Origin of the sequence: Paenibacillus senegalensis JC66 (assembly GCF_000285515.1) — a bacterium.
In the GTDB taxonomy this organism is placed as follows: domain Bacteria; phylum Bacillota; class Bacilli; order Paenibacillales; family NBRC-103111; genus Paenibacillus_L; species Paenibacillus_L senegalensis.
In genome coordinates this window covers 226,726-281,704 of the sequence record NZ_HE610957.1, presented here as the reverse complement: position 1 = coordinate 281,704, position 54,979 = coordinate 226,726, and the positions used below count along the sequence as shown (strand labels likewise).

The 54,979-nt window shown below is 49.4% G+C and carries 34 protein-coding genes and 2 pseudogenes; 26 read left to right on the top strand and 10 right to left on the bottom strand.

Annotated elements, in window-relative coordinates; all coding sequences use genetic code 11:
* Window positions 1-319: SMI1/KNR4 family protein (locus PSHG_RS26335; RefSeq protein ID WP_010268456.1), on the top strand; the 319-nt coding region annotated here is incomplete at its 5' end.
* 665 nt (window positions 320-984) lie between these two features.
* Here the strand turns inward: PSHG_RS26335 and PSHG_RS32085 are convergent.
* Both PSHG_RS32085 and PSHG_RS01585 read right to left on the bottom strand, forming a co-directional pair.
* Window positions 985-1,131, bottom strand: a pseudogene (locus PSHG_RS32085) (nucleosidase); the annotation flags it as partial.
* Between the two features lie 20 nt (window positions 1,132-1,151).
* Window positions 1,152-1,574 (bottom strand): VOC family protein, encoded by a 423-nt coding sequence (locus PSHG_RS01585; RefSeq protein ID WP_010268449.1) that lies wholly within the window; start codon window positions 1,572-1,574, stop codon window positions 1,152-1,154.
* A 310-nt stretch (window positions 1,575-1,884) separates the two neighbouring features.
* On the opposite strand from PSHG_RS01585, the gene PSHG_RS01580 reads away from it, so the two are divergent.
* From PSHG_RS01580 to PSHG_RS01565, 4 genes are all read left to right on the top strand, one after another.
* The gene (locus PSHG_RS01580; RefSeq protein ID WP_010268447.1) at window positions 1,885-2,910 is read left to right on the top strand and encodes an ABC transporter ATP-binding protein; all 1,026 of its coding nucleotides are present in this window, start codon (window positions 1,885-1,887) and stop codon (window positions 2,908-2,910) included.
* A gap of 2 nt (window positions 2,911-2,912) precedes the next feature.
* Window positions 2,913-3,710 carry an ABC transporter permease gene (locus tag PSHG_RS01575; RefSeq protein ID WP_010268446.1) on the top strand — a complete coding sequence of 266 codons (798 nt, stop codon included), beginning with the start codon at window positions 2,913-2,915 and terminating at the stop codon, window positions 3,708-3,710.
* Window positions 3,710-4,531, top strand: coding sequence for an ABC transporter permease (locus PSHG_RS01570; RefSeq protein WP_010268443.1), 822 nt, complete (start codon window positions 3,710-3,712; stop codon window positions 4,529-4,531). Before PSHG_RS01575 ends, PSHG_RS01570 begins: the two co-directional genes overlap by 1 nt.
* Before the next feature lie 217 nt (window positions 4,532-4,748).
* Window positions 4,749-6,812, top strand: coding sequence for a catalase (locus PSHG_RS01565; protein WP_010268440.1), 2,064 nt, complete (start codon window positions 4,749-4,751; stop codon window positions 6,810-6,812).
* Between the two features lie 581 nt (window positions 6,813-7,393).
* On the opposite strand, the gene PSHG_RS01560 is transcribed toward PSHG_RS01565, so the two are convergent.
* Together PSHG_RS01560 and PSHG_RS01555 are read right to left on the bottom strand one after the other, a co-directional pair.
* Complete coding sequence (locus PSHG_RS01560; RefSeq protein WP_010268438.1) at window positions 7,394-8,473, bottom strand: hemolysin family protein; 1,080 nt, start codon at window positions 8,471-8,473, stop codon at window positions 7,394-7,396.
* A 64-nt stretch (window positions 8,474-8,537) separates the two neighbouring features.
* Window positions 8,538-9,854, bottom strand: a complete 1,317-nt coding sequence (locus PSHG_RS01555) for a hemolysin family protein (RefSeq protein ID WP_010268437.1) — start codon at window positions 9,852-9,854, stop codon at window positions 8,538-8,540.
* A gap of 632 nt (window positions 9,855-10,486) precedes the next feature.
* On the opposite strand from PSHG_RS01555, the pseudogene PSHG_RS26330 reads away from it, so the two are divergent.
* The 7 genes and pseudogenes from PSHG_RS26330 to PSHG_RS01515 all read left to right on the top strand — a co-directional run bounded on the left by PSHG_RS26330 (window position 10,487) and on the right by PSHG_RS01515 (window position 22,059).
* A pseudogene (locus tag PSHG_RS26330) lies at window positions 10,487-12,006 on the top strand (malate:quinone oxidoreductase).
* 401 nt (window positions 12,007-12,407) lie between these two features.
* Window positions 12,408-13,439: an ABC transporter substrate-binding protein gene (locus PSHG_RS01540; RefSeq protein ID WP_010268434.1), complete on the top strand. Its 1,032-nt coding sequence runs from the start codon at window positions 12,408-12,410 to the stop codon at window positions 13,437-13,439.
* On the top strand, window positions 13,429-14,430 hold the full coding sequence (locus PSHG_RS01535) for a FecCD family ABC transporter permease (RefSeq protein ID WP_010268432.1): 1,002 nt from the start codon (window positions 13,429-13,431) through the stop codon (window positions 14,428-14,430). The genes PSHG_RS01540 and PSHG_RS01535 overlap by 11 nt, the downstream gene beginning before the upstream one ends.
* Window positions 14,427-15,257 (top strand): ABC transporter ATP-binding protein, encoded by an 831-nt coding sequence (locus PSHG_RS01530; protein ID WP_010268430.1) that lies wholly within the window; start codon window positions 14,427-14,429, stop codon window positions 15,255-15,257. The genes PSHG_RS01535 and PSHG_RS01530 overlap by 4 nt, the downstream gene beginning before the upstream one ends.
* 25 nt (window positions 15,258-15,282) lie before the next feature.
* On the top strand, window positions 15,283-16,221 hold the full coding sequence (locus PSHG_RS01525) for an ATP-binding protein (RefSeq protein WP_010268429.1): 939 nt from the start codon (window positions 15,283-15,285) through the stop codon (window positions 16,219-16,221).
* A complete protein-coding gene (locus PSHG_RS01520) occupies window positions 16,211-18,244 on the top strand; it encodes a VWA domain-containing protein (RefSeq protein WP_010268428.1) in 2,034 nt (677 codons plus the stop codon). The genes PSHG_RS01525 and PSHG_RS01520 overlap by 11 nt, the downstream gene beginning before the upstream one ends.
* 122 nt (window positions 18,245-18,366) lie before the next feature.
* Window positions 18,367-22,059 (top strand): cobaltochelatase subunit CobN, encoded by a 3,693-nt coding sequence (locus PSHG_RS01515; RefSeq protein ID WP_010268427.1) that lies wholly within the window; start codon window positions 18,367-18,369, stop codon window positions 22,057-22,059.
* Between the two features lie 469 nt (window positions 22,060-22,528).
* On the opposite strand, the gene PSHG_RS01510 is transcribed toward PSHG_RS01515, so the two are convergent.
* The 3 genes from PSHG_RS01510 to PSHG_RS01500 form a co-directional block, all read right to left on the bottom strand.
* Window positions 22,529-25,078, bottom strand: coding sequence for a beta-mannosidase (locus PSHG_RS01510; RefSeq protein WP_010268423.1), 2,550 nt, complete (start codon window positions 25,076-25,078; stop codon window positions 22,529-22,531).
* A 170-nt stretch (window positions 25,079-25,248) separates the two neighbouring features.
* Window positions 25,249-26,190, bottom strand: a complete 942-nt coding sequence (locus PSHG_RS01505) for an SGNH/GDSL hydrolase family protein (protein WP_010268422.1) — start codon at window positions 26,188-26,190, stop codon at window positions 25,249-25,251.
* A gap of 12 nt (window positions 26,191-26,202) precedes the next feature.
* Window positions 26,203-26,532, bottom strand: a complete 330-nt coding sequence (locus PSHG_RS01500) for a hypothetical protein (protein ID WP_010268420.1) — start codon at window positions 26,530-26,532, stop codon at window positions 26,203-26,205.
* 252 nt (window positions 26,533-26,784) lie between these two features.
* Between PSHG_RS01500 and PSHG_RS01495 the strand changes: the two genes are divergently transcribed.
* Window positions 26,785-28,125 carry a glycoside hydrolase family 140 protein gene (locus tag PSHG_RS01495; protein ID WP_010268416.1) on the top strand — a complete coding sequence of 447 codons (1,341 nt, stop codon included), beginning with the start codon at window positions 26,785-26,787 and terminating at the stop codon, window positions 28,123-28,125.
* 81 nt (window positions 28,126-28,206) lie between these two features.
* On the opposite strand, the gene PSHG_RS29120 is transcribed toward PSHG_RS01495, so the two are convergent.
* Window positions 28,207-29,004 (bottom strand): AraC family transcriptional regulator, encoded by a 798-nt coding sequence (locus PSHG_RS29120; RefSeq protein ID WP_010268415.1) that lies wholly within the window; start codon window positions 29,002-29,004, stop codon window positions 28,207-28,209.
* Between the two features lie 113 nt (window positions 29,005-29,117).
* On the opposite strand from PSHG_RS29120, the gene PSHG_RS01485 reads away from it, so the two are divergent.
* The 10 genes from PSHG_RS01485 to PSHG_RS01440 all read left to right on the top strand — a co-directional run bounded on the left by PSHG_RS01485 (window position 29,118) and on the right by PSHG_RS01440 (window position 45,168).
* The gene (locus PSHG_RS01485) at window positions 29,118-30,578 is read left to right on the top strand and encodes an L-fucose/L-arabinose isomerase family protein (protein WP_010268414.1); all 1,461 of its coding nucleotides are present in this window, start codon (window positions 29,118-29,120) and stop codon (window positions 30,576-30,578) included.
* Window positions 30,572-33,055 (top strand): hypothetical protein, encoded by a 2,484-nt coding sequence (locus tag PSHG_RS01480; RefSeq protein ID WP_026021125.1) that lies wholly within the window; start codon window positions 30,572-30,574, stop codon window positions 33,053-33,055. Before PSHG_RS01485 ends, PSHG_RS01480 begins: the two co-directional genes overlap by 7 nt.
* 18 nt (window positions 33,056-33,073) lie before the next feature.
* Window positions 33,074-34,681: a glycoside hydrolase family 3 protein gene (locus tag PSHG_RS01475; protein WP_157213419.1), complete on the top strand. Its 1,608-nt coding sequence runs from the start codon at window positions 33,074-33,076 to the stop codon at window positions 34,679-34,681.
* A 121-nt stretch (window positions 34,682-34,802) separates the two neighbouring features.
* Window positions 34,803-36,497: an extracellular solute-binding protein gene (locus tag PSHG_RS01470; RefSeq protein WP_010268407.1), complete on the top strand. Its 1,695-nt coding sequence runs from the start codon at window positions 34,803-34,805 to the stop codon at window positions 36,495-36,497.
* 57 nt (window positions 36,498-36,554) lie between these two features.
* Complete coding sequence (locus PSHG_RS01465; protein ID WP_010268403.1) at window positions 36,555-37,454, top strand: ABC transporter permease; 900 nt, start codon at window positions 36,555-36,557, stop codon at window positions 37,452-37,454.
* 14 nt (window positions 37,455-37,468) lie between these two features.
* The gene (locus PSHG_RS01460) at window positions 37,469-38,353 is read left to right on the top strand and encodes a carbohydrate ABC transporter permease (RefSeq protein WP_010268400.1); all 885 of its coding nucleotides are present in this window, start codon (window positions 37,469-37,471) and stop codon (window positions 38,351-38,353) included.
* Between the two features lie 65 nt (window positions 38,354-38,418).
* The gene (locus tag PSHG_RS01455; RefSeq protein ID WP_010268396.1) at window positions 38,419-40,200 is read left to right on the top strand and encodes a sensor histidine kinase; all 1,782 of its coding nucleotides are present in this window, start codon (window positions 38,419-38,421) and stop codon (window positions 40,198-40,200) included.
* 13 nt (window positions 40,201-40,213) lie between these two features.
* A complete protein-coding gene (locus PSHG_RS01450) occupies window positions 40,214-41,854 on the top strand; it encodes a response regulator (RefSeq protein WP_235782020.1) in 1,641 nt (546 codons plus the stop codon).
* 178 nt (window positions 41,855-42,032) lie between these two features.
* Window positions 42,033-44,585, top strand: coding sequence for a glycosyl hydrolase (locus PSHG_RS01445; RefSeq protein ID WP_010268388.1), 2,553 nt, complete (start codon window positions 42,033-42,035; stop codon window positions 44,583-44,585).
* 304 nt (window positions 44,586-44,889) lie between these two features.
* Window positions 44,890-45,168, top strand: coding sequence for an RNA polymerase sigma factor (locus PSHG_RS01440; RefSeq protein WP_010268385.1), 279 nt, complete (start codon window positions 44,890-44,892; stop codon window positions 45,166-45,168).
* Window positions 45,169-45,184: 16 nt separating this feature from the next.
* Here the strand turns inward: PSHG_RS01440 and PSHG_RS29115 are convergent, their stop codons facing one another.
* Together PSHG_RS29115 and PSHG_RS01430 are read right to left on the bottom strand one after the other, a co-directional pair.
* Window positions 45,185-49,984, bottom strand: coding sequence for a polysaccharide lyase family 8 super-sandwich domain-containing protein (locus tag PSHG_RS29115; protein WP_010268382.1), 4,800 nt, complete (start codon window positions 49,982-49,984; stop codon window positions 45,185-45,187).
* Between the two features lie 391 nt (window positions 49,985-50,375).
* On the bottom strand, window positions 50,376-50,981 hold the full coding sequence (locus tag PSHG_RS01430) for a histidine phosphatase family protein (protein ID WP_010268377.1): 606 nt from the start codon (window positions 50,979-50,981) through the stop codon (window positions 50,376-50,378).
* 622 nt (window positions 50,982-51,603) lie between these two features.
* On the opposite strand from PSHG_RS01430, the gene PSHG_RS01425 reads away from it, so the two are divergent.
* The 3 genes from PSHG_RS01425 to PSHG_RS01415 are packed head-to-tail and all read left to right on the top strand — an operon-like array spanning window position 51,604 to window position 54,822.
* Window positions 51,604-52,644, top strand: a complete 1,041-nt coding sequence (locus PSHG_RS01425; protein WP_026021123.1) for a sugar phosphate nucleotidyltransferase — start codon at window positions 51,604-51,606, stop codon at window positions 52,642-52,644.
* Window positions 52,641-53,801 (top strand): glycosyltransferase family 4 protein, encoded by a 1,161-nt coding sequence (locus tag PSHG_RS01420; protein WP_010268372.1) that lies wholly within the window; start codon window positions 52,641-52,643, stop codon window positions 53,799-53,801. Before PSHG_RS01425 ends, PSHG_RS01420 begins: the two co-directional genes overlap by 4 nt.
* Window positions 53,776-54,822, top strand: a complete 1,047-nt coding sequence (locus PSHG_RS01415; RefSeq protein ID WP_010268370.1) for a glycoside hydrolase family protein — start codon at window positions 53,776-53,778, stop codon at window positions 54,820-54,822. Before PSHG_RS01420 ends, PSHG_RS01415 begins: the two co-directional genes overlap by 26 nt.
* The last annotated feature ends 157 nt before the right edge of the window (window positions 54,823-54,979 follow it).

The window sequence follows — 54,979 nt, the reverse complement described above, 5'->3', positions numbered from 1 at the left end:
TGATCCGGCTAACGCCTATGATGCAGTCTGGCATAATAAATTAGCTTTCTGTGAAGTGGGGAACGGGGATTATCTGGCTTTTGACATGCAAACCCCTGAAGACGCTGCAATTGTTTATCTGAGTCACGATGACGGAGAGGGACACGGCTATATCCTTGCCAACAACTTCAAAGAGCTGCTTGATAACTGGTCCCGGCTTGGTTTTGTAGGGAGTGAGGACTGGCAATGGCTTCCTTTTACGACAAATGCCAGAAGCGGTATTCAGGCTGAAAGCGATGCGGCTGATCGGTTCAGGGAGTGGTTGGGGTTACCTATATAAAGGGCTGTCAGAAAATCCAACCAGAAAGTCCAACCAGAAAATCCTGGTTGACCTAATAATACGAAAGTCCATTTTCGAGTAAAATGCACCAATATTAAAGGGACCGTCTAATAGGCCCTCTGCCAAGTAAAGGTGTCAAAATGCAACACCCAAGAATGTTTATTTTACAGCATTCTCGGGTGTTGACTTTTTAAGATGTCGTACTAAAAAGTTGCTTTTCGGACAGGCTCTCTTTAACCGGTCTCAGCCACTGAACAATTAGTAATCCGAGGCCAGCTGCAACAGGTACTAAACTAACGATTTTCACAAGGATGGAAAGCTGAGCATCCTGTACGGCTAATAAAACACCGTTAGAAAACAAAATTGTGAGACAATGAATCCAGATGAGCAATGGGAGCCATGCGGAACACATGCAAACCGTCACGAAGCACACCGTAGAACATACGCTAAACGCCACACAGAGCGCCACGCGGAGTTCTCGTAGAACACCGGTCTTATCAGGCCAGCAAAGTGAACCAAGCTCTGCAATCTGGTTTTCCTGCGTCCGAATATACGGACAAGAGTTATTTGAACGTTAATTCTTCTAATAGGTTAGGCAGCTCAGAGAAATGATTGATAATCATGTCGGCTTGTGCAAGCTCTTCCTCTTGCAGAGGGGCTCCCATAATTTTACGATAAATGTCTATTGGGGATTCGCGATCCCACAGCTCCATTTTGCGCAGTTGGCTGAACGTATTTTCCAGTGCCAGTTCCAGGATCGTGTTGGTTTGAAATAAAGTACCATCCATGTCAAAGATAAGCGAATATGCCATTCAGAATCCCCCAAATGCAATTATTCCTCATAGCCCCACTCGGGGTTCCAAACGACCTCCCAAAGATGTCCGTCAGGGTCTTGAAAATAGCCGGAATAACCGCCCCAAAAAGTATCATGAGGAGGTACCGTAATTGTTGCCCCTGCATTATTGGCTTGTTCCATAATTTGATCTACTTCTTTTTTGCTGCCCACATTATGTCCAATTGTAAATTCTGTTGGGCTGGGTGCCGTTTTAGCAAGCTTTGTATCGTGGGCAATATCAATCCGCTTCCAAATGGCCAGTCTTAGACCCGGCTGCAGGTCGAAAAAAGCTACTGCACCATGCTCAAACTCCTGCCCGACTATGCCTTCTGTAGGAAACCCTAACCCGTCCCGGTAGAATGCAAGAGATCTGTCCAAATCGTCTACTCCGATTGTAATTACTGTGATTCGCGGTTTCATCTCATTCTCTCCTCTACAAGCTTTATATCACACTTAACATAGCAGCCGATACAAGCTTCATATCATTACACTTCACATAACAGAAAATCAAGCTTCATATTTTTCATTCTAACATAGCAACCAGATAATGGTAACGGCATTTTGCATAACTCTCAGCAGAGACTGTAAGTCTAACAAGATATAGACCGAGAAAAAAAGCTATAAGTGAATTGCGTTAATGGAACTTAATGGTATAATCTCTTTAAATATAATATCTTTGCATAATTTAGTAGACGCTTCCAGTGTAACATACTAACTAGGAGGGGAGATCTTGAAGCTAATCGAAGCTGAAGGACTGGCTAAACAATTTAAGATTCCCTTGAAGGAACCCGGATTAACCGGAGCGGTCAAGCATTTATTCAAGCCAAAATTCCAGAAAAAAATAGCTGTGACCGGGATTGATCTGGCCATCGACAAAGGTGAAAGCGTAGCCTATGTCGGACCTAATGGAGCAGGAAAATCAACGACCATTAAAATGCTCACCGGAATACTTGTCCCTACAAACGGAAAAGTCATGGTCGATGGGCTGATTCCGCATAAAAACCGGGAGGAAAATGCCAAAAAGATCGGCGTTGTATTCGGGCAGCGAACACAGCTTTGGTGGGATTTGCCGATCATAGAATCCTTTTCTCTATTGAAAGATATTTACGAAATTCCTGCTTCCGTTTATAAACATAATCTGGAGCGCTTTACTCAGCTGCTGGGATTAGATGAATTCTTATATTCGACTGCGAGGCAAATTTCACTGGGACAGCGAATGAGAGCGGATTTGGCCGCAGCTTTGCTGCATAACCCGAAGATCGTTTACTTGGACGAGCCGACAATTGGTCTCGATATTGCGGTTAAGGAGCGAATTCGCAAATTTATAAAGGAAATGAACGAAACCGAAGGCACAACGATCCTGCTCACTACACATGATTTGGAAGATATTGAGCAAATATGCCGGCGGCTCGTCATTATCGATAAAGGCCGTATTATCTTTGATGGAGATCTTCATGCGGTGAAGGATGTATTCGCGAAAGAAAGAACGCTTCATTTTCAAGTGGATGCACCCGTTCCTAATCTTCCATCTATCCTTTCGGGTCTGCCGAATACAATTCTGGATCACGAGGACGAATTACAGTTCTCGGTTCGGTTTGACCGGTTTGCAATTTCTGCGGGAGAGATTGCCAGCCATATTATGAGACAGGTTCAGGTGAAAGATTTTCGCATTGATGAGCCTAAGATCGATCATGTCATTCGCAAAGTATATGACGGAGAGCTTGACCTAACTGCCTCTGGCCATAAGGGGGCGTGAAGGTGATCCACAGAAAATATATATCTCTAGCCAAAATCACGATGCAGCACGCCATAGCCTATCGGTTTACTTACTTCATCAGTCTCATCGGCAACCTGATTTTCATTCTTACTATGTTCTTCCTGTGGAGGGCTATTTTTGATGGCCGGGAAGAGCTCTCCGGGTTCACATGGGAGCAGATGAAGGCTTATATTTTTATTACCTTCTTATCCAACTCTCTCATTTCCTGGTATTCCGAGACAAGAATAGCAAAGAAAATTATTAGCGGAGAAGTCGCTATGGATTTGTTGAAACCGATTAGCTTTCAAAAAGCGCGGGCTGCTGAAACGATCGGTTCAAGTATTATGGAGGGCTGCATCTCAGCCGTTATGATTTTTATTATATTGCTGCTTACTTCAGGTATTATTCTTCCCGGGTCATGGATGTCGGCTGCCATGTTTATTATCAGCTTGCTGGCCTCATTGCTGATCAAATTTTGTATCGTCTATATCAGCAGTCTAATCTGTTTTTGGAGCACGAATGGAATAGGGATCGCCTGGATGAGGGCAGCGATTACGAACTTTTTCTCAGGTGCTCTTGTTCCGCTGGCATTTTTTCCAGGGTGGCTGGAAAAGCTGTCGCTGCTGCTCCCGTTTCAAGGCATTGTCTATATTCCCGCATCCATCTATCTGGGAAGACTGGAAGGGATGCAAGCTCTGCAAAACGTTGGCTTGCAGCTGCTATGGGTCGTTGTTTTGTGGCTGGCAGCTAAGTTGATGTGGAACTGGGCGGTTCGTCAGGTAACGATTAATGGGGGGTGATGGCAGTGGGAAGCAGATGGAAGCCGAGGCCGATTAGAGCCTTGTATCTTTACTATCGTCTTATGAGTCAGCAGCTTAAAGCCCTAATGTCGTATCAGGCAGATTTTCTAATTTCCATTGCCGGAATGACATTGACGCAAGTGTTAGGCCTGGTATTCTTGTCAGTGGTCTACCAGCGAATTCCGGACATTCATGGCTGGTTATTCTGGGAGGTCGCCTTCGTGTATGCGATGGTTTTTTTCATTGAAGGCATTACGTCCTTCTTCTTTAACGGCATGTGGGTCATTGGAGGCATTATTAATCGGGGAGAAATGGACCGAATCCTGGTAAGACCGGTCTCACCGATCCTGCAAATTTTTACTTCTCACTTTGGGATCGGAGGTATTGGAATGATTCTGGTCGGGGCTGTCATTCTGTATCAATCCATACAGCATATTCATATAGAATGGTCACTTTCGCATATCTTCATGCTGATCCTTTTGCTCATCTCAGCCGTGGTGATTCGTGTGTCGATCATTTTCGCTTCATGCTGTCAAAGCTTTTGGACAGGCAGTGCGAATTCTTCCTTCTCCCATACCATTCATACGCTTAGTGAATTTGTTAAATTTCCAATCAGCATCTATTCGCTAGGGATCCAGGCTCTCATTACGGTCATTGTGCCTTTTGCATTTATTAGCTTTTTCCCGGCTGCTTATCTGTTTGGCAAGGAAGGCTGGGGTACCATTGGGGCGTGGGGTCCCTTAGTGGCGGTGTATACGGCCGTAATGGCCTTATGGATATTTTGTAGCGGGCTAAAAAAATATGAGAGCACCGGAAATTAACGAAAAGCTTTCGCTGGAGGTTTGCTAAATCCGCATACAATCGCCAAGCGCAGCGTGCGCTGAGGACGCCATGTATGCAGTCCGGCAGACTGTCCGCCTTCTTGTTTAGAATAATTCCAAAATGGTTAATGGCGTATATAAGATTGGGCATTTTGCCTAGTTCCATTAGCTGATTAGGAATGATTCATCACTATTCACAGGAGGGGACGAGTCTGCCATGAGTAAACCTTTTTCCAACAAGCCTAACCTTTCAACCCAGGAGAATAGCAAGCAGAAGCAGCTGGAACAGTACCGTGTGGACGACCGTAATAAGAGATTGACCACCAATCAGGGAGTAAAAGTCACCGAGGATGAATTTTCGTTGAAAGCGGGTGAGCGTGGGCCTACCTTGCTGGAGGACTTTCATTTCCGTGAAAAGATGACGCATTTTGACCATGAGAGGATTCCAGAAAGGATTGTTCATGCCCGAGGGTTTTCTGCCCACGGAGAATTTCAATTATACGAATCTCTCGAACGCTATACCAGAGCGAAATTTTTACGGGATACGTCCAAGCCTACGCCTGTCTTTGTCCGTTTCTCCACCGTTGCAGGCTCACGCGGCTCCACGGAGACGGCTAGAGATGCCCGCGGGTTTGCTACAAAATTTTATACTGAAGAAGGCAATTACGATCTGGTAGGCAATAATATTCCGGTGTTTTTCATTCAGGATGCAATTAAATTTCCAGACCTGGTTCACGCAGTTAAGCCGGAGCCTCACAATGAAATGCCACAGGCAGCCTCAGCTCATGACACCTTCTGGGATTTTGTCGCCAACAATCAGGAGTCGGCCCATATGATCATGTGGAAAATGTCTGACCGCTCACTCCCGCGCAGCTTTCGGATGATGGAGGGCTTTGGCGTGCATACCTTCCGGCTCGTTAATGAGGAAGGCAAAGCTCATTTTGTCAAGTTTCATTGGAAGCCGGTGCTGGGCGTCCATTCTCTGCTGTGGGATGAAGCTCAAAAAATTTCCGGGCAAGATCCCGATTTTCATCGCAGGGATCTGTATGAATCGATCGAGAATGGTGACTATCCGGAATACGAGCTTGGCCTGCAGATCATTCCGGAGGAAGAGGAGTTTCGCTTTGACTTCGATATTCTCGACCCAACAAAGCTGTGGCCGGAAGAGGAGGTACCGGTGCAAAAAGTCGGCAAAATGATCCTGAACCGCAATGTGGACAACGTTTTTGCCGAATCGGAGCAAGTCGCCTTTCATCCGGGGCATGTGGTACCGGGGATCGATTTTACCAACGATCCGCTGCTGCAGGGACGCTTGTTTTCCTATACTGACACCCAACTGATCCGCCTGGGCGGGCCGAACTTCCACGAACTTCCAATCAATCGTCCGGTTTGTCCGTTTCATAATAATCAGCGCGATGGTTACGGCCGCCATACGATCAATAAAGGGCCGGTGAGTTATCATAAAAATTCTATTGCCGCCAACACACCAGCTCCGGCAAGTGAAGCGGATGGGGGGTACGTTCATTATCAGGAAAAGGTGGAGGGCTATAAAGTACGAGCCCGCAGTGATAGCTTCAAAGATCATTTCTCCCAAGCGAAGCTGTTCTGGAACAGCATGAGCCAAATAGAGAAGCTGCATATCATCGATGCCTTCCGCTTTGAACTGGGCAAGGTCGAGCGGGAATCTATCCGCCAGCAAGTAGTGGATATGTTCGCGAATGTAAGTTTGAGCTTAAGCCAGTCGATTGCTGAAGCTATTGGTGTAACAGCACCAAGGGAAGGAGCAGCGGAAATTGCCGATTCATCCCCGGCGCTAAGTCAGCTGAATACTACATTTCACCCTGCTACCCGCAAGGTGGCTGTACTGCTTAAAGACGGGTTTGACGGTGCGAAGGTTAAGGCTGTGCTGCAGGAATTGGAAGCTCAAGGTATCCGGCCTGAGGTTGTGAGCGACAAGCTTGGAATGGTGAAGGGAATGGACGGAATGGAATTAAAAGCGAAGCATTCGTTCCTGACAACGCATGCGGTACTGTTTGACGCTGTTTATGCAGTCGGCGGGGGAGAAACGGATACCAAGTTCAGAAAAAATGCGGCTGCTTTTCTTAAAGAAGCCTTCGACCATTTCAAACCGATAGCAGCTTCAGGAGCAGGAGAACAGTGGCTTAAAGAGGAAAAACTGGAGGGGCCAGGGGTTGTTATCGAATCGGCTAGCGGTAAATTTGCGAAAAGCTTCATCGAGGCGATAGCCGCTCACCGTCACTGGGATCGTAAAATTGGATGACGGATAGGAATCAAGAATGAGAAGTACCTCGATGCCAGGAGGGCCGTGCCTTCGTCTTCTTATACAGCTGCAAAAAGCTCCGTCTACGGAGGTTTAGCAAGCTTCCGGAGAGACAAAAAAGGGTTATTCATTTTCTTGACAACAGTGATGATGCGCAATCGCGAGCCATAGCCAGGATGATGAAAGATAATCTTGTATAATGAGATGTGTTTTAGTGGAAGTAAAGGCATTGATGGAACTTAAAGCATACTTGGCCAACAATCAGCGAAGCTTAATATTGATCAACAAGTCATGCTTTGGGCGGTGCGCGAGACATCTGCAGGTTATTTGCAGGACTTCTGCGGGACATACTGCAAGCTTTGTATAAATGAACGAGGACCATCGCAAGACATCTATAGGCCGTTAGTGCGATGCCCACGAGATCAACAGCTTCAAACGCTTGCGTGACAAGCAAATAATAGGCGATGCCGAAAAATTCCGGATATTGCGAATGCTAACCGCTAAGCGCTGTAAGAAATCAGAGCAAGAAAGCAAAGGACCTCCGCCCCTGGCTATAGGGGAAGAGGTCCTTTATAATTGCGCTAAGCTTGTTGGCCTTTGAGAATGAGAGGGCGCTTTTTGTGATCGAATTCATCACGAATATCTCCCACGATCTCCTCAAGAATATCCTCCATCGTCACGAGGCCGATAGGGCTGCCGCTTTCATCGGTTACTATGGCCATATGAACGCGGTCTCTTTGCATTTTAATAAGCACATCTTTAATGGAATAGGCATTTGGGAAATACGGTATCTTATGAATAAATTTGCGTACTTCCGCTTCTTTGTTCGCAGCTATGCTTGTAAGCATCTCTTTTGTGTTAATATATCCGACGAATTCATTGGTCGTACCTTCCCTTATTACCGGATAACGCGTATATTCATACTGCTCCAGCACCTGAATAATGTTCTGGAGCGGCATGGCCTGGTTAATAGTAATCATTTGAGCGCGGGGGATCATGATCTCTTCCAGGGTCCGCTCGTCAAATTCAAAAATATTTTTCAGATAGGAAAGCTCAGTTTTGTTAATTTCTCCGCTTTCGTAGCTTTTATCAACGATCCATTTCAATTCCTCTTCGGAATGGACCGTTTCATGCCCGGCAGGCTTAATCCCGAGCAGCCGCAAAAGTATACGAGCCGAACCATTCAGTGCTAAAATGACCGGATTTGTAATTTTTCCGAACCAATATAGCGGCGGAGCGAGCAGCAACGTCATTTTCTCAGCGAACTGGATCGCCAACGTTTTTGGAGCTAGTTCCCCAATGACCACATGCAAAAATGTAATAATAGATAGGGCAATGAGATACGACAGTGCCGTAGCCGCAGCAGCCGGCACCTGGAATTCCTCAAACACCGGCTGAAGCATTCTTTGCACCGTAGGCTCGCCTAATGCTCCCAGCACCAATGCGGTAATCGTAATGCCCAATTGACAGGCGGATAAGTAATAATCGAGGTCATGCGCTACCTTTTTGGCAACTACAGCCTTTTTATTTCCTTCCAAAATCAGCTGGTCAATACGGGACATCCTGACTTTCAAGATCGCGAACTCGGCTCCGACGAAAAAAGCAGTCAAGCCTATAAACACAGCAACCAAGAATAAATTAATAATGATTATACCGTCCAATCGTTTCCCTCAGGGCGAGGGATTCACCTCCAACCATCATCATGGTTTGTAATGGGTATAGCTTTTAAATGGCTTCTACCTTGTTAATAAGCTGTAAAGAGACTTGTTTAATTTGGTAATTTTCCACATCGACAACCGTCCAGATCTGATTGTTTTTGTGGATTTTGGTTCCCTGCTCAACTTCGGCTGCTTTCTGATGCTGAATCCAACCGCCGATCGTATCCATTTCTTCATCATTTTCAAATACGATGCCGAATTTTCTCTCCAGGTCGTCTAAAAGCACCCGACCGTTAATGAGATACTCATTCTCCCCGGTCTGCAGAATATCAGGGACCTCATCAGCGTCAAACTCGTCACGGATTTCGCCCACAATTTCTTCTAAAACATCTTCCATTGTAATAATTCCCGAGGTTCCGCCGTACTCGTCAATAACAAGAGCCATATGAACACGTTCCTGCTGCATCTTGAACATCGATTCCTGAATAGGAGTTCCTTCTAAAACGTAGGGCAGATTGCGGACAAACTGCTCCAGCTTGTGTTCTTTGCCCGCGACAATGTGAGGGAGCATTTTTTTTACGTTTACCACACCAATAATATGGTCTTTGTCCCCATCCGCTGTGACAGGGTAACGGGTATAATTGTGCTCATCCAGGATTTGCACGATTTCCTTATCCGTCATGCCCTTGTCCAGGGTGATAATCTCGGTACGAGGGACCATAATGTCCTTGGTTACGCGTTCGTCGAAGGAAAAGACATTCTCCATATACTCGAGTTTCTGTTCGTTGATTTCGCCGCCTTCAAAGCTTTGCGCCATAATAATTCTTAATTCCTCTTCCGAATAGGCTTCCTCATGTCCGGCAGGCTTGACGCCAAAAGAGCGCAGCAAAACACGTGAAGTTCCGTTTAAGGCCCAAATGAAAGGATTCATAATTTTTCCAAACCAATATAGCGGGGCAGCGAGCAGCATCGTGGTGCGTTCCGCGAATTGTATGGCCAATGTTTTGGGTGCCATCTCGCCTACAACAACGTGCAAAAAAGTTACAAGAATAAAGGCGATCGCATATGAGGCAATGGAAATTGCCGCATCACCCAAATTAAGCGCACTAAAAACCGGATACAGAAGACGTTCCACAGCCGGTTTACCAATAGCCCCCAGACCAAGCGCCGTGATCGTAATCCCCAACTGGCATGCAGATAAATAGTAATCCAAGTCGCTCGCCACTTTTTTAGCAACAACCGCTTGTTTGCTTCCTTCCGCAATTAATTGATCGATCCTCGACATGCGAATTTTGACAACAGCAAATTCTGAAGCGACAAAAAACGCCGTAAGCGCAAGCAAAAGAGCAAGTATAAATAAATTTATTATCGTTATAAGGTCCAATTTCGCCCTCGTCCCGAGGGATTCACCTCCACAATATTTGACAAGCTATGCGTTTCTGACCGGTCGTGACCAGCCGAGAAAAAAGGCAGTACAAAGGAGACTGATTCAAAACCTTCCATGAATCATTAGCATAGGAAAATGGATAAACACGGTATGCGCTTAAATCAACCACTTGGCCAATATGCAGTAACGCCTTCCCAAGGAAACTACCTCCTTTCCCAGAGTCATCCATCTCTGATTGTTAAGAAGTATATCATAGAGCGATGGTGCACAGCCAGTTAAACGCCAATGTATTTTTCGCTGACTATTTTGTACGCATTTTTGATCGAAATATTCACAAATCCCCACTATTCGTGATGGATTCAAGCTATATTTTTATTGCCGAAAACATAGGTATCGTCCGTCTTCAAGCAACTTTTGGCGGTTTCATCAAAAATTAGTGGCCATGACTTTTGTCCCGCTTCTTGTCGAATGGCTTATAACTATCATATAATAGGAGATATACGTGTTTTTTATTAGCTATTTTACGGGCTCAGAAACGGTGTGTAACAGGTTACGTACGGGCTTGCTGTGAAACCGAAGCAGGAGCGTGAGCATCCTTTCTGTAAATTTTAGGTATAAGGGCGGTTAAAATGAGCAACAAACAAACGACGACAGATGTTATTTTGATTGGAGCCGGAATCATGAGCGCCACATTAGGAGCGCTGTTAAAAGAATTGGCCCCTGACTGGAAAATTACAGTTTTTGAGAAGCTGGAAAAAGCAGGAGAGGAGAGCTCTAACGAATGGAACAATGCGGGTACGGGCCATTCCTCGCTGTGCGAGCTAAACTACACCGTCGAGAAGCCTGACGGTTCTATAGATATTAGCAAAGCCGTCAAAGTCAATGAAGAGTTCCAGGTTTCCAAGCAATTTTGGTCTTACCTTGTGGACAGCAAGCTAATCCGCAATCCACGCGACTTTATCGTGCCTGTACCTCACATGAGCTTTGTGCAGGGACAAAAGGACGTAGCATTTCTAAAGAAACGCTTCAATGCACTGGCTGGCAATCCGCTGTTCAAAGGAATGGAATATTCCGATAACCCCGATAAATTGAATGAATGGATCCCGCTGATGATGAAGGACCGGACGGTAAAACAACCTTTGGCGGCGACAAGAATTGAATCGGGCACGGATGTGAACTTTGGTGCTTTAACGCGCATGCTGTTCGGCCACCTGAAAAATAAAAATGTCGATATTAGATACAAGCATGGCGTAGAAGACATCAAGCGGGCCCATGACGGCACTTGGGAATTAAAAGTCTGGAACATGGATACCGGCAACATCGAACGCCATAAAGCTAAATTTGTATTTATCGGAGGCGGGGAGGCAGCCTGCATCTCCTGCAGAAATCGGGAATCCCCGAAGGAAAAGGGATCGGAGGCTTTCCGGTCAGCGGTCTCTTCATGGTTTGTAAAAACCCTGAGGTAGTCAGGCACCATCATGCCAAAGTGTATGGTCAAGCTCCGGTAGGCGCGCCGCCAATGTCGGTTCCGCATCTGGATACCAGGGTTATCGATAATAAAGCATCCCTGTTCTTCGGACCCTTCGCAGGGTTTTCTCCGAAGTTTCTGAAGTCAGGCTCGATGTTTGATCTGATTACTTCTGTCAAACCGCATAACCTTACGACCATGATCGCGGCCGGCTTGAACAACCTTTCCTTGACCACTTATTTGATCAAGCAGCTGATGCTTTCCAAGGAACAGCGGATGGAGGCTTTGCGTGAATTTATTCCCAACGCGAAGAGCGAGGACTGGGAATTGGTCATTGCCGGCCAGCGCGTGCAGATTATTAAGGATACGCCTACACGCAAGGGTGTGCTTCAATTCGGTACAGAAGTTATCAGTTCTGCTGACGGTTCGATCGCTGCATTGCTTGGAGCGTCCCCGGGTGCTTCAACCGCTGTATCTGTTATGCTTGAGGTTATTAAGCGATGTTTCCCTCAACAAATGAATGCCTGGGAGTCCAAATTAAAAGAAATGATTCCGTCTTATGGCGAAGCTTTATTGGATAATCCGGGGCTGATTGAGGAAATTCATGCTTCCACATCCCGGACGCTTGGCTTAAGCAGTGACATCCCTCCGGGACAGACTGCTCGCAGAACGGTATCATAAACTAGCTATTATCGCCTGCCATTAACACCTTGTAAAGGATTGGCCAATCATAAATGGAGATTCTAAATAGAAAACTCTTCCCTCCGGGAGGAGTTTTTTATTTTTATATGAGATGGCACGCTTCGTTAGAATAACGAATATTGCTGGTTGAAAAACTTGTTTGACTTCTAAAAAATGAAGTGATATTATCACTTTGTTAATAGTAATCATTACTATTGTAGTTTTGATCAGCATAGTTTAATAGCAAGAAAGGAGATGAGTAGCCAAATGAACAGGCGGCCCAACCATTATATCTGCTGCTTAATGGGACATACATGAGAAAATCTAGCAAAAAGGATACTAAAGCAGTTAAACATAGAATATAACCGTAATAATTACACATAATTCGGAGGGATAAACCTATGGCTAGGAAGCCTCGAATAAGGCGTTTTTTTGCAGGAGCATTGATCCTCATTATTTTGTCAGGCTGCGCATCAACGCCACCTAATGAAAATGGAGATCACGAGACAAATATTGAAGCAAATGCCCCTGATTCCGAGACCCCATCGGACACGAAAGCTGATGGAGACGTCTTTTTTACATTTGTTGATGATACTGAGCGTGAAATTGTTCTTCCAGAATCACCCAAGCGGATAGTGGTGCTGTCTCCGCAGCTTCTTGATCTTTTGTATGCTGTTGATGGCACTGCAGTGGCAAGAGCGACTGCGTCTGGAGGCAGTGTACCGAAGGAGGCAGAGAATCTGGAAGATGTAGGGGGGATCACAACGGTCAATACCGAAAAGCTTGTGGCGCTTAATCCTGATCTGGTTATAGGATCGACGTCGTTTCATCGCGATCTTGCCGACATTCTTGATGCGAGCGGGATTCCTCTTGCTCTTTTCACCTTAAGCACTTATGAGGATTTAAAAGAAAAGGCGCTGCTGATGGGGAAATTGGCCGGTACGGAAAGCAGTGCGGAAGAACAGCTGGCCGCCCTGGACCAAAAAATAAACGAATGGGTCGAGCAATTGCCAGCGGAGAATGGTCCGACCTTTATTATGTTGAATGTAGCGCCAAGCAGTGTATCTGTGCAGAGATCGAATACGGTTGGTCTGGAAGTAGCAGAAATGCTGCGCATGAGCAATGTAGCCGAAGAGATGGAAGCTTCGGATAGCCGGCCGACCACAGCACCGTTCAGTCTGGAGAAAATAGCCGAACTCGATCCGGAGTTCGTATTCATCCTGATTCACGGAGCTCAAGAGGACGGCTTGAACAAGATCGAGGCGGAATTATCCAGCCAGCCGGCCTGGCAGTCGCTTCGCGCAGTAAAAGAAGAACGCATGTTTGTTCTTCCTTCGGATTTGTTATTGTCCAACCCGGGGTTCCGGCTGCATGAATCAGTTGAGTATTTGGCAAAACTCGTCTATCCGGAGTCGTTCGGAAATGGCGAATAACGCTGTCAAATCTAATTATTCAAAAAAAGGAATCATCCTGGCTGCCTTATTGGCTGCTGCTTGCCTGTCTATCATATTTAGTGTCTCCACGGGAGCAGCCGCTATTTCCCTGACGGACATAGGCAAGTATTTGTTCCAGGGCTACAGCGGTCCGATGAAGGACGTCATCTGGAATATCCGGCTGCCGCGTACGCTGGTTGCTGCCCTGGTGGGCATTAACCTCGCATTGTCGGGAGCTCTGCTGCAGGGAGTTATGCGAAATCCGCTCGCTGATCCGCATATTATCGGTGTCTCATCAGGTGCAGGGTTGTTCGGTATTATCATCCTCATAATATTTCCCCATTTGCCGGAGCTGTTGATTCCTGCAGCTTTTCTCGGCGCTTCTGGAGCAGCTGCTGTTATTTATCTGCTTGCCTGGCGCGGTGGTATACAGCCTGTCCGCATCATTCTGGCCGGCGTCGCTGTGTCGGCTTTTCTCGGTTCGGGTATATCCGCACTGCTTACCTTTTACAGCGATCGTGTTAATGGTGCTCTTGTCTTTCTCGTCGGCGGCTTGTCTACGAAAAGCTGGCCGCAGTTAGAGACGATACTGCCTTATACGCTTGTTGGCACCCTGCTGGCGCTAATCGCCTCGAATCATATGAATATTATGCTTTTGGGCGATGCCAAAGCTAAAGGCGTTGGCATGCGGGTCGAGGCGGCCCGCCTCATCATGACAGCTGTTGCCACGCTGCTTGCTGCAAGTGCGGTCAGCGTCGCCGGCTTGCTCGGCTTTGTCGGGCTGATTGTTCCGCATACAGCGCGGCTTCTGGTCGGCAGCGATTATCGCTTTCTGCTGCCGGCATCCGCACTGCTTGGGGCAGCCGTCGTAACCTTTTGCGATACGCTGGCGCGGGTCATGTTTGCGCCCATTGAGCTGCCAGTGGGCGTCATTATGGGAGCGCTTGGCGCGCCATTTTTTCTATACCTGTTAAGGAGGGCTGCCCAATGATTGCACTTTCCATGCAAGATGTTTCTTTGAAGTACAATGGCAAGCCTGTCATTGAGCATCTGAAATGGCAGGTGGAAGCAGGGCGTATCTATAGCATTATTGGGCCGAATGGCTGCGGAAAAAGCACTTTGCTGAAGGCGATTGCCCGGCAATTGAAGTGCAGCGGCGGCTCGGTGCTGGTGGACGGGAAGCAGCTGGACAGCTTCTCGCCGCGACAGTTAGCGAGGCGTTTGGCGATGCTTGCACAAAGTCAGGACCCGGTTCCTGATATGTCTGTTCGCACACTTGTCGGCTACGGCAGATTTCCGCACAAGCCGGCTTGGAGTCCGATGCGCAAGGAAGACGAAGCTATCATCGATTGGGCTTTGACCCAAACCGGCACGATGAAATTTGCCGAACGCAAGTTGTCTGCATTATCCGGCGGCGAGCGGCAAAAGGTATGGATCGCCATGGCTTTGGCCCAGCAGCCGGATGTCCTGCTTTTGGACGAACCAACTACGTATCTGGACATTCAGCACCAGTTGGAAATCATGGAGCTTGTCGCAAGCCTTAATCGTCTGCACAAGGTGACCATTATTATGGTACTGCATGACATGAATCATGCTGCTGTTTATTCTGATGAACTCGCGGTGATGCGGAAAGGCAAAATCTACGCGCAAGGCAAACCGGAAGACACTCTTACGGAACAAATGCTTGCTGATGTATTCGGCGTCCGTGCCCAGCTGTCCCGCCATCCGGAGAGCGGGCGCCCAGTCTGCCTGGTTACCGGGGTGATTGGGCCCTCGACAGGCAGCGAAAGTGATGAGGCGATCCGAGCAGGATCATAAAAATATATTCATAAGGGGTTTGGATATGGAATCTGTGAAACATCCGTTTCCTTTCACAGCCATTGTCGGTCAGGAAACGATGAAAAAAGGGCTGCTATTGAATCTAATCAATCCAAAGCTTGGCGGCGTACTGATTCGCGGGGAAAAAGGCACCGCCAAATCAACGGCTGTTCGAGCACTCGCTGGTTTGCTGCCTGGACTTCGTGTAGTTAATTTACCGGTAAGCGCAACGGAGGACCGCGTCGTGGGTACCCTGGATATCGAGCATGCGATTCGGGAAGGCGGAGTGCGGTTCGAACCGGGTCTGCTTGCTGCAGCACACAATCATATTTTATACGTCGATGAGATCAATCTGCTCGATGATGCCATCGTTGATGCGCTGCTTGATGCTGCTGCCATGGGAGTAAACACTGTGGAGCGGGAAGGCATCTCGCATTCGCATCCATCACAGTTCATTCTGATCGGGACGATGAATCCTGAAGAAGGCGAGCTGCGCCCGCAGCTCCTTGACAGGTTTGCCCTCTCTGTCGAGGTATCCGGGGAAAGCGATGTGCAGGATCGGATGGAAATTATACGCCGCAGGCTTGCCTTTGAGGCCTCTCCAGATGCGTTTTGCTTGCAGTACTCCGCCAGGCAGGCTGATCTGCAAGAGAAGATTATGCGGGCCCGTCAGCAGCTTGGCCGGATTGAGCTGTCAGAGCGCATGATAGAATGGGCAGCACAAATCGGCATCCGCCTGGAAGTGGATGGACATCGCGCAGACATTACGGTTATGAAAACTGCTATGACGATTGCGGCGCTCGATGGGCGAGGGGAAGTGCGGCAGGCTGATATGACCGAAGCAGCTGCGCTCGCGCTGCCGCATCGAATGCGCAAAAAACCGTTTGAGGATATGGATAGCGGGGCAAAAACGGTGCAAGTGGTGCTGGATGAGTTCATGAAGGAGAATTTGCATGTCAGGTAATGTTCCAATCTATCCGTTCTGCGCCGTTGTCGAGCAGCAAGCTGCGAAGCAGGCGCTGCTGCTGCATGCCGTTAACCCGAAGCTTGGCGGCGTGCTGCTTAGCGGCCATTCAGGGACGGCTAAATCAACGCTTGTGCGTGGATTGGCCGAGCTGCTGCCTGATAAAACGACCGTTGCCATTCCGCTTCATGCGACGGAGGACAGGCTGCTGGGCGGGATGGATGCCGCACATGCGATTCGGCATGGAAATCGTAAGCTGTCCGCGGGTCTGCTGCACGAGGCGAACGGAAATATCGTGATTATCGATGAGGCTCATCTCATGCCCAAAGCGCGTTTGAAGCTTGTGTTACAGGCCATGGAAGCCGGCAGTTATGCGCTGGAACGGGAAGGTCTTTCCGCTCAGCTCGATTCAAGATTTCTGCTGTTCGGCACGATGAATCCTGAGGAGGCCAGCTTGATTGGCGCTTATGAGGATCATTGGGGGCTTATTGTTCAAATGGATGGTATATACGATTTGAACGACCGTAAAGAAATCGTTAGGCGCAGACTGGAATACGAGCGGGAGCCGGATGCTTTCGTTCGGCGATATGAAGCGCAAACGGAAGTGCTAAAAGCCCGGATCCAACAGGCACAGCAGCTTATTCCGCAGCTTGAGCCTGACGACTCCGTCCTTCGTCTGGCAAGTGAAATCGTGCGCCAAGCCGGCTGCAGCGGCCACCGCCGCGATATTAGGATAGTTGAGACTGCCCGCGCGCTTGCCGCCTGGGAGGGGGAGACGGTGATTCGCCCCGAGCATGTACGAAGAGCGGCAGAGTCTGTTCTGCCATCAGGAATTATGCCTGAACATGGAGAGCATAATCCAGTCTCTGCGTCGCAGGAGCGGCCTCCGGAGCAAAGTCGCAGCGCTCATCAATCGGAGCAGCAAGCCGCCAGTCACCCGGAATCTTCCGGCAGGACTCCCGAGAATCGGGCGGATGCTCAGCCGGGATCAACCAGTCCGGATAGCCATCCGCTGCGAACGAATCAACTGGATGTTGGTGACGATAACGACAAAGGGGAAGCATCGTTCGCGGCGCCGACCAGGCTATCTCCCGAAACACTATCCGCAGCATCGAATGAAGCGAAGCAGGAGAAGCAGGTTGAAGCCGTTGGTCAGCCCCTTGCTATCCCTTCTTTATCTTTTAATCGTTCTACAATGCCTGCATACGGGAGAGCGGGAAGACGCAGCAAAATCGATACCAGTTCCGGTCAAGGCAGATATATTCGTGCTGAAATTCCGAAAGGAGCCGTTCGCGACCTGGCTTTGGATGCTACTCTGCGGGCAGCGGCACCTTATCAGAAAATCCGCCGCGAGAAGCGTTTGCATGCAGGAACAGCTGCAAAGACGAAGCTTATTATTGAGCGTAGTGACTTAAGGATTAAAGTACGCGAACAACGAATCGGCACGGCATTATGGTTTGTTGTCGATGCCAGCGGCTCGATGAATGCATCGCGGCGAATGAGAGCGGTAAAAGGCGCCGTTCTGTCGCTGCTTAAGGATGCTTATCAAAAAAGGGACAGGGTGGGGTTCATCACATTTCGCGGATCGCGCGCGGATGTGCTCCTTGAGATGACAAGAAGCGTAGAAAAAGCGGAACAGAAGCTTAGATTAATCCCGACAGGGGGCAAAACGCCGCTATCTGCCGGACTGGCGAAAGCTTTTGAAAACGTTCAAGCTGACTCTTACAGTAAACAGAAGCCGATTCCGGTCCTGGTTATCGTCACAGACGGCCGGGCGAATGCCAGTCTTGTTCCGGAAAGCGATCCTTGGGAGGAAAGCAGGAGGATTGCACACATGATCGCCTCATTAGGGATTCAGTCACTGGTCATTGATACGGAGCAAGGATTTGTTCGGCTCGGCTATGCCCGCAAACTCGCTGACGAGCTGCAGGCGCAGTACGTGCGGCTGGAACAGCTGGAAGCCGGGGAGATCAAACGGGCTGTAAGAAACCGCGTTCTGACCGGGGAATCAAGCCGGTACTGAGTAACTGTAATCTGACTGGGGAATCAAGCGGGCACTAAGTAACTGTAATCTGACAGTCAACGACCGTATAAAAAAATCGCATTCTGACGCTCAAACAGAATGTTTTTAGGGAGGGAAGCAGTGTGAATATTACGGTTTTAACCGGTGGAGAGGCGGTGCAAGCCCATCTGGCTGCTGCTTATCGCCGGTTTGATGACCATCAGAAGCAACAGCTCAAGCTTTCGATTATCAACCTTGGAGACCATTTAAATGAAACCCGATCTGCGGAATTATTGGCCTCCGCCGGACTCATTCTGTTTGACGCTCATGGTGTCCATAAAGAAAGAATCGCGCTGATCCGCAACATGCTGCACGCTGCACCATCTGCTTATATCGTTCCGGTAGGAGGCAACGCTGCGGAGATTCGCGACCTGCTGAAGCTGGGCGTGCTCACAGCCAGCGAACTGCCGGATGCCATTGGCCCGCCAGCCGGGCAGGCGGGCCCTCCGGAACAACGGAACGACTATCTTCATTATGTTCGTATTATGAATTACTGGCGCGGCGGCGGAGAGGACAACATGTATTCACTGCTATGCCTGGCTGCAAGAGAATATTCATCTGGCAGCTCATTTCCTGTGCCTCCCGAGCCGATATATATTCGGGAGTTGTGCCTGTTCGATCCGATCACGCTAACGGCTTACTCGTCTTATTCCGATTACGCCAATAGCCGGATAGTTAACGAAGATAGGCCGGCTGTAGCGCTGTTTTTTCTTGGCAACGGCAATCCCGCAGATTTATCAGCCTGCCTAGGTCCACTTATTGAAAAGATAGAGGAATTTGCCAATGTCCTGCCGATTGCCTTTCCTTCTGTCATGAACATTTCGAAAGACAGGCTGGAGCGCTTATTGTTCGATCATCAGCACGTCCATTTGCTTGTTAATTTCCTGCCCTTTCGTCTTGGAAGCGGCCCGGCGGCCTTTGCGGATAACAGCTTTACACAGCTGCTTCAACGCTTGCAAGCACCTGTGCTTCACCCCTTCTTTTTATCCACGATGACGGAGGAGGAATACAGGGAATCGTCCAAAGGGCTTGCTCCAGCGCAGCTGATGGTGCAGGTGGTTCTTCCGGAAATGGATGGAAGTATTGAGACATATCCAATAGCTGCCATGCATCGGGAAGGGGAAGATCCGCTGCTGCAAGTTGCTTTGTATAAGATGGTCGCTTTACCCGGAAGAATCGAGCGCTTGGTCCAGCGCATCCGAAATTGGCTCGTTCTGCAGCGAAAAGCCAATGCGGACAAAAAGCTCGCGCTGATCGGCTATAATTACCCTCCCGGAGAAGCGAACGTGTTCGGCGGCACGTTCCTGGATACTTTTGCCTCCTTGGCTCGTATGCTTACCTGGCTCAAGCAGGAGGGCTATGATGTCACGGAAATGACGGCGGCCGAGCTGCAAGCCCGTTTTGTTGAGCAGGGTGTAGTGAACACCTCGCAATGGGCGGGCGAAGGAGCGAATGCGCTCATCTGCCACCTCGATCCTGCATTCTTCGGGAAGCTGCGCAACAAGGAATGGGGACGTGATGCGATAAAGCGATGGGGAGAGCCGCCCGGTGAGATCATGGTAGAAGACGGCGCCTTTCTAATACCGGGAATCATAAATGGCAACGTATTTATCGGCTTGCAGCCCACCCGGGGAGTTCATGAAAACCAGCAAAGCCTTGTCCATGACAAATCGCTTCCGCCAACCCACCAGTATTCGGCGTTTTATGAATGGATCCATGACCATTGGGAGGCCGATGCGGTCGTTCATGTAGGGACACACGGCACCCTTGAATTTTTACCGGGGAAAGAAACTGGAATGTCCGGGGAATGTATCCCGGATCAGTTCATTGGGGACGTTCCGCATCTGTACTATTATTATGTAGGCAATCCTTCTGAAGCGATGATTGCCAAACGCCGAAGCCATGCTGTCTTGGTCGGATACCAGGCGCCACCGTTTGTCGAGGCAGAGCTGTACGGCGAGTGGACTGATCTGGAGAGGCTGCTGCACGAATTTCGTGAGGCGGAGCAGTTTGATCCCGGGCGAGCCGCCGAGCTGCTGCAGAAGGTGCAAGAATGTGCGAAAAGCCTGCATGTACCCGGCAATGACCCGGACGAGTTGGAAGAAGAGCTTTATCGAATGAAACGCTCCCTAATCCCCGGAGGCCTGCATGTGCTAGGAGAGGCATTATCTCATGAAGATGCTGCACAGCACATGCGCCATGTCCTGCGGCATGAACGGGGAAATATTCGCTCGCTGCACGGGCTGTTGGCGGAACACCACGGAATGCGCGAAGAGCTGGGAACAAATAATGGCAATAATTCCAGAATACTTGCCAATTTAGACCATGAGGCAGAAATGCTTATCAACGACTATTTACGAACCAAAAGCATTCCGGACAAGTACCAGCAAGAATCTCCGGCATGGCAATCCGAGCTCATTCGTGCGTTAAACTATGGTCTCGAGGTTTATCAAAGTGTCACGGACAATTACGAAAGGACAGGCTTTATGCAAGCGTTGGAAGGAAAATATGTTCCGGCAGGGCTGGCTGGCGATGTGCTGAGAAGTCCTGAAGTGCTGCCGTCCGGACGCAATTTATATGCATTTGATCCGCGTTCAGTCCCAAGTCCGACAGCGATGGAACGCGGCGCCAGGGTTGCGGAGCTATCAATCGATCATTATCGGAAACAGCATGGAAAATACCCCGATACAACCGCGGTCGTCTTGTGGGGCTTGGAAACTTCCCGGACACAGGGAGAAACAATCGGGCAGATCCTGCATTATCTCGGGGTAAGGACCGGGGAGAGAAAAGGTTCATTTCGAAGCGACTATGAGATCATTCCGCTCCGGGAATTAGGCAGGCCCCGGCTCAATGTTGTTGTGCACATTACCGGCATTTTCCGCGACATGTTTCCGAACCTGCTGGATGAACTGAACCAGCTTTTTCGCAAAGTATCCGAGCTGGATGAGCCTGATGAACAGAATCGGTTCAGGGCGCATACCCGGAAGGTGAGCGAGTGGCTGCACTCGGACGGCTATGATTCTGAGCTTATTGCCGATTTGGCGAGCGCCAGATTTTTCGGACCGGCCGAGGGACAATACGGGACGACGGTAACCAAGCTGATCGAGACCAAAAACTGGCAGGAAGAAGGCGAGCTTGCCCGCGCTTATGCTGAAAGCCAACATCATCTGTACAGCCTGTCAGGACAAAGGCGTGCGGAACCGAAGCTTTTTCGCTCCCATCTCCAGGCTGTGGATATCGTATCGCAAATTCGCAGCAGCCATGAATATGAAGTAACGGATTCCGACCATTATTACGAATATTTCGGGGGCTTGTCCAAATCAGTGGAACTGGCAAAGGGAAGTCCGGCAGATAGTTACATTACCGATACGACTGGCGAGCAGATTAAGCAAGAATCGGCAGAGCATGCCATTGCCCGAGGAGTGCGCACGCGGCTGACCAACCCGAAATGGATCGATGCTTTGCTGCAGCATCCCTTTCACGGCACACAAACAATTGCCCGCCGTTTTGAATATGTGCTTGGACTTGCGGCCACGACCGGGAAAGTGGAGCCGTGGGTGTTCGGTGAGCTTCACGAGGTTTATGTTGAAGACGAGCGGAGAAGCAGGCAGATGAAAGAAAACAACCGCTGGGCTTACCATGCCATGATTGAGTCTTTGCTTGAAAGCTATCAGCGGGGGTATTGGCAGCCCGGAGAAGACGCCCTAAACAAACTTCGGCAAAGGATGCTGGAGCTAGAGGGGGATCTTGAAGGAGATCTAATAGAAGAATCTTGAACAGTCATGCCATTGAATTCTGAGGCACAACTCCAGCATGAAAATAGCCAAGGTTGGCGGGTACGCAGGTTTCGAGGGCTGCGCGGGCTTGTTGCCTGCGTTTTGTACGAAATGTCGTATAAATGCATAGGGGTGAAGTGCGAATACCGGAGATTTGTATGAAACGTCGTACAAATACAGGGGATTGAAGGGCCATTGCCCAATATTTGTATGAAAAATCGTACAAATGCAGGGGATTGAAGGGCGATTACCCGAGATTTGTATGACAAATCGTACAAATGCAAGGGCTTTAAGCTATTAAGGAACTGCAGCCAATGTTCTAGACGAAATTTCGTATAAAAACAACATGATAAAAACAACATGACAAAAACAACATGACAAAAAAGTTGGACGGAAATTATGTTTTCCGCCCAACTTTTATTTGCGGACTTTCTGGATAGCTAAACCTACACCTTCCCAAACCGACAAGCTACATCTGAAGTTGGACACAGTCAGCCAATGAAATAGCGGTTATGCTGCCCGGAGATGCTGGGCGAAAGACGCTTTTACCTGATGGACGGCTTAAGAAAGTGACGGTCTGCGGAATGCCTGGAACGAGATTGAAGCAATTGTCGCTAAAAATGCCTTCAGTTTCACTAGACAGCCAAACCTGACGGGCAAAGACGCTGCTGTCCACCGTAAAGGCGGAGCCTCCGCTCCCGGGGATCGCTGTTATGGTAAGAGCAGGAGCCTGCAATTGAAGCTCCTTATCTTTTACAAACAAGTGGTCCTTGCTATCTATGACTTTCCCATTCTGCTTTAGCTCGGCCCGGAAAACAACGGCTGCCGGATCGTGATGTCCAAGAAGATCACTGACCGTAGTTTGGTATAGGATATCCGCTGCCTGAATATCGCTATTCACGGGAAGGGAAGCTGTACATAATACTTCACCCTCAAAGCTATACAGCCGGATGCAAAGGGTACCTTCTACTGGAGCCTGTACGTCCGAGATGAGATGGACGGCAAGGGTATCATTCTGCTGCGCTATAGCGAGGCTGACGTCCCGAAAGCTGCGTTTGACTATATAATGAAGGGCCTTCCAGCGACCGAAGTAGTCGATGCCGGACCAGGAGGCGACAGGCCAGCAGTCGTTCATCTGCCAATATAGGGAGCCCATACAATAAGGCTTGCGGCGGCGATGTGCTTCAATAGCGGTTTGGATGGCTTCGGCTTGCTGGAATTGACTTACGTACAAGAACGATTCGAAATCCTTTGGGGTTTTTGTATATTGCTCCATATAATGCAGGATCAATGCGTTGCCGTTTCCATGCTTCTGATGAGCCGTCATCACCTTGGACTCCAGTGACCAATCGCTTTTGTCAGCAAAGGTTCCGACTGTCTTCGGCTCAGGGAAGGATTGGAAGCCGTATTCGCTCATAAACCTACCGACATATACGTTATATTGTTCAAATGGCTCCTTATTGTGCCAAACTCCCCAATAATGGATATCTCCACTGGTCCGGCGGGGATTGGCGTGCTGATGCTCATCCCGGCTAAGCGATACCAAAGGGGAGGAAGGCCAATATTCGGCGCCTGGCGCCAAGCTGGAGACCGCATCGGGCAGCAGGCTATGGAAGATCGCCTCGTAATCGGCCCAAATCTTTTCCCGCAGCTCCGCATTAAATGCTTTTTTCCAGCCCCATCCAGCATTTTCATTATAATGCGCCCACGCAAGGTCGATTTCATTATTGCCGCACCAGAGTACAACACTCGGGTGATTTCTTAAACGAACTACATTTTCCTGTGCTTCTAGGCGAACATTCTCCAGGAACTCATCATCACCCGGATACATACTGCAAGAGAACATAAAGTCCTGCCAAACCATAATCCCGTGCTCATCACACAAGTCATAGAACACGTCGGCTTCATAAATCCCCCCGCCCCAAACACGAAGCATGTTCATATTGGCCTCTGCAGCTGATGCAATCTCATGGCGGTAACGCTCTTCCGTTACTTCAGGGAGAAAGCTGTCGTTCGGGATATGGTTAGCTCCCTTGGCGAAGACAGGCACACCGTTGAGTTCAAGAAAAAAGGAGGTGCCGGCTTCATCGGGATTCCTGACAAGCCTGACGCTGCGTAGACCGGTGCGTACTGAAGCCTTTGCGAGCGGGCTCGAACCAGCCGTCAATTCAGCGTGGAATTCGTACAGGTTCGGTTCGCCTAAACCACGGGACCACCAAAGCTTCGGGCGGTCGATGTGCAGCGCCAGCTCAACAATTTGATTTCCTGGCGCAATGGCAGCTTCAATCTCCCAGTGCTGTCCTGCCGTACTCAATGAAAGAGTGGCAGCAAGCGATTGATCTGCTTCAATATGGAAGACCGCCGTCAATTGGGCGAACGCGGGCGTGACTTTGTCCTGGCGGATAAACAGATCTTTAATTCTGGCTCCGGACCAGCCTTCGATTCGGCATTCGCGCCATATTCCGCTTGTGACAAACCGCGGTCCCCAGTCCCAGCCGTAATGATACGGTGCTTTTCTAGCGAATACACTGACCTTTCGATCACCAAGTCCCCCCAGGGCTGATTGGTCATTGGCAGCAGGAAGTGAATGGCCGAGCTTTTCCAGCTTTGGGAGATCCTCCTGAATTGGAGAACGGAACAGGATCCGTATATGATTCTCTCCCGAGCGGATGCGTTCTTTTTTCAGATTAATCCGCCAAGTGCGGAACATATTGTCTGCTGATAGAGTCATCTTGCCATTCACATAAATATCCGCATATGTATCCAGTCCGTCGAATACGAGCTCAAGCTCATCCAGTGCCATCATATCCCGTGGAAGTGTAAATACAGTTTCATATTCCCAGTTTTTCTTGTCAATCCACTGCAGGTCATGCTCGTTAGTTCCATAGAAGGGATCGGGGATTTTTCCATTCCTGAACAGGTCGGTATGAACACACCCGGGAACCCGCGCCGGCATCCAATCAAGTTCATCACAAGCTTTAAACTTCCAGTCATTTAACACCAGTTGTTTTGGTTTCATAATCCTTCTCCCTTTACTAGTCGATTTGCCCCCAGCTTGCCCTAACAAAAGAAGCTGCTGATCAGTAAAAATTGATCGAAAAAATCGAAACGGGGGTAATTCCGCAAACAACCAAACCGAATATCTTGAGAAATGCTACATATGGATATGGACAAGAGCTGCTGTGTGATTCAAGATAATCTCCGCAAGTGCGTGATGATTTCATTATAAAACAGATTCGCAATCAAATTATGCCCGTCCCCATTCGGGTGGACAGTACCCTCGGGTGTATGGATATAGGAGTTGCCGAACGTAGCTGCGTACAAGTTTACGCATGGAATCCCTTTATTCTGGCAGGCTGTCCTCACTTCATTCACCTTTGCGGAATTTTGCTCCGCAGTGTAGTAAGTATTGTACTGGATCGTGGAGGCGATGATCCCGGCAGTTGGAAGCAGTTCCTGTATGCGGTCGATTCCCCGCTCCAGATCTGCACGGGGATGAGAATCGTTCATCCCTGCGAGCCACAGGATTAATTCAGGTCTGCGGGGAACAACGACTGCGTCTATGATGCTAGTGATGGTTCGGATTGACGCGCCGGATAATCCGTGAATGCTAACCGGAATGGAGAGCATTTGCTGCAGCTTGCGGCCATATAACTGAGCTGGTCTTGGTGATACGTTGGCCCCGAACGTTATCGAGTCGCCTATACAGACGATGTTCCGTATAGCATCCCTATTCGGATGAACAAAATCAGCCAACAGGTAATCAAGATTAATTCGGCCGGCAGCCGAAGAACGCCCCCGGGCCACTTGCTTGTGAATGGAGATGGAATGATAGCCTGCTGCAAGTCCTGTTATCGTATAGACAAGCACGTTATGCTGTTCTGATGCGCTGAAATAATCAATTTCACCATGAAGAATGCCGTCGAGGTAGACATCGGCTTTACCGAAATCCGCCCCTTTGGAAGCATAAATTTCAACCCCTCTAATATATCCGCCCCAAGAAGCAGAAGCGCCAGTTTCAGCTTCTCCATCCGAGTCATGCCTGCTGTGCAAGCTGGCGCTTTCCGTATGCTGGACTACCCAGCTGCCTGTGTAAGTACACGCTCCATCTTCTACTTTCAGTTTTACCATGATCACCCTCTCTCAGGTATAGATGGGTACAACCCATATTGTCCAACTTCCTGTAAAATTTTCTGCCTCTATTCGCAGAAAGCGGGATATATCCTGTAGGACATAGGATGTTTCACTTGAAATTCCTATCCTTCTGGCCTCCGCTCCAAGCTCATCAGCAAAGGGCCCGTCTTCATTAGGTGCTCCCTTCACGACTACATCGATTGAAGAAGGCAGAGAAGCCGGCTGCACATAGACCCGGCAGCGGGAATATCCGTACATGTCCAACGGGTTGCTGACCGCTGTCGATCCGGTAGGCAGGTACACATAGGCGGGCGGCAAAGGGGGCTCTGGCTGCTTCATGGATCAATCCCCTCCTTAATAAGTCTTGAGCAGTTGAAAAAAGCATTATCCCTATTTTAATCGTGAACCTCCCGGCGGAATATAAGACGTTTTTTACTTTGTTGCCCGTTTTTAACGACTATGAACTTCCTGATCCCCGGATCGTAGAATTTTCCTGAAATTTATAGCTGCGTTCATGGCTAGCGGAAGGACTGAGGATTAAGCTTAAAGCGTGAACCGGTTCAAAAAAAGGGTTCGTACAGGGGGAGTGTTATGAAGGCTGAGAACAGACGATTGCAGAGACTTCGGGTTAGCGAAAACAGGCGTTTTCTGATCCGGGAGGACGGGACGCCGTTTTTTTGGCTGGGTGATACAGCCTGGAACTTATTTCACAAGCTGAGCCGGGAGGACGCTGAGCTGTATCTCAAGAAAAGGGCAGAGCAAAGGTTCAATGTGATCCAGGCCGTTGTCTTGGCCGAGCCGGACGGTGTGCGTTCAGGGAATTATTACGGGAGAAGGCCGCTCAAAAGAAATGAACACGGCCGCTTCGATCCGGCGCTTCCCGACACGGATGAGGGGTACTCCTACTGGGATCATGTCGATCATATTATCCGCAAGGCCTCTTCTCTAGGTTTGTATATTGCTCTTCTGCCGACCTGGGGCGACAAGTTCAACCAGCTGTCCGGCAGAGGGCCGGAAATCTTTACTGAAGACAATGCCTACAGCTATGGGCGGTGGCTTGGGGAGCGCTACAAGAATGACAGCAATCTGATCTGGGTGCTTGGAGGTGACCGGCCGCTTCAAAATCGCCGCCATTTTGCCATTATCCAGGCCCTAGCTGACGGGTTGAAGAAGGGGGGAGGAGCGGCACATCTGATGACCTTCCATCCGAAAGGCTCTACGTCCTCTTCATATCATTTGCATGAGGAAGACTGGTTGGATTTCAACATGACACAATCCGGTCATGGGGACGGTGTACGCGATAATTACAGGCTGATTAAGGAAGATTACGCACGCCTTCCTGTTAAACCAGTGCTGGACTCGGAGCCGTGTTACGAAGATTTCCCCCGCGGCTTTCAATGTGAGCGCGGCTATTTTGATGAGACTGATGTGAGAACAGCGGCTTACTATGCAGTGTTTGCCGGAGCCTGCGGACATACGTATGGGCATCAATCCGTCTGGGCAATGAGTGACGGTATGTACGGTTCGTTCGAGATGACGGGGCCGGGGACGTTTTTTATCATGGATTGGAAAGCAGCACTCGATCGTCCCGGAGCGAACCAAATGCAGCATCTCAGGGCATTAATGGAAGCCTTGGAGGATCCGCTCAGCCGCATCCCTGATCAGGGGCTGATCGCCGATAATTTCAAAGGCTCAAATTATAGGGTGGCGACACGGGGTGAAACGTATGCGATGATTTACTGCCCCAATGGTTTATTCGTCCATGTCGTGATGGGGCGAATCGCCGGGAGCAAGGTTAGGGCTTCCTGGTTCAAACCGGCGAATGGAATGTGGAGTGAGCTCGGTTTTTTTGACAATCTTGGGATCGTCACCTTTACAGCCCCATCAAGCGGGAGAGGAAACGACTGGGTGCTTTTCTTGAAAAGCGAATAAAGCATAAGTATGCAAGGTTAGCTTCGTGAGTCTTCGGCTTACCATGCAGGCAGAGAGAGTGCGAGAGCTGGGGATACGCTGTTATTTCGCTTTCACCCATATTCGCGGCTTTTCCTTAACGTAGATGGATGGCGGGAGGCCGGTGATTTTCTTGAATACTTTGTTGAAATAAGACGGTTCGCAAAAACCGAGGTAATCCGATATCTCGCTGACATTCATTTGGGACCCGGTCAAGAGGTCACAGGCGGCCGATACGCGAATTTGCTGAATGTATTCCGTTACGGTGACGCCTGTTGCTTGCCGGAATAGGCTGCTGATGTAGTTGGGAGTTAATGCGACATGATCGGCTAAATCCTGGACGGTTATGTTCTCCCGGTAATGCTCCAGAATGTACTGCTGCAGCTGTATAACGATTCCATGGGATTTGCCTGGGGCAGAGTTCCGTCTCGCATCCTCATAAAGGATGGCCAGCATCTCCAGCATCATGGCGTGACAGAGCGTCCGTGTATAAAGGGACTTGCGAAGCCAATGCTGGGTGAGCAGGGAGAAGCGGTGTCTCATATAGTCCGCGTTAATCAGTGTGCCCAAAAGAGTCTGAGGCTCCTTTAACAGCGGCAAACCTTCGCCATCCCCTTCATAGTGGAAATGCGCGGCGTACATGTCATGAGATTGGCCGCTGGCATTGACCGCCGACCGCATCGTGCCTTCGGGGATGAACAGCATATCACCTTTTTGCAAAGTGATGCGAGTATTGTCCCCCAAGCGGTACACGATTTCTCCGGAAGTAAGGAGCAGTAAGATATGGTGATCCGCCGGGGCGGAAGGGACATGCCATCCGGGCTCGCAGTGCTCGAAATAAATCGCAACGGGTTCAATCACAACTTCCGACTCCCTCCTAAGGTTAAGGTAAGGGTTATTATAAGCGAACCGCAGATTCATGCCAACCAGCATGCTTAAAAAGCTCAATAAAAATAAAACAGGTGGTGTTCAAAATGAAACAAAACTTCCATCGTGCCAAAGCTCGTGTCGGTGTAATCACTGTAGGTCATGAGCCTTATTGGGGGCAATTTCCGGGTCTTAAGGAAGAGCTGGAGGCGAACGGTAAACAATTCGAGGATAGGCTTCGAAAGCAGGATGTAGAAGTGGTATCAGCCGGTTTCGTGGATAATGTCGGCCTTTCCTTCGCTGCGGCGGCACGTTTAAAGGCCGCGGATGTAGACTTTTTATTCTGCAATTTAAGCACATACGTGACTTCATCTTCTGCAGCAACCGCTATTCTTAATCTTGGCGTGCCTACCGTATTAGTGGCGCTGCAGCCTTTAAAAAAGCTGGATTACCGCCATACGACTACTTACATGCAGCTGGCGAATGACAATATATGCTCGCTCCCTGAAATTAGCGGCGTCCTGATCAGGGCAGGTCAACCGGCCGCCGGCATGATTGTTGGCACACTTCATGAGGATGCAAGAGCAGAAAAGGAGATCGAGAAGTGGTGCCAGGTAGCCAATGCCCGCCGGGCTTTCAAATATGCGCGAATAGGCTATATGGGGCATACGTACGAGGGCATGTATGACATGAACACAGATCCTACCGCATTCACGGCGGCCTTCGGCTCTCATGTGCAGATGCTGGAGATGTGCGATCTTGCCAAGCTTATTCATGATGTTACACCCGCTGAGGTGGCCGACAAGCTCGAGGAGATCAGCAGTGTATTCACCTTGGCGGATCCGTTCATCGATCCGATTACAAGGCCAATCCGTCAGGAGGATCTCGATTGGTCCGCCAAGGTCGCGGTAGGGCTCGACAAGCTGGTTGCCGAATACGAGCTGACCGGACTCGCCTACTATTATCGCGGGCTTGACAATAACGAATACGAACGGATCGGTTCAAGCATGGTGCTGGGCAATTCCCTGCTGACGGGCAAGGGTATTCCTTTGGCAGGAGAAGCCGACCTGAAGACATGCGCAGCAATGCTGATTATGGAGAGACTTGGCGGCGGAGGATCTTTTGCTGAGCTGCACCCGTGCGATTTTGAAGATGATATTGTGCTGGTCGGACACGATGGCCCGCATAATATCAGAATCAGCAACGGCCGGCCAATCATCCGCGGACTGGATGTGTTCCATGGCAAGAGCGGCTCTGGCATCGGTTTGGAATTCAGCATTAAGAACGGGCCAGTGACGCTGCTTGGCATCTCGCAAACGGCGGACGGCCGCTTCAAAATGATTGCCGCCGAAGGAGAGTCTGTTCCCGGGGAGATTCCGCAAACAGGGAACACCAATACCCGCTGCAGCTTTGCGTGCCGGGTAGCTGATTTCGTTGAAAGCTGGTGTGCGGCAGGTCCGACCCATCATTTCGCTCTTGGTGTCGGTCATTTGAATGCCAAGATTAGACATGTGGCTGACGTGCTTGGCTTAGAACTTGAGATTGTAAAGGAGGCCGCGAAGTGCTGATGATCTCTGATGGTACATGTGAAAGAGGGAGAAAGCTGCAGCGGGTTACACTTGAAATGAGCTTGAAGCCGTTCTTCAGTCTGGAGCAAGAGGCCATTGATGAGGTCTGTGCAGAGGCGATCCGCCAGTGGCTGCCCCTGATTGGTATGGCTCATGAGGCATCTATGCTGCTGTGGGTGGCGGACGGCAGCGAGATTCTAACCTGGGACGGAAATGAAAGCACGGAGTTCGAATGGGCCAAGTATATCGGATTTGCGAATGAAGACTGCTTCAGCCACATTCAAGGCGACAAGGACCCGAGAATCGCCCGCCCATACAAGGATGCCCCCGTAGCGATGACTTACGGCGATCTTAAAAGAATCGTTGCCAGCTTCAAACGGGTCGCTGCCGAACGGTTTGGAGTGAGGATGGAGGTGGGGGCGACCTTTGACGCGGGTCCAGAATTCGCTTATTCCGATTTTAAATACAAGGACCACCCGGAGATTAACCTCGCAGAGCTTGGCGGACAGTATATTTCGCTTAAAGCTGATTATACGGTTGTCTGTACCTGGTCCACCTTGCATGCTGATGATGCTGTATATGCGGCTTATCCGCAGGGGATTCCGGAGGGTACTCCATTCGGTGAATTTCTCGGCCGTCAATGCGCCAGCTTCCTGCCTGCGATGGGATTTGATTATATCTGGTTCTCCAACGGCTTTGCGGTCTCTTATTTTCCCTGGACTTATTTGGGCGCTAATTATAACGGGGAGCAAATGCCGCTCACAGAATATGACGAGCTGTCAACGAAAGTGCTGTCGTTTTGGGACCATTTCAAAATGGAATGTCCCCATACCCGTACAGAGATACGGGGCACTAACTTCGGTACGGGAATGGACTTGGCGAAGGATTATATTCCGCTGCTCACCTTGTATGAGAAACAGTATCTTGAGCTGCCGCCGCCGAATTCCCCATGGGGTGCCCTGAATTATGACTTCGGCCTGGAAATGACGGGCTATCTGTCCAGAATCGCAGAAATTCCCGGCAGTACCTATCCGTTTCGGTTCTATCCCAATGATCCTTGGTTCTGGCAAAATCCATGGCGGGATTTGTATGACCGGGAGCCGCACGACATCTACTGTCCGCTCGCCGCAGCCAGGGTAAATCGAGCGGGTGAACTGGAAGGGCCGGGAATTGTAGAGATTCTGACGATCGATACGGAAAGGGGGGAGCTCAACGAATGGGATACAATGGACATTATTCCCCATCTCCGCAGAGCTTTAACGCAATCCCCTGATCAGCCCGGCCTGCTAACCTGGGTTTACCCGTTTCGCGAACTGCATGAGATCGTGAAGGAATCAGCTGAACATTCGGGAACTGTTTTTTTCCATGACTGGTTCATCCGCAACGCGATCAATCAAGGGCTGCCGCTTAATACGGTGATCGGTACGGATACTCTCTTTGAAATGACCGAGGGAGCAACTGCAAAAATGAAGGACACGATCCTGCTCGTTTCCGCCTCCTGGTTAAGCGGAACCCATTCAGCCTACTTTGCCAATTATGTCCGCTCGGGGGGCCGTCTGCTGATGTATGGCTCCATACAAGACCCGACTTTGCTGGAAATGTTGAATTTGCAGCGGGGCGAGGGGCTGGAAGGCGATTTCGAGGTGCGCAGCAGCGGTCTTCAGGAGGACGGAACAGCCGTCCCCGGACGCGGGTTGGCACGCAGGCTGCGCCATCAGGCGCTAATCGGCGATGGAGGGTTCCATGAACAAATTAGAGATGCGAAAGATGCCTTCACACTCCCCGCGATTGAGCTGCATCAAGGGGGCGAGGTACGCGCTTATGCGTTAAGCAGACAGCATCCTTCCTGGAACGGCGGTCGCATCAGCTGGGTGAGGGGCTCGCTTCCCTTTGCGAATTCGGGAATTACCCACTTGCCTGTAAGACAAGACACTTCGTTTGTTGATGGCTCTGTTGCTCTGCGGTACATGCTCCAGCATTTCGGCTACACGGTGCTGCAGGACAAACACGAGGAAGCGTCCGCTCCTGCGCTCATGTTTGTGAAACGGCATGACAACGCATTTCTGTTCACCGGATGCAAAAAGGATTCCTCCGTATCCTTCCGTCTCCGCACCCCGGATGGGGTTCCGGTCATCATCGGTCAGGCGGCAGCTGCAGGTCCGGCAGAAATCTCTTACGCTCTGGATCGAACTTTTCATGAGGAATGCCGGGTATTTATGGAACAAAAGGAACCGGGGCAGGTATGGTGCCGGGAAAATAGCCCGGTGTCCACAAGGAAGATCGATCCAGTACGGACGATAACCGTCGGCGGGCTTAAAGAAGCCATCTTAATCATATACCCGCCTGTGTGGGCGCTTGAGAAAGGGCGTGTCGATATCCGCCATCATTTTGCCGATGAAGAAGAGATTCCGTGGGCGCGGCAGGATAACAAAATAGTAATCAAGGAGATTAGCGGTACCATCAACATTTCCTGGTAGAAGGAGTGTGACATGAAAATGAAATACCGGATAAAGCAAACGCCCCAGGCGCAGCAGCTTGTGAATTCTCTGGATTTTCGGGGGCTGCTAAATCAGGTGATCTGTCCGGCTTATGCGCGGATTCAGCAGGAGAAACAGGAGGCAGAAAATTTCGGAGCAGTCTTTTTTCATCCGATGGAAGTCTCGGAGCTTCGCATAGCGATCCGGCGTTTTCAGGAAGCAGCTGGCATCTCGCCTCTGATTGTGAGCGACTTGGAGTGCGGGCCGGGAAATATGATACAGGGGGCAGCCCGTTTCCCTTACATGATGGGTCTTAGCCAGACCAATTCACCGGAGCTTGCCTATGAAGCGGGCAAAATTGCGGCACAGGAAGCAGGCGAATTAGGCTACAATTGGACGTTCTCACCGGTGGTGGATTTGGCTGCCGATCCGGACAGCCCGGTTGTCAGCATGCGCAGCCCGGGTCAAGACCCTGAACATGTTATTAAAATGGCCGGGGCCTATATGCAAGGGCTTCAAGATCATGGCATGATAGCAACCATCAAGCATTTTCCCGGCGATGGGCACTCCAGTTTGGATCATCACTTGACTACATCGGTCAATCCGCTGACACAAAGGGAGTGGTGGAAAGGGCCGGGACGCGTATTTCAAGCGCTGATCGACGACGGTGCCATGGCTGTTATGCCGGGCCATATTGCACTGCCCGCCTTTGACGTGCCGGATGAAAATGGCTTGTATCCGCCTGCTGCGTTGTCCAAGCGGCTCCTGGTCGACCTTCTGCGCACAAAGATGGGATTTGAGGGGCTGATTGTTTCGGATGCTATTGAGATGGGCGGCGCAGTAGGTTATATGAATTACTACGATGCATGTGCCGCAGCACTGGAGAACGGGTGCGATTTGCTATTGTTCCCCCGGGTGAATGAACGGTTCTACACGGAAATGGAGTGCCGGATGGAAAGCGGCAAGCTGTCGCTTCAGACGCTTCGGGATCGGGCCGGCCGCATCCTTTCCTTGAAGGAACAATTAGGACTGTTCGGGCAAAAGGAGGCATCTCAGGCAGTTGAAAATACTCAGAACCCGGCAATCAGTAAGGAGCATAACGTGCGGGTTGCCGAGCGTATCGCCCGGGAGAGCATCACGCTCGTCAGAGACCGAAAGGGGCTGGTACCGTTCCCGATCAAGCCGGAGACCCGAGTGCTGCACGCTGTCATCATGAACAATCATGATCGATATGCTGAGCTGTATGAACGGGTGAAGCGGGAGCTAGCAAAGCATACAGCTCATGTTGAGCAGTGGGTGGATCCGGGCCCAGACCGGCTGTTCGAGGCAGCTGGCGGAGGAAGCTTTGATTTAATCCTCTGCTCTATAGGGAGCCGGCTCAGCTATGGTCTTAACGTGGTACGGCTGCACGATGAAGTGGCACGCAATATGATGGGCGGCTGGACCAAACTGGATACCCCGATCATTTTTGTATCCCATTTTCACCCTTTCGTACACAAGGAATATGAGGCATCCATTGACACATTGATCAACACATATGGGGATATTGAGGTTACGGTGAAGTATCTGGTTGATGCTCTTACGGGAACTTACGCGATTCGCCGGGAGCTGCTTGCGCATAATTAGCTAGAGTATCGGATTGATTAATTCTGGGCAAGAATCGCAAAATTGTCCCGTGTCGAAGCGTTTTCACAGCCATTTATAATAGAAGAGGTAACACAATATGTGAAGAAATGAGGGGTGCTTGATGATCTACAGAAAACGAAGTCTCTGGACTGTATCCTTTATGCTGACCGCGGCTCTGACACTGAGCGCGTGCGGGAGCCCGGGCGCTGACAGCAATCCGGCGGAAGAACAGGGAGAGAGCAAGGAAAACAGTCCGACACCGCAGAAACCCGCAGATCCGCTGGGAAAATACGATCCGCTGATTGAGGTAACGACAGTTCGCGGCGACATTAACCAAGGGTTCAAATACAGGGACGGCGATTCCATTGACAGTAATATATGGACTCGTATTTTTGAAGAACAGTACGGGATTAAAGTGAAAAATAACTGGACGGTGGATGAGTCCCAATACAGACAGAAGCTGAACGTCTCTATCGCTTCCGGTGATATTCCGGATTTCCTAATGGTGAATAAAGAAGAGATGATGAGACTGAACGACGCGGGACAGCTGGAGGATTTGACTGAGCTGCTGGAGCAGTATGGCAGTCCTTACCTTAAAGAACTGCTTCAGCAAGATAATGGAGTAGCTCTGAAGGCAGCGACTGTGGACGGCAAGCTGGTGGGGATTCCCAGAATGCAGGTTAACGGCGGGATCAGTACCGGGGAAATGCTGTGGGTGCGTGCAGACTGGCTGAAAAAGCTGAACCTGCCTGAGCCGCAAACAATCGATGACGTCATTCGCATCGCTACGGCATTTGCCAAGGAAGATCCGGATGGAAACAGCAAGGATGATACGCGCGGATTAGGGGTTAACAATACTTTATTCCAGATGCACGGTACGGTGAAAGGGTTCTTCAACGGGTATAAGGCTTATCCTGACATCTGGATTAAGGACAGCAGCGGCCGTCTTGCATTCGGTTCCATCCAGCCAGAGATGAAAGAAGCGCTTGAGCAGTTGGCCGAATTGTATGCCGATGGAGTGATCGATCAGGAGTTCGCGGTCAAGCCGTGGGATAAGCTGGCTGAGGAAATCGCAGCAGGAAAGCTCGGACTGGCCTATGGCACCGTATCCGATGGGGGCCATATTCATAGTAAAAATTTCGATAATGATCCTAATGCTGAATGGAAGCCTTATCCGATCGTTTCGGTTGACGGCAGCCCAGCAGTTCCCCAGCTTCTGGATACGGCAGCGAACTTCTATGTCGTGAGAAAGGGAGCGGGGAATCCGGAGGCCATGATCAAGCTCGCCAATATTTATCTTAAGCACTACTATGAAACGAACTACGCACCTGAGCCGAATCCGTTTATATCAGATAAAGAAGGCGTCTTCCCCGGGAAGTACCATCCGGTCCAGATTGACCCGCTGAACGTGAATTTGGAGGCATTCAAGCAGGTACAGGAAGCGTTGGAGAAAGGTGACGGCAGCCATCTCGGGTTTCCAGCAAGCGTTCACTACGATAGACTCACCCAATACTACGATGGCGATAAGACACTCTGGTTTGCTACGGCCGTCTTTGGGCCGGAAGGCTCCTATAGTGTGATCGACTACTATAACAAGAACAATCTAGGCCTGTACAGTGAATTCCAGGGAGCGGCTACACCGACTATGTCGCAAAAAATGGCTTCTTTGAAAAAAATGCAGGATGAGACCTTTACCAAAATCATCATGGGGCAATCGCCGATCAGCGCCTTCGATAAATTTGTTGAGGACTGGAAAAAGCTTGGCGGCGACCAGATTACGGAAGAAGTAAATGAGTGGTACTCACAAAATAATTAGGAGGTTGGGAAGGCGGAGACATTCGCCTTCCGTATCTTTATACTGGAGGACATCCACATGCTGCACAAAAAATGGCGGACCCAGCTGCCGCTGCATCTAATGCTTATTCCGGGTCTTATCGCGATCATCATCTTCAGCTATATTCCTATGCTCGGCATCGTGATCGCCTTTCAAAATTTTATTCCGGCAAAAGGAATCTTCGGCTCTCAATGGGTTGGGCTCGATAACTTCCGCTATATGCTCGATTTGCCTGATTTTTACCGGATTCTTTGGAACACAGTATTTATTGCCAGCATGAAAATAGTAGTTGGACTTATTGTTCCGGTTTCTATCGCTATATTGCTGAATGAAATCCGCAAAGAGGCTTACAGACGATTGATCCAAACGATGATTTATTTGCCATACTTCCTATCTTGGGTTATCCTAAGTGGTATTTTGATCGATATTTTATCACCCAGCACCGGCATTGTTAACAGGTTTCTGGAGTGGATAGGGACGGACCCGGTCTTTTTTCTCGGGGATAACCGGTGGTTTCCGTATACCCTTGTAGTCTCCAATGAATGGAAGGAGTTCGGGTTCAGTACGATCGTTTACCTCGCGGCCATTGTCGGCATTAACCCCGCTCTTTATGAAGCGGCCATTGTCGATGGGGCCAGCCGGTGGAAGCAGATCTGGCACATTACGCTGCCGGGCATGAGACCAATCATTGTTCTTATGGCTACGCTCAGCATTGGAAGCGTTCTTAATGCGGGGTTCGACCAGGTGTTTAACCTGTACAGTCCAATTGTTTATGAAAGCGGAGACATCATCGATACGTTTGTGTACAGGGTTGGCATGATTGAAGCTCAATACGGGCTGGCAACAGCTATCGGTGTTCTGAAGTCTTTTGTCTCACTTCTATTAATTTCGGTATCCTACTATATGGCTTACCGCTTCGCGAACTATCGAATATTTTAGGAGGGATACCATCCATGGCAGGAAAAATTTCGATATATTGGCGCATCTTTTCCATTCTTAACTATGGCTTTATGACAGTTCTGGCTGTTCTCTGTGTGCTTCCGCTAGTCCATTTGTTCGCGATTTCCTTAAGTTCTGATGCTACTGTTGCGGCCGGAAAAGTGTTTCTCTGGCCGATAGAATTTACGCTGAAATCCTACGATTTTGTATTGGGACAGTCGGCATTCTTGAAATCGATGGGCATCTCGCTGCAGCGTGTAGCCCTTGGAGTACTGATCAATATGCTGCTTACGATTCTGGTTGCCTATCCGCTGTCCAAAGACGCAGCGACCTTGAAGGGAAGAACCATATACGTCTGGATTTTCGTGTTTACAATGTTGTTCAGCGGAGGAATCATTCCAATGTATATGACCATCCGCGCACTTGGCATCCTGGATACTATTTGGGCGCTAGTGCTCCCCGCCGCGGTTCCGGTCTTTAATGTAGTTATTTTGCTAAATTTCTTCCGTAATCTGCCGAAAGAGCTGGAAGAAGCCGCGCTTATGGACGGCGCAGGCCACTTACGCATTCTTTGGAGCATTTTCGTCCCCTTGTCTGCTCCTTCGATTGCCACTGTAACCTTATTTGCTATTGTCGGCCACTGGAATTCATGGTTTGACGGAATTCTATTCATGAATTCACCTGACAATTACCCGATGCAGAGCTACTTGTATACTGTTGTGGTCGGAATGAGTACAATCATTAACAGCTCAACCGATCTGGAAGTACTCTTGATGGTATCAGACCGCACAGCCAAGGCGGCACAGCTCTTCGTTGGCGCATTACCTGTCCTGCTGGTCTATCCATTTCTGCAAAAGCATTTTACAAAAGGAATTGTGCTTGGAAGCGTTAAAGGGTAATAATGGATTCAGGCGGGCCGCTCCGGCTTCACGCCGACATACACGTAAGGCAGGGGAGGAAGAGGATGAAAAGGCTGCACAAGCAGCACAAGCTGCACAAGCAACAAAGGCGATTCTCTATATTTAGCAAGCTGGTCGTTGCTTTTCTCGTTGTCATTTCCCCTCTTTACGCGCTGGGTTATTTTATTAATGAAAAAGGAGCCGAAACGGTTAAGAACGAAATCACGAAATCCTTGAACCAGCAGGCTCAATTTTATTTAATGTCCTTGGAGAACGAAATTGAGCGAATGACGGTTCTTCAGCGGGAATTCATGAATGATGAGGATTTGGAGTCCCTTTCCATGCTGGTGGAAAGGATGTCCAATTACGAGAAGCTTTTTTCAATGAAGAAACTGCACAAGCGCTTAAGTCTGATTAAGGCTTCAAGTATGTATATTTCAGCAGCCCGTGCGTATATTCCCTCGGTTTCCCGAACTGTCTCCTCCAATAGACTGGTGGATCCGCTGGACCAGGTGCAGATCGACCGTTTAAAGGAGGAGGCGTTTAAGTCCGCTCCTCCTTTTATCTATTCGGATAACCGGATGTTTATCCGGGAATATTACCCGACTCCTTTTAATCTTGACAGACAAAACCCTGCTTTTATCCTGGAACTGGAAATCTCGATTCCGGCCCTGCAGAGTTACCTTCAGCAGCTGCCCGGCCATGCGGGAGGTGGTGCTGTGCTTATTCACGAAGATGTAGTTATCGCGAGCTCCCATGATCATATGAATGATGAAATCATTAAACAAATGATGAAGGATGCTGATCCGGATACGAATACCGTATCCCTTTTTCTGCAAAACAGAAATTATTTGACGGTAATCATGGAATCGGCAAAGCTGAATTCTTCTATGGTTGTGTATGTGCCGGAACACGAAGTCATGGGACCGATTCAGAAGTATCGGCTGTATCTTTTTTTGATTTCGGGGATCTCCCTGGTCACTCTGGTTGTATTCGCCTACTGGATTTACAGAATTATACACCGGCCGCTCCGCAAGCTGGTAGGTGCTTTCCGCAAGGTGGAGGCGGGGCTGCTGCATTTGGAGATCAAGCATAACAGCCACGATGAATTTCAATATTTATACGAGCGATTTAATCACATGACGGCTCATTTGAACAAGCTGATTTATGAAGTATACGAGCAGCAGCTCCTGCTGCAAAAATCTGAGCTTAAGCAGCTGCAATCGCAAATCAATCCCCATTTCCTATATAACAGCTTCTATTTGCTGTACCGCATGACTAAAGCACAGGATTATGAAAACTCAACGCGATTCACCAAATATTTAGGTGATTATTTTCAGTATATAACGAGAAACGGCAAAGAAGAGGTTAGACTAGAAGAGGAATTTCATCATGTCAAGGTATATACGGAGATCCAGTCCATTCGCTTTCACGAACGAATCCATGTATCTCTCGGGGAAATCCCAGAGCGGTATCTTAATTTGAAGGTTCCACGGCTGATTCTTCAACCGATTGTCGAGAACGTTTACCAGCACGGATTGGATCACGATGGAGAAGACCGGAGGCTGGCCATCCATATACAAGAAGCGGCTTCATCCGCCGGTTCTCCGCTGCTTCTCGTTATTGTGGAGGATAATGGAAGAGGCTTGAGCGAGGAAGAAGTAAGTAGATGGTCGCAGACATTTAAGCGGGAACACCCTACTGGAGAAGTAACAGGGATGCTTAATGTCCATCGCCGGCTAAGGCTGAAGTACGGGAAAGACGCTGGACTTTCAATCGAGAACGCAGAACCGTCAGGGTTAAGAGTAATCCTTGCCCTTCCGGTTGAACTTTCAGAGGAGGCGTAAATGAGTGCTGCATATGCTGGTAGTTGACGATGAGCCTTACGCTGTTGATTATTTAGTAGAAGCGCTGGACGAATTGCCTGATTTGAATTTGACGATCAACAAGGCGTATTCGGGTAAGGAGGCGCTTGCTAAAATTGACAAGGGGCGGGTTGATATACTGCTGACCGATATTCGCATGCCCGGAATGAACGGGATGGAGCTGGCCGATGAAATCTTGCAGCGCTGGCCTCGTTGCCGGGTTATTTTCTTAACGGGTTATGACGATTTCGAATATGTCCAATCGGCATTGCGTAAGGGTGGAGTGGATTATGTACTGAAATCCGAAGGCGATGAGGTGATTGTGAGCGCGATCGAGAAATCGATTCTGGACATTAAAAATGAGATCAGTGAAGAGCAGGTTATCCAAAATGCCCGGGAGCAATTGTTCATGGCACTGCCCTCCCTCCGGCGGGACTACTTGCTGCAAATGCTGGAAGGTGAGGTTGACCCTCCTTCCATAATGGAAAAACGCTTCCAGGAGCTCGGGATTGATCTCGATCCTAGCGTCCCGGTACTGGTTGTGCTTGGCAGAATCGATGATTGGGGCAAGTTTGCAGCGCCAGCAAACCGTACTCTGCTGTTTTTCTCCATCTTCAATATTGCAGATGAATATTTGCGGCCGGAAGTCCGGCTTGTAGCTTTCCAGTATGACCGGACGCGGATTGTCTGGCTGGTACAGCCCCATCAGGGAAGAGGCGGTCAAGGGGCTGAATGGCCGTTTCCCAGCTATATCGAACGAATTCAGATGTCTTGTCAGCGCTTATTAACAATACCGTTATCCGTTGCAGTAGCATCAGAAGCCTCAGCCTGGGAGTTAGTCAGCAGCCGGGTGGAAGCCTTGAAGCTGCAGCTTACTTTTCGGATGGGCACGGGCGAAGAAATGCTCATAACCGAACCGGCAGGGGAAGGTCGCAAGCAGTCAAGCCGGCTCTATATAGAAATTGAAAAGCTTCGTTCGCGGCTCAACCGGTTTGATTTATTAGAGCATTATATGGATAGCGGAAAGAAGGAAGACTTCACTTCTCTTTTTCACGAGCTGTTTACGGTAGAGGCTACCCTATTTGCTGACGGAGAAGGCAGGTGGCTGGGGCTTGAGCTCTTCTCTCATTTGTCAGCATTCTTCCTGTCTTATATGAATAAACGGAGATTGCTTGAGGAACTCGACTCCACTGTGCAAGCCGAAAAAATATTAAGACCAGACGACCACGCCGGCTGGCACGAAATGATCGCTTATTTTTGCAACCTGGGAGCAGTGCTTGCCGATTACAACGGGAGAAAACAGGTCGAAAGGACACATGAAATGATCGCTAAGGTCCATGATTATATTCATCAGTTTTTACATGAGGAGCTGTCTCTTTCCAAGCTGGCTGAGCTCGTCTATTTTAGTCCGCCCTATTTCTCACGGTTGTACAAGCAGATGACGGGTCAGGGGGTACTGGAGTATATTAACGAAACCCGGATCAACAAGGCTAAGCTGCTTCTAAAGACGACGGACCGGAAAATTCACGAGATAGCAGCTGAGGTTGGATTAGAATCCGCTCCTTATTTCACTAGGCTATTCCGCAAAAAGACCGGTTTGACCCCGCAGGAATACCGGGACGGGAGCAAGCCGTGAGAAGGCTGAGGCAAAAAAGGCAAGATTGGACAACGATCACAAGAATGGGAAATATCCATCTCTATTGCCACTGGCTTATACTTGGGGTGAATCATTGAAACAGTGATCTAAGCTGAAAGGAGGTATGACAATAACCCTGCGTTGCCGTAATTCATTTTGAGTTAAAGAGGTGAAAGGCATGAAATTACAGGGACAATGGATGGGTGGACTAGTAAGCTTTTTCGTGTTTATAGGCACTCTGTTCACACCGACTACGATTCAAACTCATGACAGCACTTCCACGATTACAATTGACACCGCTTCCATTATCCAGTCAGACTTTTTGGGTATTGGTGCGGAATATGACCCGTTTCATTTTATGCCTGAAAGTATCGGAGCCGGCTTTAACGAACATTGGTGGGAAATAGAGAAGAGGCGCATTGCTAAACTAAAGCCGAACATCGTGCGTGTATGGTATCAAATCGACTGGATGGAGCCTATTAACGACAATGACGATCCGGGTACTATTGATTGGTCGGGGATGCAGACGGAAAGTGTAAAAATGCAGGCAGTATACCGGGTTCTGGATTATTTGAAATCTCAGGATATCGACGTCATATTGGTGGCCGGCTGGAAAATGAATGCGGAGGTGAGGAACTGGCTTGGATTCAGCGGGCTGCAGAAGCCCGAAACGAGCGCACCCAGAGATCTCGAGGAGTGGGCTGAGTGGGTATCGGCCACCCTACAGCAGTTGATTGTCAATAAAGGCTACAGCAACATCAAATATGTGATGAGTTATAATGAGCCGAATCTGGGAGACTTTGAAACTCCGCCTTCAATCAATCAAATGGACTACTATGAGGCCATGTACCGGGCTATTCACAACAGACTGGTCACCGACGGAATCCGTTCGCAGATTAAATTGCTCGGCCCTGACGAATCGTCCGGACTCGATTGGATGGAGCACGCTGCACAAAATATGGATGATATCTTGGATATTTATGAGGGTCACGCCTATGGAAAAGATTACGATTCAATGGCGGCTTGGACAGCAGAGCGCATGGCCTATGTGCAGCCTACAGGCAAGCCGTTGATGATCACCGAGTTTGCAGCAGCGGGCGACAAGACAACGTACCAGAACGCGGTGGAGCTCGCCGATCTGATGATATCCGGCATGCGCAGCGGCAACTCCGGTATGTTAATGTGGCGATTAGCTGATCAATTTATCGTAGATCCTCTAAATTTCTTGGACAGCTCGGCTTATGGAACTTGGCCATGGCTGCCGGAAAGCGCTGTTCCCCGTTATACTTATTATACCTTAAGCCTTTTTACCCGCTTTGGAGGCGTACATTCACAGGTGCTGTCAACGGAAACCGATGATCCGGATCTGCATGTCACTTCTGTAAGGCGAAGCGATGGGGAATTGACCGTTTTTGTAGTAAATAAAAGCATGAGTGAAAATAAAAGGGTAGCCCTTACTATATCAGCCCCGATTAACAAAACGATTAACCGGCATCTCTTTTCTAACACGATCACGCCTACAGCAAGTGCCACCATAATTCCGAGTGATGCTTCTTGGAGCGGGGTAGCTACTAGCTTCATTGATCCTGATCTTCCGGCTAATAGTGTTGCCGTATATACGAGTGTGCCCGAGCCGGTTCAGATTGAAGTTACGCCCGGCGAAATTTCTGCAGCTCCTGGGGCTCCAATTGATTTTGATGGGCAGGTTTTCGGAGCACCTGAAGGTATCGAATGGTCGGTGGTGGGAGGTTCAGACTATGGGACGATTACTGGCGATGGAAGATACACGGCACCGGTTGTAATTCCTGCCATGCCTGAGGCGCTCGTGAAAGCGGAAAGCACGGTAAATCGGGGCGAGTATGATTATGCCGTCATCAGGTTTCAGGTGACCGGGTTATCAGCGCTGGGGAGCGATTCTGAAATTCAGCTGAACTGGTCTCCGGCGGTTGGCGCATCCGGTTATCATGTAAAAAGAAGTGCGATGCCAGGAGGGCCTTATACAACCGTTGCCCATGTGAATGGAACGGAGTATACAGATACAGGATTAACAAATGGCCGAACCTATTATTATGTAGTGTCGGCGATTAGCAGTGCAGGGGAAGGAGCAAACTCTCAGGAAGCTGCCGCAATGCCGACCTCCAATTCCATGCAGGATGATTTTGACGATAATCAGATTGATTTAAGTCAATGGTCTGTAATCCATCGCGGATTGCGTTCGAGCCTGCCGACCGAGATTGAAGCGATCGAATCGAACGGTGTCCTTGCCTTCCAGGGAATAACGGGAGTCAATTATTGGTCGGGAAGGGCGCTGGAGAGTGTACTGCCGTTCCATGCATCCGCAGAAGAGCCGCTTATTGTAGAGGTGGACAGAATATCATTGGGAGGAACAGGAACAGGGCAAAGAAGCGGCTTGTGGCTGTACGTAAGCGGCAGTGAATATCTCCGCTTTAGCCAAAATATGGATACCGGAGTATGGGCCTACAATCTGAACGGAGGCAGCGATACATTGGTTTTGGCTGACGATGATTTGGGCCATCACACGATGAAGCTGGTTCATGACGGCAATTATGTGCATATCTATATCGATGGACAGAAACATAAGAGTGTACAAGTGGACTGGAGCTCCAATATGCGGGTAGTGCTGTCCGCAGAAGCCCGTGCCGCCGGTGACAGTATTCAGGTTGTCTATGATAATTTGGCGGTTTGGACAGAACCGGCGCCAGCTAATTAGCACCCGGATAGCTCAGCCGTTACTCCAATTAGCCAGTTGCGGTGTGCAATATCCATATCAGCTATATTTGAAGAGCGAGCCGTAATGGTACGACTACGTGCCTTGCGGCTTGCTGCATGGATATAGCCCAGGCTCCTTTATTGCATCGAAAACTCGCTTAGTTTTTTGGCCAAAAAGACCTTTGGTCAATAAGGTTGACAATAGGAATAGGAAAGGAAACGGGCTCAAGTAATGTATAAAAAGAAATAACATTTTTTAATAGAGTTAAGGAGGTAAAATATACCATTACATAGAATATATTAGCATGGACTGGAAAACGATTATTTATCAATATAGCCTACAGCTTACCAGGAATCGCTGGGATGCCGAGGATTTGACTCAGGAGGCCTGGCTCAAGTTAATGAATGCGATTGAACAAAAGCCTGAGAGAACGATCTCAAAGGCTTATTTGTATCGTGTACCTTTGGAAAATAACATTGGAAAACACCAAACACCTCCAGCATCTATGATGCAAGGAGGTGTCTGGTGTTTTCGACATTCTTCAAGAGCCGCGTACGATCTTAACACGGTGAGTGGTCTGTAAAGTCAGGTTTGTGATGTTAGGGCAATAGAGCTTCGGCATCTCTCAATAAATAATGAGCAGCCATCTCCGAAATATGCTTGCCTGACTGAGCGCGTACCTGTTTGATGAAGGGCTCAAGCTGCTGGTTTTTTAGCTTGGCCTGCAAGCTGTTAGCAATCCCGTGATTGCCTATCTCCCCATTAGCCTGGAACAAGGCAACCAATTGGCTAAGTGATTCCAGGCTAGTCTCTAGCGTGAAGGCAGCTGTTATTTCACTTTCATTGCCTGCTAGATCACGTACAGATGCTATTAACGTGTGATGGCCCAAGGGCAAAGTGTACAATGCCAGCTCTGACCCAGCTGTTAGAGATCTACCGTTCAGCGTAACGGTGAGACTCTTTTCATCGATCCCGGAGCCATCATCTGAAGCAGTGATTACCAGGGGAATCGCCTCCGCAGTAGAGTAGACAGCACCGTTCTCCACAGGCAAAAGAATCGTTGGAGCGAGACTATCTATTCGGAAGGAGATGGTTTGAGCCTCTTCTTCTAATCCGCCGGCAGCAATGGAGCGGAAGCTTATGGTGTATTCCCCATCTTCAAGGAACTCCAATGGCGTACGGTAAGGCTGCCAGTCTGCAGAGGAATCCAGACGATAAACGATTTCCGTTACGGTTGAAGGCGCTGCCGACAAAGTAAGGGTAACCGGGCTGCGATACCAGCCATTGTCCCCATCCGGTTTCTCCGGGTTCAGCCATGCTGATGTAACAGGAGTCTTTGCTTCATACACCCGGAGCTCTATGGAAGAGGTAACGGTAATTCCTTTGAACTCAGCATAAACATGAACGGTAACCTTCCCGGCTCCTTTTGCGGTAATCTTTCCATTAGGATCTACCTCAGCAACTGCGCCGTCACTGCTATCAAAGGTGATATTGGCCAGATCCAGATCTGCTGCCGCGCCTGCTGTCGTGATCCCTGTCAAGATCAGCTGCGTTTCCTCGCCAATCAACAGTTCTTTCTGTTCCGTATCGACAAAGACTTCATCAAGCCGGATAACCGAGCCGTCAAATTGCTTCATCGCGTCCACAAGCTCAAGTGCTGCCTGATCCTTCGAAGATGTGTCTGCCAACGGATCGTCATGGACAGCTTGGGCGGCAAGCCAAACGCTGTTCAATTGATCAATGGCGAGCTGTGGAAATTGTCCAAGCTGAGTACCGGACACAGCGTTATCCAATCTCCATTCGGCAGATTTCATCGTTTCCGTCAGGAAAGGCAGATAAACCTTCACATTATCTAGATAAAAGATGCCTGTTCCCGACATTCCGGTTGACGCAGCGAACCGCTCAATGGTGGAAACGGGAAAACGGAAGGCCGCATCTACTGCCCTAGGGATTCCATTAACATAGATGGTTGACAGCTGGCTGGCCGGATCAGCTTCAATTTTTACGGTATACCACGTACCTGGCTCATAAGCCTGAAGCACAGTGTCTCCGCCTTGGGAATTTTTGTAGATCAGATTATTGCCCGAGATCATAACGGTAACCGCATTTCGGGTGCCATCCCCTTGGAGGTTCCAGGAATGATAGCTGCTCCTGGCTGGAAGCATAATGTCGAATTCAGCGGCTACCTTTCCTTGCTGTCCATCGAATGACTTTGCGGCCACTACGGACCGGGTAGAGCTGACATCTTCGAACTTGACACTTTTGTTCGTAGAGTCAGGTACTTCCACAATGCTGGCACTTCCGCCTGTACGGTCAATAACATAGCCGGTTGGCTCGTCCCCGGTAGGCTCCGCGTCGAAGGAATCGTTAATAAGAAAGACACTGCCGGTGGGGGTGCTTGCCTGTACAGGACTGCTTGGGGCAGATACATGTCCAGCGCCGTCAAAAGCAGTAACCGAGTATACATACTCTTGGGCAGGGATCAAGTAAAGATCGGAATAGCTGAGTGCGTTCACAGTTGCTATCTTCTCTTCATTTCGATAAACGTTATAGCCTGCCACGCCAGATATATCATCAACCGATGCTTCCCAAGCAAGATCAATTCGGCTGGCCGATACGGCTTGCGCGGTTAGGCCTGCGGGCACCGAGGGAGGTGTAGTGTCGGCCTCAATCGTTACCTGCACAGCATCACTGTAGGATGATAGATTGCCTGCGGGATCATAGGCGACAACCTGGTATTCATAGCTGCCGGGCTCCACATGCTCATCCACATAACCGGGAGTGATCACGCTGGCCCATTCGGCGCCATTGCGGTAAATCCGGTAGCCGGCAATTCCGGTGTTATCCGTGGATGCCTCCCAATCCAGTCTTACTGAATTATAGCCCTCAATACTGGCGGTTACTTGAGCAGGAGGGGTTGGAGGCTCTGTGTCGTGCGGGTTGCCGAGAGTAAAGACTGCTCCGAAGGAAGCTCCCCTGGCATCGTTTACATCTACAGATAGCTGTATGGTGGGAGAGAGCCGGACAACCGTAATGGCAGGATCAAGCTGCCGGATTCCCGTCGCCTCACGGTGAATTTCCAGATCTATCGTTCCCTTGTTAAGCTGGGTGGGGTCAGAAACGGTAACCTCCAACCGTTCCTCTGACTCCTTAGTCAGCACTGATGCCTTGCCGCTGCTGGTAATCCAGCTTGATCCGTCTGCAGCAACTGTAGTTGGAGCATTTGTCCAAAAGTTCGCTCCGATCATGTTCAGCTTTGTCTCCTTGACCGCCTGTACATCACCGGAGTTTTCCAGCACGATGAAGTCCGGTTGATCGGCATAATCTGCTGTTTGAGATATTGATTTATTTGGTAAGATCGCGTACTGATAGCTTTCATTTAGCGGATTCGTACCATGGTCGATAGATAAGCTGTAATAGTTTCTGGTAATCGGGTCACTTGGCGTACCTCCTTGAATATCACCCCAGGAACCAGTCCGTGCTTCCCGCAGGCCATGAATTTCCTCGCCTTCAGGGAAGAAGTAGCCAATATCGGAACGCTCCATGCTGCCTTCCAGATGCAGCCATTTTGCGCCGGGATACAGCTGTGTGCCCTCCGTTAAGGAGGCGGATTGCAGCTCTCCATCTACGTGTACCTGATTATCCCCATCTTCATTCAGCTTGCGGTTGTCAATGATCGTTTCTACTTCACGAGAATCAGTTGATGTGATTTCCGCGCCCAGGGCTACAATCTCATCATCGAACAGAAACCAAGACTTTTTACCGGTCAAACTGCTGTTAAAGGGAGTGAACTGCATGCCGATCGCAGCGAATTCTCCGTCCGAAGCGCCTCCCACCCAGGAATGGGGTGTCTTCGTGCTTTGTCCTGCGGCATTGCCTAACGTTTGCTTATCCGTTGTAATGCCAGGAAGCCGATACATATCTACGGTAGGCCAATAATGGTCATCATAATGACCAAGATCTCCGTTATACAGATAGGTCACACCGTCTCCCGTGCGCCAGCCGTGAAGATTGTTGCCATTAATCGACTCATAACGGTAAATTCGGCTGGAGGACATGCTCAGACCGAAGCTGAAGCCCTCCCTATGATGCACCACCCGGTCGGAAAGCGGGAAGATTTTGTTCATCACCAAATCTCCACGGGCGGGGATCGAAGAGTCTTCGACAATCATTTTTGCCTGCTGGGCGAACCAGATCGGCGCTGTTGTCAAAAAATTGCGGTACGTATCTTCCGTCACCCAGGTTTTAACCATGGACTGATAAGCGGATGCATGCTCAGGAGGAGCGAAGGTAGACAGCATAATGACACCCTGAATGACACGATGGCCGGCTACATGGGTTTGCACGCTTTCATTGGAGATTAGCCTTCCCCGTATCATATCCATTTGAGCACCGTTATACATGGTTGGCTCGAATGAATCATGAATCCACTGATACAGATTCGGCAGTTCTGGATCGGTAATCTCCCAAGGAGAATCGTTGAGCAAATAGACTGCGCCAGCCAGCAGCTGCAGGAACGTGGTACCGTAATTTCCAATATAGGGGTGCGGGCCATGCTGAAGAAAAGAACCGTCCGGATGCATGCCGTCTGTTTCCGGTACAAGGGTGTAAGCGAAAACGTTGTTCTCCCCGTTAGTAGAGGTTGGAGTGCCTGTGTTGTCACTCAGTGCATGTTTGGCAAGCTCCAGCATGTCGCCGTCTTTTAGCAAAACGGAACGCAGAAGAAGGGTCCATACCTTTTCTACCCGATTGGCACCTGTAGCTACGGTATTATTAATCAAGTTAGGATCGGGTGAAAAATGATCCACACCTTTCATATAGTTCTCGATTTGTTCAGAGGTCAGCTCGGGATACATCAAAATAACGGTATCCAGCAGGTTCTGAGGGCCTGACATCTCCCAATGATACCAGTTGCCGTAACGAACCGTATTTTCGTTATAGCGATTTTCGTACATCCAATCGAGTGCGTCGACAACCGCTTCCTTTAGCATCGCATTTCCTTCTAGTCTGCTGCCGGGAGTGATATAGGCCAAAGCCATTGTTTTCAGCCGGTCATAGGCAACAACGATGTGACCAGAGGCTTCGGTACCGAGCAGGTCCGTAAAAAGACAATTACAATCTGCACGGTCGGCTCCCGTTTGCAGCCGGTCCCAGAAGCCCGTCTCTCCGTTCTGCACGGAATCCGCCAACGCTTCAATTTTAGCGGCAAAGTCTGGATCATTCGGGTTGAAATCGCTTCCACCAACCAGCACATCAAACCATTTCTGACGCAGCACATCGTATGCATCTGCCGATTCGTTGGCCAATGCAGCAGGTGTCACAATCGGGAGAGCAAGAAGCAAGCAGAGCAGAATGATCCCAATAGGAAGCAGCTTTTTTTTCTTCCCATGCTTATACAAGTGCAACACACCTTTCCCTAAATAGATTTAGCCCACACCGGTGAGAGCGCTTGCTTAACTATAATCAAAGATTGTTAAAGGCCACCAGTAAAAAATTGTATAAAAAAGGTGATATACCTGAAGGAATTAAGAAGTGATAGGAAAGCTTAATATTAGATAACGGGGAAAGGTTGTTCAACAGGAGGTGGTGAAAAAAAATAGCTATCCGTGCCAGAGTCACTCATCCGATTAATTTGACACAGGAGCTAATAAGAGCTGCAGAAAAGAGGATCGGAATCATTCAAGCTGCCGAATGATAGACGGTAAGTGAACAGAGACCCATATCTAACTATGCCAGCACGGATAGAGGAAAGGGATTTAAAAGGCGAAAGTTATTAATATCATAAACTATTTAGGTAGTTAAATGTGAGGTTGAAGCAAAATCGATTAATTGAAAGGTGCCTCCCTTGTAAGTGAGCTTCGTTATCGAGCATTCCGCAACCAATTCACTTTGCTGCGATCTAAAATGGGGATGCCACACATTCAGCTCTTGGTCAGTAAAGGCCTGCACCAAAAAATCGGTTATTAATCCGCCGTGAGTAACCACGACAAGGCTGCTATCCTCCGGATACTCTTTTGATAGATCCTGCAGCAACGAAGCTAGACGCTCAGCTGCCTGTTTGGCAGAGTCTCCTACTGGCGGTATGTAGTCTGGTTCCTGCGTGCAGCGGTTCCACATAGCGACAAATTCCTCAAATGTTTGTCCGGGCAGATCTCCCCAGTTTGCCCGCTCCCTCAAGCGCCGATCTACTCGCAATGATGCATTTGTTGTTAAAGAAATAGCTTCCGCTGTTTCCCTCGCTCGGCGTAATGGACTGGCAACTACTGCCGTTATGGGCATTTGAGCCAAGCGTCGGGCCGTTAATTCAGCTTGTATCCTGCCATTTGCTGTAATCGGGACATCGCCAATAGCTTTTTCCTTTAGCGCATGCCTGACTAAGTAGAAGGTCATCGTCATTTTTCTCATCTCCTTTTCCTCTAGAATAGCAAAACCCCATAGTACGAACTATGGGGTTTTGCTGTAAATTATTAATAAAACAATTTTATGCCGGAGGTCATCTGCGTCTGTGTTTGCATATTACAACTACTTTATGGCCGGGTCTGAGAACAACGACTTTAACTTTTCTTCTTCTTCTTGTACACATTGCCGTCACCTCCTTACGGTATAACTTATGATAGAGTACTGCTAGAAGTGAGGGCGTATTATACTAGGAAAGTATGGAATTTCATAATGGACATAGATGAATCGTTTTCTATTCTTCCAAAAGGCGATAAGAAGCGAGATAAACAAAAATAAACAACTCGATCCTTAAACAAATACGGAGAAATAATGAGATTTTTAAAGAAAAAATAAGATAGACTGGTCTGATTTAAAAGATAAAGACAGATTTTAACTATTGGGCAGCTTGAAGAACTAAAGCTGTCTTCCATAAAATACTGTATTGATAGCACTCGACTAATAAGAGTGCTAACAAAATAGTGTGGAAGGAGGAAAAAATTGGACGGTTAACGTCAGTGTCCGAAGACTGGCGTATATTGAGTTTATCAAATTTTTTTGGGGACAGGAGGAGATTTCGAAGATGAATGTACTGTTACTTGCCGGTGGACTGGGAACCCGACTGAGACCTATGACGGAGAACATGCCAAAGCCGATGGCGCCTATTGTTAATCGACCGTGGCTCGAGCATCTCATTCTTCATCTGAAGGAACAAGGCGTTCAACGTTTCGTTATCGCCCTTAAGCATTATCCCGAAAAAATAAAAAATTATTTCGGCGACGGCCGACGGCTGGGTGTATCCATCCAGTACGCTTTAGAAGAAAAGCTGCTGGGAACAGCCGGGGCGATTAAAAACGCCGAGTCTTTGCTCGATGAGCAATTTATTGTCCTGAATGCGGATATCGTCCATGATATAGAACTGATACCGCTGCTCGACTTCCACCGATCTCACGAAGGAAAAGTGACAATTGGCCTGACGGAGGTGGAGGATCCGAGCGCATACGGAGTCGTCGAACAGGACGATACGGGGCGTATCTTGTGTTTTGTGGAGAAGCCCCGCTTGGACGAAGCCCCTTCGAGACGGATCAATGCAGGGATTTACATTATGGAAAAGAGCGTGCTCGCAGCAATTCCGTCTGATCGGGAAGTCTCCATTGAACGTGAAACGTTCCCGCTCCTTATCGGTGATAACATCGGGGTATATGGAACGACCATTCGGGGCTATTGGGCGGATATGGGAACAAAGGAAAGATATCGCAAAATCCATTGGGATCTCATGACCGGTACCAGCCGGATTCCCATTCCCGGCCAATCCCGGGGCGATGGCATCTGGATTGGCAAGGGCTGCGATATTGCAGCCAGCGCGTTTCTCGTTCCTCCGGTGTTGATCGGAGAGAATGTGCGCATAGGCGCTCGCTCGGTTATTGGTCCTTATGCGGTGGTCGGCAGCAAGTGTTCAATAGGTCCGAACGCCCGGCTGTCAGAAACGATCTTGTGGGACGGCTGCCAAGTAAACGATGGAGCAAACCTAAACAACTGTATATTCGGATACGGTCTGGAGATCGGTTCAAGACATATTTTGCACGAGGCCGTGATGAACAGGCTGGAGGTGATGCAGGCATGACCCGGGCGGCCTATATTAGCACATATGTTCCAAAGAAATGTGGTCTGGCTACATTTACCTGCCATCTGCGGCAAGCGGTCCATGCGGCCAAGGAATGGAGGGCGAAGGATCCTGTCATCGTGCTCCATGATGGAGAAACGGACGAATTTAAAGATCCGCTGTTATGGCTGCTGCGGCGCGATTGCGAAAACGATTATGTGAAGATGGCATACAGAATTAACCACTCGGATATCGAGGTTGTGTCCCTGCAGCACGAGTTCGGTATTTTTGGCGGGGAAGCCGGCAGCCACATCTTGCATTTGATCCGCTCACTGAGGAAGCCGCTGGTGACCACCTTTCATACCGTTTTTGAGCATCCTCGCGAACCTTATGCGAGCATCCAGCAGGAAATCGCTGAGCGGAGCGCCCGGATTGTCGTGATGAATCGCAAAGCGATCTCCTTCTTGAACCGTTCATTCGGCATTGCGGAGGACAAAATCGTCTTTATACCGCACGGTACGCCTGAGCCCGAGATCGATCGGCGGCAGGCGTTCCGGGAGCAGCTGGGCTGGTCCGGCCGCAAGGTGCTGATGACGTTCGGGCTCCTGAGCCGCGGAAAAGGGATCGAATTCATTCTGAAAATGCTGCCAGAAATCGTTGAAGAAGTACCCAATGTTCTATATGCCATCGTCGGTCAAACTCACCCGGAGGTCAAGAAATGGGAAGGGGAGAAATACCGCGAAGAATTGAAAGCGATGATGGCGGACAGCGGCATCGGACAAAATGTGGTTATGGTAGACCGTTACATAGAGGAGAACGACCTGGTCCGCCATATTACTGCATGTGATGTCTACGTGACTCCTTACCCTGGGCTGGAGCAGATCACAAGTGGTACGCTGGCTTATGCGGTCGGCTTGGGGCGGCCGGTGCTGTCCACTCCGTACTGCTATGCGCAGGATTTGCTTGCCGCAGAGCCCGATCTGCTGATCCCGGCGGACGAAGAAGCATTATGGCGGGAGCGGATCGTGTCGCTGCTGACTAACGATGTGATGCTGCAGGACGTTGTCCGGAAGATGAAGCGGCTGGGGCAGACCATGCGCTGGGCGAACGTTGGTCAAGAGTACAACCTTCTGTTTGCAGAGGTGGGGAAATATGGAACGGCGATCCGTTCGGTTTGATCATCTGGCCAAAATGACTGATGAAACGGGGGTTCTGGAGCATGGATTGGGCTCTGTGCCCCGGCGCAACGAAGGGTACAGTACGGATGACCAGGCGAGAGCGCTATGGGTTTGCCTGGAATGGTCAGGCAGCTGCAGCTCTGACGATCAAAAACGGCTCGCGACGTTAGCTGATACGTATACGGCTTTTCTCCTATGGGCGCAAAAGGAGAACGGGCATTTTCACAACAATTTCGCTTATGATCGCAGCAAGGAGCCGGAAAAGCCCTCCGACGATTGTTTAGGCCGCTGCTTATGGGCTTGTGCCAAGGCGATGACAGCAACGCCCGCACCCCATTTCGCTTTTGCAGCTGAATTGATCTTCCGCAAAGCGCTGCCGCAGGTTGAGTCGATGCGTTATCCGCGCGGCTGGGCTTATGCCCTGGCTGCGTTTGCTGTCCTACAGCATTCGGGATACGATACCGACCTGACCCCACGCATCACGATATTGGCCGAGCAGCTTACCGGTCTCTATCGCCAGCATTCCGCTCCGGGCTGGTCTTGGTTTGAGCCCGCAATCACCTACAGCAATGCTCTGCTTCCGTGGGGCATGCTATGGGCTTATGACATTCTGAAGCGCCCGGAATTTCTCGACACCGCATTAGACACGATCGACTTCCTGATCGGGTTGTCGCAAAACGAAGCCGGACAGATCCGGCCAGTGGGAAGCGATGGCTGGTGTCGTCCGGGTTATCGGGCGTTGTGGGATCAGCAGCCGATCGACGTGATGAAGCTGGCGCTAGCTGCGGCCAAGGCATATGAAGTGACGGGAAAGCCTAGTTATGAAGCGATTGTTCTGAAATGCCGTGACTGGTTCTACGGCAGCAACGACCTCGGCACGCCGATGATTAACGAGCGGGACGGCAGCTGTCATGACGGGCTGCATGCAGAAGGCCCCAATTTGAATTGCGGGGCAGAGGCGGTCGTCTCTTATTTGCTAACCGAAGCCATTTGCCATAAATCGCTGCATGTCAAAGTATAGCTTAGCATGGTCCATTGTTCGGCGATTTCGGAGTCGTTATTGCTAAGATGATGATTCCGGAATCGTTTTCGTTTCAGATGATAGGTAGGCGCGGTAATAGTTACTGGACACCTGCAATACGTACATAGAAGGCCGCAGAAGGTCATAAAAGGTGCAT

What these genes read in the sequence shown, in the direction of transcription:
- PSHG_RS01585 (WP_010268449.1), bottom strand. Translation starts at nt 1,574, where the DNA reads ATGAAACCGCGAATCACAGTAATTACAATCGGAGTAGACGATTTGGAC.
- PSHG_RS01485 (WP_010268414.1), top strand. Translation starts at nt 29,118, where the DNA reads ATGAAACAAAACTTCCATCGTGCCAAAGCTCGTGTCGGTGTAATCACT.
- PSHG_RS01510 (WP_010268423.1), bottom strand. Translation starts at nt 25,078, where the DNA reads ATGAAACCAAAACAACTGGTGTTAAATGACTGGAAGTTTAAAGCTTGT.
- PSHG_RS01495 (WP_010268416.1), top strand. Translation starts at nt 26,785, where the DNA reads ATGAAGGCTGAGAACAGACGATTGCAGAGACTTCGGGTTAGCGAAAAC.
- PSHG_RS01455 (WP_010268396.1), top strand. Translation starts at nt 38,419, where the DNA reads ATGAAAAGGCTGCACAAGCAGCACAAGCTGCACAAGCAACAAAGGCGA.
- PSHG_RS01500 (WP_010268420.1), bottom strand. Translation starts at nt 26,532, where the DNA reads ATGAAGCAGCCAGAGCCCCCTTTGCCGCCCGCCTATGTGTACCTGCCT.
- PSHG_RS01440 (WP_010268385.1), top strand. Translation starts at nt 44,890, where the DNA reads ATGGACTGGAAAACGATTATTTATCAATATAGCCTACAGCTTACCAGG.
- PSHG_RS01425 (WP_026021123.1), top strand. Translation starts at nt 51,604, where the DNA reads ATGAATGTACTGTTACTTGCCGGTGGACTGGGAACCCGACTGAGACCT.
- PSHG_RS01445 (WP_010268388.1), top strand. Translation starts at nt 42,033, where the DNA reads ATGAAATTACAGGGACAATGGATGGGTGGACTAGTAAGCTTTTTCGTG.
- PSHG_RS01470 (WP_010268407.1), top strand. Translation starts at nt 34,803, where the DNA reads ATGATCTACAGAAAACGAAGTCTCTGGACTGTATCCTTTATGCTGACC.
- PSHG_RS01465 (WP_010268403.1), top strand. Translation starts at nt 36,555, where the DNA reads ATGCTGCACAAAAAATGGCGGACCCAGCTGCCGCTGCATCTAATGCTT.
- PSHG_RS01535 (WP_010268432.1), top strand. Translation starts at nt 13,429, where the DNA reads ATGGCGAATAACGCTGTCAAATCTAATTATTCAAAAAAAGGAATCATC.
- PSHG_RS01520 (WP_010268428.1), top strand. Translation starts at nt 16,211, where the DNA reads ATGTCAGGTAATGTTCCAATCTATCCGTTCTGCGCCGTTGTCGAGCAG.
- PSHG_RS01415 (WP_010268370.1), top strand. Translation starts at nt 53,776, where the DNA reads ATGGAACGGCGATCCGTTCGGTTTGATCATCTGGCCAAAATGACTGAT.
- PSHG_RS01460 (WP_010268400.1), top strand. Translation starts at nt 37,469, where the DNA reads ATGGCAGGAAAAATTTCGATATATTGGCGCATCTTTTCCATTCTTAAC.
- PSHG_RS01420 (WP_010268372.1), top strand. Translation starts at nt 52,641, where the DNA reads ATGACCCGGGCGGCCTATATTAGCACATATGTTCCAAAGAAATGTGGT.
- PSHG_RS01540 (WP_010268434.1), top strand. Translation starts at nt 12,408, where the DNA reads ATGGCTAGGAAGCCTCGAATAAGGCGTTTTTTTGCAGGAGCATTGATC.
- PSHG_RS01505 (WP_010268422.1), bottom strand. Translation starts at nt 26,190, where the DNA reads ATGGTAAAACTGAAAGTAGAAGATGGAGCGTGTACTTACACAGGCAGC.
- PSHG_RS01530 (WP_010268430.1), top strand. Translation starts at nt 14,427, where the DNA reads ATGATTGCACTTTCCATGCAAGATGTTTCTTTGAAGTACAATGGCAAG.
- PSHG_RS01430 (WP_010268377.1), bottom strand. Translation starts at nt 50,981, where the DNA reads ATGACGATGACCTTCTACTTAGTCAGGCATGCGCTAAAGGAAAAAGCT.
- PSHG_RS01570 (WP_010268443.1), top strand. Translation starts at nt 3,710, where the DNA reads ATGGCAGTGGGAAGCAGATGGAAGCCGAGGCCGATTAGAGCCTTGTAT.
- PSHG_RS01450 (WP_235782020.1), top strand. Translation starts at nt 40,214, where the DNA reads ATGCTGGTAGTTGACGATGAGCCTTACGCTGTTGATTATTTAGTAGAA.
- PSHG_RS01565 (WP_010268440.1), top strand. Translation starts at nt 4,749, where the DNA reads ATGAGTAAACCTTTTTCCAACAAGCCTAACCTTTCAACCCAGGAGAAT.
- PSHG_RS01525 (WP_010268429.1), top strand. Translation starts at nt 15,283, where the DNA reads ATGGAATCTGTGAAACATCCGTTTCCTTTCACAGCCATTGTCGGTCAG.
- PSHG_RS01475 (WP_157213419.1), top strand. Translation starts at nt 33,074, where the DNA reads ATGAAATACCGGATAAAGCAAACGCCCCAGGCGCAGCAGCTTGTGAAT.